The organism is Burkholderia sp. BCC1985, assembly GCF_905339915.1.
In the GTDB taxonomy this organism is placed as follows: Bacteria; Pseudomonadota; Gammaproteobacteria; order Burkholderiales; family Burkholderiaceae; genus Burkholderia.
Window position 1 is genome coordinate 1 of the sequence record NZ_CAJPGY010000036.1, and the last position, 57671, is coordinate 57671.

Consider the following 57671-nt stretch of genomic DNA (forward strand, 5'->3'; position numbering starts at 1 on the left):
GAAGATCAGCTCGCGCCCATCAAGCGCCCACACTTATCGGCTGTTAATTTTTAAAGAGCATGTCTGCGAGGACCCGGAGGTTTTCTCAGCAGCGCTGCGTTTTCAGCAGCAGAGAAGCGAGATTATGAACCGTCTTTTTCAGTTCGTCAACAACTTTTTAACTGCTTCGTTGTGACGGCTGGGGTTCAACTTCCTGCACCGCCGAGGCCGCTACGACCCGCCCGACAGCACCGCTTCCCTTCTTCTCCCGCGCCGCGTTTCCGTTAGCGCGAAAGAGGCGTGATTCTAAGCACCTGCCCTCGTCTGCGCAACCCCCTTTGTGAAAATATTTTGAAAAGCCCTCGTGCGCTGCCGCGCACGGGGGCTTGGGGTGTCACGCTCAATACATACTGCAGCGCGAGAAGTCCACGGCGGATCCGGGATGCCGCCTTCTTTCCTCCTAGATATAGGCGGTCGACGACATCCTCTGTTCCTCCGCGCTCCGTATTGGCGTAGCGCTCTCGTCATCCGGCTGCGGAACAAACGAAGGGGCGCGCGCCGTCGAGTATCATGCCGCGATCGAACAACGCACTCACACCGACGATGGACAGCACCACACAATCCGGCGACGCCGATCTCCGCGATGAATACGCCGCGCTGCGCGAGCGCGCCGTCATGCTCGAAGAACAGGTCCCGCCGCTCCTGCAACGTATCTCGGATGTCCTGCCGCGCATCAGCGGCGAGTCCGAACTGGCGGACGAGCATCGTGAACGGCTCGTCGGCGCGCGCAACGCAGCGATGGTCTCGATCGAAAACTATCAACAGGCGATCCCGTTCCTGCAGACCGCCGACTCGATCATCGAGCAGCTCGACAAGACGCCCGAGCGCGACGAGGACTTCGAGTGGCGCGAATCGCTGCTGCAGCGGCTCGACGAACTGATCGACGTCGCGGTCGTGATGATCGACGATGCGCAAGGCTACTTCGAGCAGGCCGATGCCTGCGATCTCTCCAGCGTGCCGAAGTCCATTCTCGAAGACTGAGCCTCACGGCCGTGAGGCATACGGTGCGTCGACTGCCTATGTCGATGCGCACGCCACCTGCTCCGCACATGCCGACCGGCTGTCCCTGCTCGACACCGTGACGTCGGCAGTCCGATGCGCGTCCCGAAAAAGCTCACCCTGCTGCCACGGGCTCACGGGTATCAGCGAGCCACGGCCCCTGACCGGACCGTATCGAGAACGATCGTCTCGCCGACCACCGGTACACGGATATACCCGCCGTCCGCATCGCCATACGCGTGTGCGCTGCCGTCGATCACGAATTGCGCGGTCAATGCGCACAGCGTGGCGTCCCGCGCGTCGACCGATCGCAGCGTCGACACGTCGATTCCGAGTTGCGCGAGCAATTGCCGCCGCTGGTTGCGTTTCTGCTTCGCCGACGCAATCGCCTTGCCGAGCATCGCGCAGGTAATCGCGTACGGATAAGTCTCGAAGCTCACGCGCCCGCCGGTATACCGCGCGTCGGTCAGCAGCGGATAGGCGCCGGCCAGCGCACGGTAGACGCGCTCCCCCATGAACATCCAGTCGAAAAAGCCCGACGTGCTGGCCACGGCCTGCTCGCGCGACGGCGTCGGGAAACATGAGATCCGTTCACGCGCGAGCGCCTGCTCGGCCGCCCGGCGCCCGCTTCCGGTCCACCACAGGCTCGGTGCGTCGACGCCGACCGCCACCACGTCATGCTCGATACACAGCGAAGGCAGCGCTTCGGGCGCGATCCGCGCCTCGCGCCGGACGATCGTCGAGCCGCGCAGGATCACGAGGTCGCACTGCTTCCTGTCGCCGCCCACGTCGACGCCCGCCACCGCAGGCAGTGACCGCTCGGCGGATCGGGATCGGGCCGCGCGCATGGCCGCGCGTCAGTCGGCCGGCCGCGCGTCGTACGCGGCGTCGAAGATCCCTTCGAGGCCCGGATGTACGCCGCGCATCCGGTCGACGACCAACTTCGCCCAGTCGAAGTACGCCTGCTTGCGCTCGAGCGGCCAGTCCGCGGGCGGATGCCGGGCGATGTCGCGCAGGTTGCAGATCTTGTCCGCGAGCTTCACGAGCTTCGCGCGGCGGCTGATCGTCGCCGCATGCTCGACCTGCAGGCGCTTGCGCTCGTCCTTCGGCAACGACTTGTCGTCGGTGACTTCCATCACGATGTCCGCGACGTCCTTGCCGAACAGCCGCAGCAGTTCCTGCTCGGTGGTCTCCGTGTCCTCGATCGTGTCGTGCAACACCGCCGCGACGATCACGCGCTCGTCCTCGATGCCGGCTTCGTTGGCCAGCACAGCGGCCAGCGCAATCGGATGGTTGATGTATGGCGACGCCTCGTCGTCCTTGCGCCGCTGATTGCGATGCTTGTCCGCCGCGAACGCAATGGCAGCTACCAGCTTGTTCATGTCGATCCCTCGTGTGGCCGGACCCGTGACCGGCAGAACCGGTCGCGTGCATTTCGGAACCGCACATACTACCTGTACGCGATGACCATTCCCACGTATCGGGACATCGGGCCGCCCGGTGTCATGCGCCGGCTGCCTCGCGCTGCAGCGCGACCACGTTGACCTGCGCGCCGAACACGTCCCGCACGAGCGGCAGCAGGTGATCGTGGTGCGTCAGGAACAGCACCTGGGTTCGCGTCGACAGATCGCGCAGCGCCTCGAGACCCGCCTTCGCACGTGCATCGTCGAAGTTGATGAACAGGTCGTCGGCAACGAACGGCAGCCCGGTCCTGCTGGCGAGTTGCAGTTCGAGCGCCGCGATCCGCAGCGCGAGGAACAACTGGTCGCGCGTCCCTTCGCTCAGGCCGGCGACCTCGACCGACGCGCCCTTCGTGCGCCGCGCATACAGCGCGGGCGGCGTCCGTTCGGTGTCGACGGTCAGCCGCGCGAATTCGCCCAGCGTAAGTCCCGCGAAAATCTCGCCCGCCCGGCGCAGCATCGGCCCCTGCTTCTGGTCGCGATAACGATCGGTCGCCCACTTCAGCAAGCGACTCGCGGTCGCCGCTTCCAGATACTGTTCCGCTGCATCGCCCATCGCCGCGAGCGCTTCCTGCCGCTTTGCTTCGGCCACGGCCGCATTCGCCTGGCCGTCGATCGCGCCGAATGCCTGCCGGGCCACGACCTGCTGCTGCGCGAGCGCGTTCAGGCGCGTGCCGACGTCGCCCAGCGACTGCTTCACCGCTTCGAGATGCGCGGGCACGCCGGCGATGTCCTGTTCAGCGACCTCGGCCTCGGCGGCCGGCTGGGACAAGCCGTCGCCGTCGCGCACCAGCGCCTCCTTCGCGGCATCGACGGCCTGTCGAAGCTGGCGCTGCCGATCCGATTGCTCGGCCAGTGGCAGCGCCGCGTCGATCGATGCGACGCCGGCCAGTTGCAGCAACGGCTGAACGCGTGCATCCGCGCCTGCCACCGCGGCGGCGGCATCGGCGACCTTGCCGTCGGCCTGCCGCACCGCGTCGTCGGCACGACCGATCGCACGCGCGGTTTCCCGTGCGGCCGCAACGCGCATCGTCAACCGGCGCGCAACGTCCAGCCAGTCGCCGCTCGCCAGCCACGCGGGCTCGAGCGCTTCGGCCAGTCGCCGTGCACCGGCCTCGAGCGCGGCCAGCTCCGCGCGGATCGCGGTCATCCGGTTGCGCGGCGCATCGGCGTCGGCCAGTTCGGCGGTCACCGTATTCGCGAGCGCGAGCGCACCTTCCGCGGCAGCCAGCGTCACCGCATGGGCGGACAGTTTCGCGTCGGCAAGCGCGTCGCGCCATTGCACGTGCCACGCATCGTAGGCGGTCTGGGCCTGGCCTGCGCGCGAACGAGCCGTCGCGCATCCGCGTTCGGCTTCGCGCGCGCGGTCCTCCAGGCTGTCCTTTTGCGCGAGCGTCTTCTCCGCCGACTGCACGAACGTCCCGGCGATCGCGATGAGTGCCGTCAGGCCGTCGGCGTCGCCGCCGCGCGATACCGCGCGCAGCGCCGAACGCAACGCGGCTTCCGCGCCAGCGCGTGCATCGCGGATCGTCGCGAATTCGCGGCGCAGGCGGTCGAGCTCGAGCTGCGCGGCAAACACCGTGTCGCGCTTCGCGAGCCAGTCGCCCATCGCCGCCAGCGGCATGCCGGGCACGCCGGCCGTCGTCGCCAGTTCGGCCCACGCGTCGCGATGTGCCGCCAGCTCGCGTTCGCGCTCGTCCACGGTCGCCTGCCGGCGCGTCAACACGACGTGCGCGGATTCGACCTGCTGACGCAGCGATTGCAGTGTCGCCGCCGCTTGCGTGGCGCCGAGCTGCGCATCGACGAGTTCGTCGGCAAGGCGAATCGCATCGTCGACAGCCGGCGCGCCGGTTGCGAGATCCACCGCGCCGCTGCGAACGTCGCCCCAGGCGCCATCGCGGCGAGCGCGCGCCGCCAGCACCTCGGCGGTCGTGACGACCTTGTGGGTCTGAGCGAAATGCTTCTCCTGCAGTTCGAGCCGCTCGTGTTCTTCCTGCGCGCCGTCCCGTGCATCGCGTGCGGCGGCGGCCGCGCTCGCGCGTTCGCTCGCTTCGGTCAGCAGCACACCGAGCCGAGCCGCCGACGGCACGTCGAGCGCACGCAGCGCGTCGACCGGCTTGCGCCACTGGCCGAGCGCATCGAGCGCGTCGGACAGCGTCTGCTCGGCGGCCGCGATGTCGCGTTCGAGTGCCTGTTCACGCTGCCCGCTATTGCGAAAGCCCTGCGCATCGGCGAGCGCCGCACGAAGCGCTTCAGGCACATCGACGGTCGACAGGCGCGCCAGTTGTTCCCGTGCCTGCGCGAGTTCCTGCGTGCGCTCGTCGAGCGACTCGCGCGCGCCGGCCAGCGCCTGATGCAGCGCGCCGTGGTCGCGCAGCAGGTTCGCGACCGTCTTCAGCGACAGCGCGGTCGGCAGGGCCGCGCGCAGCGACGTCTCGTCGGTCGGCCAGCCGAGCTGCGCGGCGGCCGAACCCGCGGCGGACAGATGCCGCTCGACGTCCGCGCCGAGCAACAGCAGATCCTGTGCATGATTCATGCATGCGCCGCGCAGCCGGTCGAGCGCTTCGATATCGGCTTCGAGCGCGAGCGCGTCGGCATCCGGATCGATCGCATCACGCGCCTGCCGTTTCGCGAGCAGGTCCGCGCGCCGTTCCTCGAGCACCTTCTGTTCGGCCGCGAGATCGCCTTGCGCTTTCAGCAAGTCGGCATACGCGGTCGGCGGCAGCTCGACGACGGCCCCCAGTTCGGCCAGCGCCGCTTCCTTGATCGTCAGTTCCTTCAGGTACGGCGCCAGCCGCCGCACGCGCTCGAGCTTCGAGCGCAGCGCTTCAAGGCGACGCTGCTCCGCGCGCGCCTGCTCGATCTCCTGCTCGACCGCGTCGCGCGCCTCCTTGCGATCGACCCAGTCGCGCGTGCGCACCTGGACTGCCTTCAGTTCGCCAACTGCTTCGTTGAACGAAGTCTCGGCCTGCGCGAATGCGCTGCCGCTGCGCCGCGGCGCCCACAGCTCGGCCGCGCGCGCGTCGAGTTCCTCGCGCACGGGGCCGAGCGTGCCGACACCCGCCGCCGATTCGAACAGCACCTGGCCGAGCTTGTCGGACGCGTCGAGAATGCTCCGGCCGCCGTCGACGAGCCGCCCGTGGTCGAGCCCGAACATCTGTTCGAAGAACTCGCGCGTCGCGCCGTCGAGGATGGCGTCGAGATAGTCGTCCGGCAGCTTGTCGTCGGCGGGCGTGCGCAGCGGACTGCGCCCGCGGGCGCGATGAAAGGCGAGCGCGCCGGCGCCGCCCTCCAGCACGCCGCCGATCCGCAGTTCGGGCGTCGCATGCAGGAAGTCGAGCGGGGTCTGCAGTTTCATCCCGAACAGCAGTTCCGACACGGCCGTCCGGATCGTCGACTTGCCGGCCTCGTTCGGCCCCACGATCACGTGGAAATCCTGGCCGGCCGACGGAAAGCGCAGCGTCTCGTCGGTGAACTTGCCGTACTTGATCAGGTCGAGCTGGCTGATTCGCATCGCTTATTCCCCCCTCGCCAGCCGCGCGAGCAACGCGGGACCGACCTGCTCGACCAGCGCCGTGAGTTCGCCGGCGCGCGCCATCGTCAGCAGCGGCACCTCTTCCTTCACGTCGCTGCGCACCTTGCCGACGAACGGCTTCAGGTCGCGTTCGAGCAGCGCGAGAAAATCCGGATCGTGTGCGGCATCGGCCAGGATCTGCTTCAGATCCTCCAGCGCCTCGAGTTGCTCGCTCTCGCCTTGCGGCTGCACGGGCGCGGACGTCGCGAGCCGGACCTTCTCCAGCCACAGCCGTTCGTTGCCGATGATGCCGATCTGGTTCAGCACCTCCGCACGCAATTGCGGCGCACGGCCGAAGAAGAGACCGTGCGCGGGCGTGCGGCCCGTGACCGTCACGCGCACCGCGCGCGGCACGTGGCCATCGACGCTCAACAGCGTCTCCAGCGACTGGCCGATCTTTCTCGACAGGTCGGCGACCGTCAGGCAATCGGACGCGTCGACCGACAACGCTTCCCAGCGCAGCACGTCGAGGTACAGGCGCTCGACGTGCGTGCGGCCCTGCTCCACCGTCACGAGTACCGCACCACGGCGGCCCGTCTCGCGGATATGGCGCCCCTGCAGGTTGCCGGGAAACACGACGGTCGACGGCCCCGACCAATGCTGGAATTCGTGCACGTGGCCGAGCGCCCAGTAGTCGTAGCCTTTCGCATGCAATTCTGCCAGCGAGCACGGCGCATAGTTCGCATGCGCCGCATAGCCTTCGAGCGCGGTATGCAGCACGCCGATGTTGTAATGGCCCGGCACGGGATCCGGATAGCCGATCGCGAGATTGTCGACGACGGCCTTGTCCTTGAAGCTCTGCCCGTGCAGCGCCACGTCGAATTCCGGCAGCTTGAAGGTTTCCGGCTTGCGGTGGCCGAACACGGTGACGTTGTCGGGCAAGGTCAGCTTCTTCGTCATCTCGCTTTCGGCATCGTGATTGCCGCCGAGCACGAATGCGCGAATGCCGGCCTTGCGCAGGCGGCCCATTTGCTGGCCGAAGAAAATGCCGGTGTTGTGGTCCTTCCAGTCGCCGTCGTACAGGTCGCCGGCGATCACGAGGAACGCGACTTCCTCTTCGATCGCACGATCCACGAGCTGCCGCAGCGCCTCGCGCGACGCGTTGCGCAACTGCGCGGCCGGCGCATCCGGATACGCGCTCAGGCCGTGCAGCGGGCTGTCAAGGTGAATGTCTGCGGCGTGGATGAACTTCACGAAGATTCCTCTGGTTCATGACGAAAGGGCGATGTCGACCGGCATTGTGCGCCGTCGAACGACGCGCGGCCGCTGGTCGCAGGCCGGACCGCCGCCGGATGCGCCGTCGCAGGTGGCGGCGCTCGTCCGCACCGATCGTGCCGCCCGTCGCCAGCGGGTCGGGATGGTACCTGAAAGCGGGCGCCGCGAATTCGTCCGGCCTCGCGCCCACCGTGCTCACCCCGCACGCGTCACTCGCCGCGCGGCATGGGCGGTGACGCGCAAGCCGCGAGCCACGGCACGCAGGCAAGCGCGAGAAGACGGAACGGGATGGTCATGGTCGTGATGCCTCGGAATGTTATCGGACCACGCCGGGCGGGCCGCGGCAGCGCTTTGGAGTCGTCTGTCGTCACGCTGCCGATCGGACATGCTTGCCTGCATCGACCGGTGCCGCGCAAGAACGACCGTCGACCGGGAGCCCCGCTATTTAAGCATGGCGGGCAGGCAATGGGCAGAGGGTGCGCGGCACGCCTGTTCCGGTTCGCGGCACACTGACGCGGCCGCGATGCGCGGCGCGCGCCGAAAAAAAGCCCGGCCCGCATCGAAGCGGGCCGGGCCGTGGCTGAAAGCGTATCGCTTACAGCGCGCCGCCTTGTGCCGACGCCGAACCCTTCACGCCGACCGATGCGCCGCCCTGCACCGAGTTCGCCGCACCCTCGAGCGCTTCGCCGGCCTTCGCCTTCGCGCCGCCTGCGACATCACCCGCCGTCGACACCGCGCCTTGCGCGTGGCTCTTTGCCGAGGATGCAACGTGCTTCACGTGCGACTTCGTCGTGTGCACGGCCGATGTCGCGGCATCCTTCGCCGAACCTGCAGCCGAGCCGACCGCCTGCGTCGCACCGCCAACCGCGTTGCCCGCTGCCGAGCCGACGCCGCCGACCGTCTTGCCCACGCCGTTCAGCGCACCGCCGACCAGGTTGCCTGCGCCCGACCCCGAGCCCGCGGCATTCGCGCCTGCACCCGCCTGCACGCCCACGCCGCCGCCGAGCAGCGGCGTCTGGACCTGTGCACCGACGCCGGCGGAACCTTCTGCGCCCGTCTGGGCCGTTTGTGCGAAAGCGGCCGATGCGATTGCCGTCAGCGCGGCGCCAAGCAGAATCGTGCGAATCTTGTTCATGGTCATTCTCCCCAAAGACGTTGTTGCTGCGGGCCGCCTTCGTGCGGCTTGTCGCATGCCTCACCGCGACGTGCGGCAGGTGGAGCCAATGTAGCCGCACCCACGCCCGAAACCGTCGAATTGCGGGGACTGTTACTTCCGTTGCAAATGCTGACGATTGACTCACACTGTTTGACAATCATCGCGGCAGGCACGTGATTGGCATCGTCCGATCGCATGCATCGGCGCATCCGGTACGCCGCATCGGCTAGCAGGGAAACCGGCCGTTCGTGTAGGTATCCCAAAGAACGCGTGACGGCCAGCCGTCGGTGCGGCCCGACAGCCGGCTTCGCGCGATCAGCTCGATGTCATCCGACACGCACGCCGCGATGTCGGCATTCCCCGATGCCCGGAACGCGAGCCTGAACGCCTTTTCCCTCAGGGCATCCACGGCCGGCTTGTCCAGCACGGCGCCCGGATCGCCGTCGATTTCGTCGAATGCCGTCATCCAGCCGGCGTCGAACGGCTCCGCCTCGCGGCTGGCCAGCGCGCGATCGCAATCGACGTCGCCGAGAAAATCGAAAAACCCCGGGCCCGACAGGATGGCGTCCATTTCGAGCAGATGCGCGTTCGTCACGGCGCCCCCTTGCCACGATGCGTGGCCGTTGTGTTCATCGATCGTTGCTGCCGTGTGCCGCGTTCATGTTCCGCATCGTTGACGTGCAGCGCCCTGCCCGCCGCGACCGGCAGACCGGAGCCGCAGGCGAGCGCGGATCGGCGCGGTGCCGCGCGACAATGCGCAATCAGCCCTATTCGCTCTTGTTCGACTGGATCAGCCGCAGAATCCGGCTGTCGTACGGCGACTGCATGACTTCGGCGATGCGGATCCCGGATGCGGCAGGGTGCAGCGGATTCAACAGGAAGTTGTGCGCGTGCGGCACGACGACGCTCGGTACGCGCAACAAGGCGCTCGGCTGCGTGTGCAGCCACTCGGTGCCGGCGCTGCGGGTCCAGTCGACGTCCTCTCGCCAGTCGGCCGGCGCATCGCCCTCCGCGATCTCGGCAACATCCACCGATTCAGGCACCTCGACCCGAAGCAGCTGGTAGCCGCTCGGCAATTGCGCAACGGTGGCGATTTCGAAGTGAACGAGCGTCTCGAGCAGCGCGAGCGCCGGATGCTCGGCGAGATAGACGACGGGCTGCCCGGCAAAATGCCAGCGCCCGCCGGCCCGCAATCCGCCGATGCCTTTCAGGTCCGCGTAATTGCTGATGCGCCACAGCGTCGTCAAGCGAAGTACCCCTCGTCGATCTGCGTGAGGGCTTCCTCGACGAGCCGCGCGCCATGCTCGGTACTCGCCATGTCGAGCGACGTGCGTCCGCCGAAGCGCTGGAGCCCGTTGCGCAGCCACGCCATCGCCTTGTCCGGGTCGCCGAACGTGGCCGTCGCCTGCGCGACGATGCGCGCCAGCCGGATCGCCTTGTCGGACTCCTCCTGCGACAGCCGTTCGTGCGCCTGGCGGCGATGGCTCAGCGTGCGCCGCGGGATGATGAAGGCGAGTTCGTCCGACTTCAGGCCGCGCTCCGACAGCCGGTCGATCACCGCGACGTCGACACGCGCGCTCGCCAGCTCCGCGAGATCGGCGCCCGAGCGCACGCGAATCGCGAGCAGTTGCTCGAGGATCGTGAACTCGGCTTGGCGCGGGTGCGCGACGCCCGAAGGGTGAAACGCGATCGTACTCATGACTCTTCTCCGGCAATTTGCCCAACCATTATAGGCGTTTTGCCGAAGACGGGCGGATTCGGTCGTCAGGCGGTCGACGACCGGTCGACGGCGGGCAATTGCGGGTGTCGGCGAAACGGGGCTTCCCGCTCGCCGCCCCGGCACGCGCGGCCGGAGATGCGCGTCTGGAGCGGGATCGTGAAATTCAAGTATATGAAGTCGCTGACTGACGTCATGAAGTTGTCACGTAACAATTTTTCTAATGAATATTCCATCGACGAAACGGCGCCCACCCCGTCTAGGCACCGAATGCGACATGCGTCGCACCGGTTGCCTTCCCCCGCCCCGCCCGCCACCGACACCGATCAACCGGCCCACGCCGACGCTCGGATCACGCTGCAGAAATTGCCTGCATGGAAATGCGGATCCTTGTCGGCCAGCACATCGGCCTTCACATTGCCGAACGTCGTGTCCGGCTTGTGCCGGATACCGTCGTAGAACGCCTGGATGATGTCTTCCTTGAAGCGCGGCGTGCGCGGATGCGCGCGGACGACGGCTTCTCGCTCGACGTCGCTGTACTCCGGATACGTGAGGCCCAGCACATCCATCTCGACACCGGCGGTGACGAGCGCGACGACCGGATGCATGTGCTGCGGAATGCCGGGGGTGGTGTGCAGTGCGATCGCGGTCCACACGAGGTCGATGTCCTGCTGCGAAATGCCCCTGCTCTTCAGGAAATCGCGGGCGGCATTGGCGCCGTCCACTTCGAATCGCTCACATGCGCTGCTGTGTCGATGCGTGAGCCCCATGTCATGGAACATGCAGCCGCAATAGAGCAGTTCGGGATCGTAGCTCAGCCCGCGGCGCTGGCCCGCGAGCGCACCGAAGTAGTACACGCGGCTGGAGTGATGAAACAGCAGCTCGGACTCGGTATCCCGTACGAGTTCGGTGATCTCGCGCGCGAGTTGGCTATCGGGAAGGGTGATGCCGGCGACGTTCACAGTCATGATCGATCTCCTTGGAAGACAGCATTCATTCTGCGGAGACCGTCGTTTGGCATCAATCGGCGTATTACGCCAAATCCTGCCATTTTACTCGATCGACGGCCACCACTGCCGGAACCATCGAATCGCACCCGCGTAATGCGCCGATGCCCCGCCCGTCGCATCGCACCGCGCGTCTATACTGCTACGCGTCACATTCGACACACCGACACAACACGCAACCGAACATGCCGAAGGTCGTGGGTATTTTCGCGGTACCGGGCGTACAACTGCTCGACGTCTCCGCGCCGCTCGACGTATTCGCACAGGCAAACGCCGAAAGCGGCAAACCGTTCTATACGCTGCGGATCATCGCGAGCGAGTCCGGCCCGATCCGCACGTCATCGGGCGCGCAATTGCTGGCCGACTGGATCGCTCCCGACATTCCCGATCGCATGGATACGCTGCTCGTTGCCGGTGCACCGGGTGCCGGCCGGATCGCGCTGCGCACCGACGTGCTCGCGTGGCTTCGATCGGCCGCCGTGCAAAGCAAACGGTATGGCTCGATCTGCACCGGCGCATTCATCCTCGCGGCGACCGGCCTGCTGAAAGGACGACGCCTGACGACGCACTGGGCCGCGGCCGATGCGCTCGCCGCCGCCTATCCGTCGCTCACCGTCGAAGCGGACGCGCTGTACGTACGCGACGGCAAGCTGCGCACCGGTGCCGGCGTCACGGCCGGCCTCGATCTCGCGCTCGCGCTGGTCGAGGAGGATCTCGGCCGGGAAATCGCGCGGCGCGTCGCCGCGCAACTCGTCATGTTCTTCAAGCGCCCGGGCGGGCAGCTCCAGTTCAGCCGCAGCGGCGCGGCGCGCCCGGCGGGGCGTTCGGTGCTGCAGGAAGTCCAGCGCTGGATCGCCAGTCATCCGGAACTCGAGCACTCGGTGGCGGAACTCGCGAAGCATGCGGGCATGAGCCCGCGCCACTTCGCACGGCTCTTTCGCGCGGAGGTCGGCATGACGCCGGCCGCGTGGGTCGAAGCGACCCGCGTCGCGGCGGCTCGCCAGTTGCTCGAAAACGGACATGACACGCCGAAGCAGGTCGCCGCGAAATGCGGCTTCGCGAATGTCGATACGCTCAGACGGTCGTTCGCGCGGCATGTCGGGATCACGCCTGCCGAATACCGGAAACGGCAGGCGATCGTTGACGCGTGACGCGGTACGCGCGACGAGACGGCACGGACATTCCCGTCGATGCGCGAAGAAAGGCTGGTCCCGATTTCAACGCGATGGCGCGCGCGGATTTTCCGTGCCCACCATCAATACTTCGTTATCCGATTCAATTGAGCTTTCTATCGGTCAAGGTCGGCGTGCGGTCGCCATACTCCCCGGTCCTGGAGCGCGCCGGCCCGTCGTTTTTGCGTCGACATGCCATGCTCGACTCACCGCTATCACCGCTGCCGCGACGATCATGCCGCACCGCAACCCGTGACCGCCATCAGGCACGCCAACAATCGTCCGACAAAACCCGTATTTCCGCGAATCGTTTACCCAGTTGCAATAATTATTCGCTGGAACGCCTATTTCCGACCGGTATCGCGATCGCTACGATGCAAATCAACCGCTCGACGCAACAAGCGAAGCGCGAAATCTACGAAAACCGGAGGTCATCATGAAGTCGTTCATCTACGCAGTCGCCGCTGCCAGCGCCCTGTCCGCATCGTTCGGCGCATTCGCTCAGTCGAACCCGTCGGACCAACTGACGCGTGCCCAGGTCCGCGCAGAGCTCGTCCAGCTCGAACAGGCCGGGTACAAGCCGGAAGTCTCCGATGTCCACTACCCGAATGCGCTGCAGACCGCGCAGGCGCGCGTGACGAACGGCGACGCAACGGGTTACGGCGCACAGTCCGCCGCCGGCGTGCGTGCCGGCCGCGCGATCGCGGTCAAGCAGAACGCTCGCGACTCGGTCTATTTCGGTCAGTAAGACTGCCGCACGCGACGCATACCGCGATACGCCCGCTGCCGACGCAACACCCCGCTCCCGTCCATCGGGGCGGGGTGTTGTGTTTTCGGCGCACGCGACATGCGCGCCGCACGACGCCCGATCGACGCGCGCGCGCGGATCGGCCGCCGCATCGCGCCGTTCACGCAGACCGCCGGCGTTTGCGCATAGAATGGCCGCGTGGTCGGCGCCGGCCGAAGCGAACGCGAGCGAGGCCTCGACTCACCGGGCATACCGCACTCGCTGGCCGACCCGATGCCGCACTCATCGCATTTTTCGAAAAGGAGCGGTTTCATGTCTCAAACATCCGGTTCCATGATCACGTTTCGCCGTCCGGACGGCCAGGAACTGCAGGGCTACCTCGCCACGCCGGAAAAGACCGAAGGTGCACCCGCGGTCGTCGTCATCCAGGAGTGGTGGGGCCTGAATGACCAGATCCGCGGCGTCGCCGATCGCCTCGCGCGCTGCGGCTACTTCGCGCTCGTGCCCGACCTGTATCGCGGCAAGTCGACGGTCGAGGAGGAAGAAGCGCACCACCTGATGACGGGCCTCGATTTCGGCGACGCCGCGTCGCAGGACATTCCCGGCGCGGTGCAATACCTGAAGACGCGCGCGTCGCGCGTGGCGGTCACCGGCTTCTGCATGGGTGGCGCGCTCACGCTGCTGTCGCTGCAGTTCGCCGAGGCGGACGCCGGCGTCACGTGGTATGGCTTCCCTCCGCTCGACTACCTCGACCCGTCGAAGATCAAGGTGCCGCTGATGGGTCACTGGGGTACGCAGGATGCGTTCTTTGCGATCGACCAGGCCGATGCGCTGGAGAAGAAGCTGACCGACGCAAAGGTCGACGTCGAATTCCACCGCTATCTCGCGCATCACGCGTTCGCGAACGAAACGGCCGTCGGCCCCGGCCGCATCGGCGGCACGCAGTTCGATCCGGTGTGGTCGCAGATCGCGTGGGATCGCACGCTCACGTTCTTCGGGCGCACGCTCTGGGACAAGCAGCAGTAATACCGCAGCAGGCACCCGTCGCTGCCGTGCAGCGATGCACGTCAAGCAAAACGCCACGGACTTGCATCCGTGGCGTCGTCGTATGCGGGAAGGAATGCGTTACGCGAGCGGCGGTGGCGCCTGCCGCGATCGCCGACCGGCCTCGATGAGCCGGCAACGGGCTCCGGATAGTCGGTCTGCCATGGAAGCCTGTGTTCGACGGGGAGGAAACGGAGGAGCGGGTTGCGCGTGGCCGGTGCGCGACATGCAAACGGTCGCGTGAAAGCGCGGGCACGCGTCGAATCGATGCCGGGCGGTCGACGCTTCGCACCGAACCGACGATCTCCGATATCGAAAGCAGGGTTTCCATAACGGCGCGCATCGAGCGATGCAGCCGGCCGGTGAAGTCGCGCCGTGTCTTTTCCACCGTCAAGTTAGGTATGCAAAGTATCTTGCGCAGCCGAACCTGGATTCAAGGACGATGCAACGTGGGCCGCGTCATTCGATCCGGCACACGTCGTCCGCCTTCTCAGGACTGGCAGGAATCGCGCAGCGCAGCCTCGTCGGCGGACAGCATTTCAGGCACGCATTCGCGCAGGAAATCGACGAAGGTACGGATCTTCGCGTCGAGGTACTGGCGCGACGCGTACAGCGCGTAGACCGTCAGTTTCTGCAGTCGGTACTCGGGCAACACGCGAACCAGCGCACCGCTCGCCAGTGCGGGCACCGCGGTCGACATCGGCAACGAACCGATGCCGAGGCCGGCGCGCAACGCGGCGCCGAGCGCGTCGGCGATGTTGACCTGGAAATCCGCCAGCGGCAGTTCGAACGTCTCGCGACCGTCGGGGCCGTCGAGATGCCAGCGGTCGCGCGGAAAGATCGGCGTGACGATCTGCAGGCACGCATGCGCTTCGAGATCGCGCACGGTGCGCGGCGTCCCGCGTTCCTTCAGGTACGCCGGCGACGCGCACAGCACGCTGTGCACATCGCCAAGCCGCTGCGACACCAGCCCCGAGTCGGGCAACTCCGTCGTGCTCAGTTGCAGCGACACGTCGTAGCCTTCGTCGATGATGTCGGGCACGTGCTGCGACAGCGTGAGCTCGACGGCCACCGACGGATAGCGCTGCCGGTATCGCACCACTGCGGGCACCAGGTAGGCCTGGCCGAAACTGGTCGTCGCGTGCACATGCAGGCGGCCCGACGGCTTCGCCTGCGCGTCGGCCGCCTCGGCTTCCGCTTCGTCGATATAGCCGAGGATGCGCTGGCATCGGTCGAGATAGCGCTGTCCGGCATCGGTCAATGCGATGCGGCGCGTGCTCCGGTTGAGCAGACGGGTGCGCAGGTGCGTTTCGAGTTGCGCGACCGAACGCGATGCGTAGGCGGTGGTGATGTCCAGGCGCTGGGCCGCGCTCGTGAAGCTGCCCTCCTCCGCCACCCGGACGAAAATGCGCATCATCTGTAACGTGTCCATCGACATGTCCCCGGGATTGAAATCGCTTCGCAGCGGCGCCCGCCCCGGCACGGGCCGGTCTGGCGCGAATCGTGCGGAACAGTACCGCAGCGGTGCAGGCGTGTCCAGTTTGCCGTGCGCCGCGGCAGCAGGCCGTCGTTCACGCGACAACCCATGCCACAGGACGACCGGCACCGGATCGATGCAGGCTGCATCGCGGCGGCCCGCCGGGCACACATTACGCGTGCCGCGTCGCGCTCAGGCCGGGTCGAAAGGATTGCTCAGCACGATCGTGTCGTCGCGCTCGGCGCCGGTCGTGATCATCGATACAGGCACGCCCGCGACCGCCTCGACGCGTGCGATGAAATCCTGTGCGGCACGCGGCAGCGCCGCACGCTCGCGCACGCCCTTCACAGTCCCGTCCCACCCGGCGAACGTTTCATAGACGGGCGTTGCGCGCGCCTGCGCATCGAGGCTCGCGGGCAGATGGTCGACGCGTGCGCCGTCGAGTTCGTAGCCGACACACAGCTCGATCGACGCAAAGCCGTCGAGCACGTCGAGCTTGGTGAGCGCGAGCGAATCGATACCCGAGATCCGGACGGCCTGCCGCAACTGCGCGGCATCGAGCCATCCGCAGCGGCGCGGTCGGCCCGTGTTGACGCCGAATTCCTGTCCGCGTGCGCGCAGCGTTTCGCCGGTGGCGTCGTTCAGTTCGGTGAGGAAAGGGCCGCCGCCGACGCGCGTCGCGTACGCCTTGGTCACGCCCAGCACGTGGCCGAGTTTCGACGCGCCGAGGCCGGTGCCGGCCGCCGCGGCCGATGCAACGGTGCCCGACGACGTCACGAACGGATACGTGCCCCAGTCGATGTCGAGCATCACGGCCTGCGAGCCCTCGAACAGGATGCGCTCGCCGCGCTCGTTCGCGTCGTTGAGGTCGGCCCACACGGGACGTACGAACGGCAAGATCTTCGGTGCGATGTCGACCAGCATTGCAACCATGGCGTCGCGCGAGCACGGCTCGAGTCCCAGGCCGCGGAACCATGCATTGTGGTGATCGACCAGCACGTCGAGCTTGTCGGCAAGCCGGTCCGGCTCCGCCAGATCGGCAACCCGCAGCCCGCGGCGCCCCACCTTGTCCTCGTAGGCCGGCCCGATCCCGCGCAGCGTGGTGCCGATGGGTTCGCGACGCAGACGCTCCTGCGCCTGGTCGATCGCACGGTGAATCGGCAGGACCAGCGTGGCGTTCTCCGCGATCGACAGATTGTCCGGCGTCACCGACAGCCCAAGCTCGGCCATCCGCCCGATCTCGGCCAGCAGCGCCTCCGGATCGAGCGCCACGCCGTTGCCGATCACGCCGCGCTTGCCGCGCACGATGCCGCTCGGCAACAGCGCGAGCTTGTACGTCTTGTCGCCGACGACCAGCGTATGGCCCGCGTTGTGGCCGCCGTTGTAGCGTGCGACGAGATCGGCCTGCGCCGCCAGCCAGTCCACGACGCGCCCCTTGCCTTCGTCACCCCATTGGGCGCCCACCACCACCACGTTCGGCATGCTCCATACTCCATGTGAGAAATTCAGACACATATTCCGGCCGCATCGGCCGTTTATGTGCCATATTGGAGAAGCATGATCGCCCGATCAAACGATTAAATCTGAGCATTCGCGTGAGTAAATTTCACGCGAAACGATGAATGGCCCGACGACTCCCTCCGTTGAATTCGCTGCGCGCGTTCGAAGCCGCGGCCCGGCTCGGCAGTTTCACGCTCGCCGCCGACGAGCTGTGCGTGACGCATGGCGCGATCAGCCGGCATGTCCAGCAACTGGAGGCGTGGCTTGGCCGGCCGCTGTTCGAGCGACACAACCGGCGGGTCGACCTGACCGATGCCGGTCGCGCATACCTCGCCGAGGTCGGTGCATCGTTCGACCGGATTGCGCTGGCCACCGCGCAGCATTTCGGCCAGGGGCAGCAGCGCGTGCTGCGCGTCAGCGCGCCCGCGACGTTTTCGCTGCGCTGGCTCGTGCCGAAGCTGTCGTCGTTCCAGGTCGCCCATCCGGCCGTCGAAGTACGGCTGTCGACATCGAACGAGCCAATCGAGAAGTTGCGCGACAAGGTCGACCTGATCGTCCGCGGCGGCCCGCAGGCAATCGACGGCTATGTCGCCGAGGAATTCCTGTCCGAAGTCAGGCTACCCGTATGCGCGCCGAAGCTGCTCGAGGGCAGGCCGTTGCGTACGCCTGCCGATCTCTCGGGCTTCACGCTGCTGCATGCGGCGACCTATCCCGGCATGTGGCCCGAGTGGCTCGCGGCAGCGGGGCACGCGAATCTGGTGCCGCGGCATTCGCTCACGCTCGAGCATTTCTATCTGACACTGCAAGGCGCGCTCGACGGTCTCGGCGTCGCGATGGGGCCGATCGCGCTCGTCGCGGACGACATCGCCGAAGGCCGGCTGGTGCAGCCGTTCAGCGAACCGGCACTGCCGCCGTGGCGCTACTTCACTTATGTGGCGGCTGCGCGCGCGGAGGACGAAGCCGTGCGGGCATTCAAGGACTGGCTGAAAGTGACGGGGAATGCGGCGGCAGCGAACGCGCGGCGCTGACCAGGTTCTGACGGCGACGATCGCTCGGTTGGTGCGGGTTTCGGGCGCCGTTGCGACTCCGCGTATTGCTCGTGCATGAACGAGCCTCGTCGTTCATCCAACGGTTTTTGCATTCCGTAGGATTACTACTAGTCTGAACAGGACGGACGGACAGAGCAGGAAGAGTCACCGCATCGAGGTGGTTTCCACCTCATCGAAAAACAAAGGATACCGAATTATTTGATGCGGAGGTGATACCCGCATGGGTGCCCGGACGCGCATCGCGTTTCCACAGCACAAACGACAAACCCCGGCTCGAGCCGGGGCTTTTCTCGCGACGGACGCTTATTGGCTGGCGCCCGCGGCTTCGCCCGCCTTCTTCTCAGCGTTCTGCAGGTTCTGCGGGTAGTTCGGATCGTTGGCCGCCGGCTTGTAACCCGCGTCTTCGAGCTTCTTCAGTTCGGCGTTGTTCTTCGCGCGCGCTGCCTTGTGTTCGGCTTTGCGTTTTGCCCGTGCTGCCTTGCGTGCTTCACGCTTCGCAGCTTTCGCATCCGAAGCGGCGGATGCGGCCGGTGCGCTGGCGTCGGTCTGCGCGAACACCGGAGCAGCCGAGCCGAAGAGGAACGCCGCTGCCGTAGCAGCCAGCGTCAGTTTTTTGATCTGGATTCGCATCGCTGAACTCTCTTTTCTGATTGGTCACGGAGTGAAAGTACATCGAGATACCGCCCCTGCCCCTGGCCGGTCTTCATCTCGCGATCAGGGCCTTTGCATCATAACCGCGTTGCAAAAAATGTGGCGCTATCGTGCGCACATTCTTGGGGATACACGTATGGGAAACATCGCATCGTCACGTCTCCCGCGTGCCCGCCGGATCCTCGTTTCGCAGGGACACGGCAATACATCACGCGACGTGTGCGACCGCCGCAAACATGTGACGAAGCGGATTGTTCCGTCGATACGATGCAGGTTGCCGATGAGGACGAGATCCGCTTCGGCGCACCGCGCCCGCGTACGACGCCGACTGTTTCATCCGTGGAATTTGCTGCTCCCGCAACGCGATCGTTGCCTCATGAGCGGAACATGCGACGAAATCGCGGACCTGTGCGCCATGTTGCGATTTGCGGCCGCGCGAACGACGGCTCCTCCCATAAATGACCACGAATCGTTCCATGCCGAGTCCGCCCCGTTCCTCCACTACACGTCGGCCCGATACGATGCGAACGATCGGGTAACCGGTGGCCGCTTGCATGGTTACCTGTTCGGCGCGATTCGTCGCCACTTTTGGGAGATGACATCTGCAGCACAAGGTGAGCGCTTCGATCGGCATTCGTTCACGATCGCGCATCTGCATCGTACGATGCAGTCGCATGAGCGCCTGCGCTGCGCGCGTCATCGTATCTGCGTCACGAAGCGTTTTGCGCCTGTGCGACAAGCACGCCGGCGCGTCTGGCGCTGCGCGCATACGCCACAGCTTTTCCATCGGGTGCCCGCATCTCGTGCGGACGCGTCGCACGGATGGTCCATCAACCTGCGAGGAGCTAGTCGGTGAGCCTTTACAGGATCCGACAACTTCCGACGGTGAGCATTTTCGGGATTCGAGTATGTACCCAGTGAGGGGGAGCCTGGTTGATGGCGCTCGCCTCACGTTCGGAACCATGCCGGGATCGCCGTGACCGAAGCGCGTTTGATTGTCGTGTCGACCGGCACAGGGATGCAATTCTTGTCCCGGCTGTCGGGATCCTGTACCGATTCCGATACAGGCCCAAAGGTAGAAAACTATGAGGCCAAATGAACGGAGCAAGGGCCCGGGGGTTTCGTCCGCGCACCGGTCACTGACTGAAAAGTGTCGGACGAGCCGGCGCGCGATAGCCGAAGACTTATCCACGGAAGCGCGGGCACAGACGCAAAAATAACCGCTTGCGGATGAATTCCGGTCATTTCTCACTGCCCTGAAGCCTACCCGCAGTATTCCTGTGCGGGTGCGATGGCCGTTTTCTACGGGTAATCCCGGACGGAGAAACCTCCCGCTGTGGGCATTTTCCGGTCCCATAGATGGGAACCTATGTCCCGAAAACGCGGATTCCATCCCATAAGTTTCTACGTTTGAGCGCTTGTTAGTAGGTACTCACCCTCTTGCGAAGCCTTGTCAGGCCTGGGAGGCTCGCAGAATGAGGTCACATATCGGGGGATCCACAGGCTGGAGACCCGGATTGCTGTGCCCGTCGAGCCCGCTGGAGTCCCTTTGGTAGCGGTTTATGGGGGTTGTTTTTCTGCACAGGCACACGTGTGTTTACATCTTTGGTAAACAACGTTTACTTCTTTAACTACTTTTAGACGGCTCACAGCCTTGTCTGGCAAGGGTTTGACAGGTGTTCGGTACCCATTTATGGGAGCACAGGCGGAAGAGTATGGGGTTTCAGGTCTGTGGATTTGGGGAATCGGGTACCGCGTTGTGGGAAATGGGGGTTGTGGATATGGGGCACGCGTAGCCTGTTATGGGAATTCGGACCAAAAACACTTCAGGTAGCCCTCTATGGGGGAATCCATTGGTAGCCATTTATGGTGCGTTCCAGCAGATCGGTTGGTGCCGCCGGGCACAGCATTTTATGTGGGGTAGCCGGTTATGGGGCGGACTTCAGGTAGCCGTTTATGGGTGCCTGTATTGACCGCGTGATCTCGTTTGGCTCGTCCCTATGGTTGTGGCGTCCCATAAACAGGATCAGGCCGGTAGAAAGGTTACCTTCTGTGGGGGAGTCTGAAGGTAGTCATCCATGGGGAGCATTTTCGCCTGTCGGACACAGTTGAAGACACAACGCCACGCCGGTGGATTTCGACAGGTACCCATTCATGGGGCGTGTCGAAGGTAGCGCGTTATGGGAGGAACGCAGATCGTGTTGCAGGGCACCACGAATCGGGTTCGCCAATCCAGTTCGAGTCGATTGTTTCCCATGAATGGGTACCTTTGATAGGGCAAGTCCCATGCCGGATCCTGGCGACAAACCACACAGGTAGAAGGTTTTGGGAGCTACTTTTGACCCAAAGGTATATGGATATGGGGCTCCGAACAAATAGGAAAACCTAGGTTTTTCCTTTTGTGACTGGAACTTAGCATCGATAGTGAAAGTGATACCGTAGAAAGAGACGTTGCTCGGTGGCTGGAAAAGGTATAAAGTCCGCCATCAACACGGTCACCTTCTCCGGACATCACGATGCCGCGCAAGCCCGCAATCAAAGGCTCCGACAAGCAGGTTTCGCTATTTCAGACGCCCGAGCCTCCCGATCTGCTGCGCAAGGCGGTCCAGGCCATTCATATCGCTCCGAAGTCCGGAAAGATCGGGCTGCAGCAGCGCAAGATGTTCAGCTCGTTGATCAAGAATGCCCTTCGTCAGGAAGCGTTCGAGCCCGGCCGGACGAGCTTCTCGATCTCGATCGCCGCGCTCTCGCACGAAAGCGGGTTGAACAGCAACAACACGAAGTACGTGAAGGACACGGTCAACTCGCTGATCAGTACCGTCGTCAACTGGGACTACCTTGCGGCCGACCGCTCGACGGTGTGGAAGGCGTCGGGCCTGCTCGCCGGCGCCGAACTCGAGCAATCGGTGCTGAAGTACAGCTTCTCCGACCAGATTCGCAGCGAGCTGCTCAATCCGGAGATCTACGCGCTCATCGATATGCGGATCGCGCGCGAGTTTCGGCGCTCGCACTCGCTTGCCCTGTGGGAAAACACGGTGCGCTACGAGGGGATCGGCATCACGGCGAAGATTCCGCTGCCAAAATTCCGCGATCTCATCCTCGGTCAGGACAAGGCATCGCAATCGTACAAGGAGTACAAGCTCTTCAAGAGCAAGGTTCTGGTGCCGTGCATTCAGGAGGTGAACGAAGTTTCCGACCATACGCTCGAGCTGATCGAACACAAGTCAGGTCGCAGCGTGGAGGCCGTCCAGTTCAAGGTGACGCGCAAGCAGAGCGCGGATACGGTCGAGGAAGGCGACGTCAAGAACGAAGCACTCGTCGACGAAGTCGCCAAGTTCGGCATCCCGCGTTCGGAAGCGCGCCGGCTGATCACGCAGTACGGTGTGCAGCGCATCAAGGCGGCAATTGCCTATACGCTCAATCGGACTACGAAGAAGAATGCCGCCCCTGTCGACAACGTGGCCGCGTATTTCCGCAAGGCGCTGACACACGGCTATACGCTGGCCGACGGTCAGGGGACCGAAACGGCCGCGCCGGCAAAGGAATCCGCGCAGAGCAAGCAGGAACAGATTCGCGACAAATACCTGGCGGCGAAGGTCGACGAAGCCGGTGCGTATTTCCGCGAACTGGAGATCGACGACCAGACCAAGCTGATCGAGCGCTACAACGAGACGGTGGCCGGTTCGAAGGATCTCACGCTGTCGCCGAAGAAGAAGGCGAGCAAGCTGGCGCAAACCAGTTTCTTCCGTTGGCTGGCGATCGACACCTGGGGCGAACCGACCTCGGACGACCTGCTGGAATTCCTGCTGAAAAGCAGTCTCGCGACCAACTGATCAAGGCCTCGCAGCCTGGCATGCGCCGCGCGCCGGACTTCATCCGGTTGCGCGGTGCCGTGCAGGCGCGGGGCCTTTGTCTTGGCGCACCTACTTTTGCGCGGCTTCTGCCAGTTCGGCGACGTACGCGTCGATTACGGTCTTGAGCCGGTCGGCGAGTGCTTCCTGGTGAGACGCATCGACTCCCTTCAGTTGCAGATCCAGACGCCCGTCCGGATAGGTCTTCAGCTGACCGATCGCGCGTGATTCGAGCGCGAAATCGTGACGGACGCTGTAGCGCGTGCGCCCCGCCTTCTTGTTGCCGTCGCTCTGCGCGCGCAGGAAATTCTCGAGGTCGCGCACCGACTTTTTCCGGTCGATCACCGCGGTGAGCAGCCGGTCGGCAGCCGGTTCGCCCAAGCGCTCGAAAATCAGCTTCAGGAAGTACGCCGCCTGCAGGCCGACCACATCGTTCGCGCTGGCCATCCGTTCGAGCAGCGTGTTGGGCAGAGCGTTCAGCGACAGCGTCTTGCTGATCGATGCCTTGTCCTTGCCGATCTTTTCCGCGAGCGTGTTCTGGTCGGGGAAGACTTTTTCGTCGAGAAGACGCTTCCACGCGACCGCATCGTCGAAGATCGTCTGGCGCTCGTGGTCGTGGTTGGCGCGATACGCGATCGTATAGAGCTGCTCGGGCGTGTGGTCCGTGCGAAACGTCGCGTTGATCGTCTCGTCGCCGTTGATGCTCGTCGCGCGCAGGCGGCGTTGCCCGTCGATCACGACGAGCTTGCCGGGAAATTCCGGGAGCCGGGTGACCTTGATCGGCTCGATCTGCCCTTCCCGTTTCAGTGTCAGCGCGAGCTCGTGCAGGCTCGATTCCGAATAGAACACGCGCGGGTTGAACGGGTTCGGGATACAGTCCTTGACCGCGACTTTCTGCGGCGCGCTGAGGTCGATCGCGTCGGCGGACGTGGTCGAGGCGGGGGCGACGGGGGGAGCGGCTTCGACGGTGGGATTCGACGCGGGCACCGGCTCCGGCAGGCGCGTTTCGAGCGCCGCGTTTTCCTGCGCGAGCCCGCGCAGCAGGCCGGCCGCGAGATGCAGGTTGCCGGTCGGCTTCTTCTCTTTTGAGGTGTCCTTAGCCATGAGCGGCTCCGGTAGCGCGCGTCGACGCGATGTATTGGGCCATTTCGGTGACCAGGCGCTCGATTTCCGCGCGGGCTTCCTTCAGCCCCTTCAGGTATCGATTGTGATGGTGGATCGTGGTGCCGAGGGCGAACGTCTGCCGGTAGACCTCTCGCTGCGCGATCTGGCTGTCGAGCAGATGCTCCCCTATTTCTTCAGCCCTTAGAATTTTTAAAATTTCTTCACGCATTTTAGTTTTTCCATTGACGCTATTCAGCATCAGCGCGGAAGACAAATTCGGGTTCCGAACGGCGCGCATCGACTCGATCATCCGAATCATCGCGACGGTGCTGTACAGGTCGGCCGGCGACGGGGACAGCGGGACGAGGCAGAAATCGGCGACTTCCAGCACGGACGCGATGCGCGGGTCTTCGAGGTTGCCCGGGCAATCGACGACGATCACATCGAAATTTGCATCCTGCTTCTTGATCTCGCCGCCGATGCCGCGACCAGCGGGGGCCAAAGACAGAACCGTCATCGGGAGCGTATTTTCCCCGCTCGTGACCCATCTGACTGACGTGCCTTGAGGGTCGGCATCGATCAAGGCGACCTTGTTGCCGCCAGCCTCGAAGGCCGCCGCGATATTGACGGAGATGGTCGTCTTTCCAGTACCACCTTTTTGATTACTAACGGCGATCTTGAAAGCCATTAAATTCCTCCAAGGAGTTTTGCATAATATATGCAGTTGTTGTTGAAAAGTCCAGAAAAGTGTTAGATGAACAGAGAAATTTTCTGATCAATGTGGTTGTCACGTGACAAGCAGGCCAAATGGCTAGCAGATTATTTCTTGAGTTCAAATCAACTGAAAATAAAAACGGACAACACTTCATTTGAGATGGTAAGTGCCGATGGAGTGGTGGGGAATTCAGCGGCGGAAGCGACAAGAATCGCGGTGCGGTTTCTAAGGATGATTTTGTTGTCGACCTGAAAATGCGGGATAGGTTTTCCAACTACTTGCGAACTTGAACAGCGTCGGGATCTGCAGTTGTCACGTGACAAGTCGATGCGGATGACTAGGATCGCAAATGCACGCCGACGGGGAGTATGCAGATTCGATGCGCAGTGGACTCGTGGGGATTCTTTCTCCCTCTTTCGTCATTGCCGCTGTTGCGCTCAGATATGCTGGTGCTGGTGCTGGTGCTGGTGCTGGTGCTGGTGCTGGTGCTGCGACTGCGACTGCGACTGCGACTGCGACTGCGACTGCGACTGCGACTGCGACTGCGACTGCGACTGCGACTGCGACTGCGACTGCGACGGGCGTGTTTGTTACGTGACAACCCGCCTCAGTTGTGATTCCGGGCGGGTTCGCTTGCCTCAATGCCCTTACTAGAGAACTTGCTAGCGTGAAGAAATCCGTGCGATATGCGAAGTGGACGTGGTCGTTCGGACCAGGTCACGGGTGGGGGAGCCGTTCGAGTTGCATGGTTGTCACGTGACAACCGCTGAGGTCTCATGTCGGCATAACCTGCTTCATACCGATGCGGCGTCTTCATTGGGGAGCCAAATCAGCGAGTTGGAACGTGCGAGTGATATGTGCGAGCGCGCGGTACTGGCCGGGCGGCTCGGCCATCCTCTAGCATTCTTGTACTTTGCGGGCTCTCGATCTCCCCACGGCATGTCAGATGGGAACTTTGGCGGCCATGATATGACCCCAATAAATTGACCCCCGGTCTGCGCTCCCCCTTGCCACGACGACGTGGCAAGGGGGAGGGTTGATATTCGGAGCTTTGTTACGTCGACGAGTGATTCAATGGTGGCGGGTATCGACGTCGTTTCACGTATCTTGATCGCGCAACGGCTTTTGGGGCGAATTCATGCATGTCGACGAGGCGAGATGACGCGAATCGACGGGGTCGTGAAACATTTCTCTAAAACGGTTCGTCTCCGTAAACCCTTGTCTAGCAATCAGTTGCGCCACTTTCTTCATGTTGTTTCACGCGAACTGAACGTGATTGATGGGTAAAATGGGGGCGCATGGAGCTCGAGCGTCCTATTGGGTTCAAGCGATGAAAAGTGAGGTCAAGCCGTATCAATGAAAACGTGTTTTGTAGTTTTCAATACGTTCCGCTCTGCGAAGACAATCGACACGCCGTCGAACTGCGACGTCGCGCCGAACAGACCCACGGGGATTCAAGAGATGCGACGCCCCTCTTCATCGCCAGTTGTCACGTGACAACGCGCTGCCCCGGGTGGTGCCGGATTGCGAATCCACGGGTGTTGGGAGAAATCGAAGCGGGCGCCGGGCCGATGTTGAATTTACCGGGCGTCCAAAGACTGCGTCGAACTAATGCTGAGTCTGTAGACAGCCTCGGATGACCGTCTCCGATGGGCTTGGCCAATGTCTATCGCAGCGCATACGAAACGGGGATCTGCAGAAACTGCATCAAGAAGATAAGGTGCATTGCCATCGTCGGGCCGGCCGTGTCTATCTGAATAGCGTGGAAGGTCAGATTTCCGGCCTCACCGATCATCGTCACCGACCATCAACAACGCGTTCGCTACCAAGCCCCGTATCGCGACGAAAATTCATCGCCGCGACGTTTCCGCCCAGAAACCGTCGCGGCCATCGAACCTACTTCGTCGCTTGCGACGCGCAGGGTTGCCACCGGCGTGTCTTCGTTTCGGAAGTCTTTGCCGGCTCATCGACCGATCGCCACCACCGCTCGCCGCGATGTGGCTTATTCAGATCGAGTCGCTCGCCCATCCTGGGCGTTGACAGCTCGACGCCATGCACCATTGCCAGCGCGGTGACGCGTTCGAACGGCTCCTGCCAACGATGCATCGCGAGATCGAACGTGCCATTGTGAATCGGCATCAGCGTGCGACCGCGCAGGTCGATATGCGCCTGCACGGTTTCTTCCGGCTGCATGTGCACGTAAGGCCATTGCGGGTCGTATGCGCCGGTCTCGATCAGCGTCACGTCGAAGGGTCCAAGACGCTCGCCGATTGTCCGGAAACCGTCGAAATAGCCGGTGTCGCCGCTGAAAAACACGCGCAGATCGTCGTCGACGACGACCCACGACGCCCACAGCGTGCTGTTGCCGTCAAACAGGCTGCGCCCGGAGAAGTGCTGCGCCGGTGTCGCGATCAACGTCAGGCCGTCGACGTCGATGCTCTGCCACCAGTCGAGCTGCCGTACCTTCTGCGAGTCGATACCCCATTCGATCAGGCGGTCGCCGACGCCCAACGTCGTGACGAACACGCCGGTGGTGGCCGCAAGCGCGAGCACCGTGTCGCGGTCGAGGTGATCGTAGTGATCGTGAGACAAGATCACGCCGCGCAACGGCGGGAGGTCCTCGAGCGCAATCGGCGGCGCATGGAAGCGCTTGGGGCCGACGCGCCGGAACGGCGATGCACGCTCGGCAAACACGGGATCGGTCAACCAGAACTCACCGCGCAGTTTCAACAATAACGTTGAATGCCCCAGCCGATACAGGCTGCGGTCGGGGGCCGCGTCGAGTTGCGCGCGGGTCAGTGAATCGATGGGCAATGCGCCTGTCGGAACCGTGTTGCGCGGCTTGTTGACCAGCATGTTCCATGCGATACCCAGTGTCTTGCCGAAGCCTTCGACCGGTCGCGGTGCGACGTTGCTGAAGCGTTCGCCGTTGTGCTGCGGCGACTCGCCGGACAGCGTGCGGCCACGCCTGGCGGCGGCGAAACCCAGTACGCGATGAAGAAAAACGAGAGGCGAAGCCATGTCGATTCGTCCGGAAATAAAAGTACACCGAGCAGTGTAGTTTATCCCTGGGAAAAGTAAACTCGGCGGTGTAAAATTTTTTGTATGGATACGAGCACTTCTCCTCAGCGCCTGACCGACCGAAAGCGTGCGGCAATACTCGCCGCGGCGATCGAGGAATTTCTCGCGGCCGGCTATGACGCAACCAGCATGGATCGCATTGCCGCGCGCGCCGACGTGTCGAAGCGCACCGTCTACAACCACTTCCCGGGCAAGGAAGCATTGTTCGCGGCGATCCTGCATCAGCTGTGGGACGCGACACTTACCGCCGGCGCGCCGGCTTACTGCGCCGACGTGCCGTTGCGCGATCAACTGCTCGCGCTGCTGGGCCGCAAATTGCGGTTGCTGAACGACGAAGCGTTTCTCGCACTCGCACGCGTCGCGATCGGTGCGGCCATCCACTCGCCGGAACGCGCGCGCGACATGGTCGAGCGCATGGGCGAGCGCGAAGAAGACGTGACGGTCTGGATTCGCGCGGCCGCGGCGGCCGGCCGGCTGACGGTGACCGATCCGGTATTCGCCGCGCATCAGCTGCACGGAATCGTGAAAGCGTTCGCGTTCTGGCCGCAGGTGACGATGGGCCAGCCGCCGCTCGGTGTGCGGGAGCAGAAGAAGGTCGCGGAAGCGGCTGCCGACATGTTTCTTGCGTACTACGCGCGTGCGGGCCACGCTGGTGCGAGTGCCGGGCAGGACTGACCGCATATCGTGCGAAGCGCGGAGTGGAACAGGCGCGTCGATATACTCGATGTGCGCTGCGTCTGCCGCCTCGAAGAATCTGCCATTCGACCGCGGAAGAACGCCCGCCCGGGCACACACGTCGACGTAGTCCGTTTGAGCCGTACCGACGTGTGCGGCGGACGCATTTGAAACCGAACGCGAGCGAACCCCGATGAAGACGCTGTTGATCGTCTATCACACGATGACCGGAGGCACGCAGCAGATGGCCGAGGCGGCCGCAGATGCCGCGCGCCAGCAACCCGGCGTCGACGTCAGGTTGCAGCGTGCGGATGCGACGAGCGCGGATGACGTGCTCGCCGCCGACGCCTATCTTTTCGCGACGCCGGAAAATCTCGCCGCGATGTCCGGGCTGATGAAGGATTTCTTCGATCGCTGTTACTACCCGGCACTCTATCGGGTGAACGGCCGTCCGTATGCGGCGATGATCTGCGCAGGCAGCGACGGACAGAACGCGCTGCGCCAGATCGACCGGATCGCGACCGGATGGCGGCTCAGGAATGTGGCGCCGGGCCTGATCGTCTGCACCCATGCGCAGACACCGGAGCGCATCCTCGCGCCGAAGACGATCGGCAGCGACGATCTCGCGCGCTGCGCGGAGATCGGCGCGGGTCTTGCCGCAGGGCTTGCTCTCGGCGTGTTCTGATTGGCGACGATCGAGCCGGCCACCGCGAGGCCGCAACTGCGCGCAACGACGGGAGCGCGACGCCTCGTGTGCCGCGTTCGATGACCGCGAGTGCTTGCGATGCGCACGATTCGCGGGACACCACTCCAGCGAACCGCATTGCCGTTCGCGGCAGCGACACCCAGCGATACCAACAGCTTGTCGATGCCCCGGTCAACCTTTGCCGATACTGGCGGCCGATGATGTTCGGGCCACCGGCTTTTCACGTGAAGCGCACTGAAGCGAGAAAGTGCGGAAAGCGACACTACGTAACGCGTGTGTCGATACCTGTCGAAAACACCGCCATAATGCGCGTCACGACTGCGCGGACGCCTTGCCTGCCACCCGGATCCGTCAAATCCGAACCGGTGAGTCAACCGACTGCCGCGCGTACCGGTATACTTCCACTCCTGCCTTTGTCCGGCATCGTGGCCGGGTGCCTGAAACAGTGGTGGTGGCGATGCGGCCCCGCAATGATCCGCATCGGTGGCAGTCGAGCCGCAGGCGATGCGGCGAACGCCGATGTGCGGAATGGCCGCACGAACCACACCTTATATTCCTGGTGGATTGAATTTATGGGTTTTGAACAACTTGCCGAATTGCGGGCGCAGCTCGCAGCCAAGGCCAAGCAGGAGCGCAACGCGAAGCGACCGGCTACGCAACCGGACGCAGGCGCGAAGCCGAAGTCCGGCGACCGGCCCGCTCGTGGGGCCAAATCGGGTGCCGGGGCCAAAGCGCCGTCCGGCGCGAAGCCCGCTTCGGCGAAGCCGTCGACGCCGGTCGATCCGGTCATCGTCGCAATCGGCAAACTGCAGCGCCGGTTCCCGCGCGCGTTCCCGAAGAATCCGGCTCCCAAGGTGCCGCTGAAGGTCGGTATCTGGGACGATCTCGCCCGCGAGGCGCAGGCCGTCGGCCTGAGCGAAGCCGAACTGCGCGAGGCAATGTCCACGTGGTGCCGCGGCAATCGTTACTGGTCGTGTCTCGTCGAAGACGCGGTGCGGGTCGATCTGCAAGGTAACGAAGCCGGACGTGTGACGCATGACGACGCCGCGCGTGCGCGCCGGCTGAAGTCGCGTCGTCCGGGCAACAAGGGCGGCGCACAAGCAGCGAAGGGCGCACCGCAGCAGCCGAAGGCCGATGCACAGGCCGACGCCGCCGCGCCGCAGCCGGCAGCCGTGGAAGCACCGGCCGATGCAGCACCGCAGGCCGAGCAGCAAACGGCCGCGAGCGAGTAACACGCGATGCGTCGCCGCGCGATATGCGCGGCGACGGCCGGCCTTCACCGCGCATATCGCGCATCACATGACGGACCGACCTGTCCTTGTCCGGGCAGGTCGGGACTGCCACCGCTGGCCGCACAGCCAGTCAGCCTTACCCGATCAGCATCGAACTGCCAATCGAACCGACGACGAAAGCACGTCGGCGGACGCGGCGTGTGCAACGTGTCGCTTACGTCGGGCGCGCGGCGACCAGGCATCGGGGAGTGTCGGTGCGCATCATGAATGCACGGTGCCGTCCCATCCGGAGAACGATGCACAGGCGGGCGTCCCGCGCGACTGCGTATCCACGCTTGCGCGCAGACGATCGACGCATGCGCCATCGAGTGAGTGACCAACGCACATCCGCTTGCGTTCAATCACGATAATTCGTGTTCCTAATTTGATCGGATCGGGGATGAAACCCGGATTCGCACCCACGCGAATATGTCTCACGTGAACTGTTGTCAGGCGCGAAGTGCGGCCGTATTCGAGAGACGGACGTTGAGATGTCCGGATGCGCCGCCGCGGCCGGCCGCTCGTCAGTTGGCGACCCGTAACACAAACGCGATAATCTCCCCGGCACGAATCGTCGGGCCGGCCTGCGTTGCCGCCCGTGCATGACGCGACAGGTACCTGAAAGCCTGCGCAATTCGTCCGACATTCCCCGACATTGAAAGGCACCGGCAAACCGCAAGCGCCACCGCATCGCACGCAACCTGCCGATTCCATACGCCCAACGCCAACGCCAAGACCGCATCATGAACCCGAGACATTCCGCGATTCTCGTCGCGCTCACCGCCGCCGCGCTGTTCGGCGCCGCGACGCCGCTCGCCAAGGCACTGATCGGCGCGATGTCGCCGTTCATGGTCGCGGGCCTGTTCTATCTCGGCAGCGGGATCGGCCTGGGCGTCGGGATCCTGCTGCGCGGGTTGCGCCGCCGCCGCGCGCCGGCCGAGGACGCAGCGCCGCTGCAGCGCGCGGACCTGCCGTGGCTCGCCGGCGCGATCGCGGCCGGCGGCGTCGCGGGTCCGGCGCTGCTGATGCTCGGGCTGTCGAGCACGCCGGCCGCCACGAGTGCGCTGCTGCTCAATCTCGAAGGCGTGCTGACGGCGGTCATCGCGTGGGTCGTGTTTCGCGAGAACGTGGATCTCCAGGTGTTTCTCGGCATGGTTGCGATCGTCGCGGGCGGCACGCTGCTGTCGTGGGTGCCGGGGCGCGCCGGCGTGCCGGTCGGCGCGCTGCTGATTGCCGGCGCATGCCTGTGCTGGGCGATCGACAACAACCTGACCCGCAAGGTCGCCGCGAACGATGCGATGGTCATCGCGTGCGTGAAAGGCCTGGTCGCCGGGCCCGTGAACATCGGCATCGCGCTCGCGACGGGTGCGTCGCTGCCCGCCGTTCCGGCCGCGGCCGCCGCGATGCTGACCGGCCTCGGCGGCTACGGGATCAGCCTCGTGTTGTTCGTCGTCGCGCTGCGCCATCTCGGCAGTGCACGCACGGGCGCGTATTTTTCGGTGGCGCCGCTGTTCGGCGTCGTGCTGTCGTTGCTGATCTGGCCGGCGCTGCCGTCGGTCACGTTCTGGATCGCGGCCGCGCTGATGGCGCTCGGCATCTGGCTGCATGTGCGCGAACGGCACGAACACGAGCATGCGCATGAGCGGCTCGAGCATACGCACCGGCATCGGCACGACGAACATCATCAGCACGCGCACGACTTTCCGTACGACGGCGATGAACCGCACACGCATCCGCACGTGCATCTGCCGATTACGCACAGTCACGCGCATTTTCCGGACATTCACCACCGCCATCGACACTGATCGCGCGGCACGGGAGCACGACCCGCGCTGTGTGCCACGCGCATCGCAAGGTAACCGTTTATGGGGCCGTCGTTCGTGTCCGCTGCACGGCTTGCGCGTCGATCGATGAGGCGAACCGTAGCGAGTCAGTCGTCCGTCTGAATCAACCGGATCAACGACCCGTCCGGGTCGATCAGCGCGCCGACGGTGCCGCCCCATGCCTCGCGTTTCGGCCGATGCACGCGCGGCCAACCGGTCGTTTGCTCGGGAATGCCGGCGGCGAGCACTGCGTCGAAAAACGCACCGACGTCGGCGAGCCGGAAGCAGCAGCTGAACCAGCTCGTGGCCGGATCGAGACCGGGATGCGGAAAGAATTCCAGCAGCAGGTCGCCGCGTCTCAGGATCATCCAGCCGTCGTCGCGCCAGGTTTCGACGAAGCCGAGCTTCGCGTAGAAAAGCGACGTAACTTTGAAATCGCGCGACGGCAGATTGGGACTCGCAAAGTCGGTCAAGGCGGTTCCTCCAGTGGGTGCAGCGATCGAACGAACGCGCGGGAAAACGTGCGGACGGATGTCGCGCATGAACGGTCAAACGATGCGCACCGGCAAGCCGCGCAGACCGCCGCCGCGACTATCGTCCCGGGGGAAAGCAGAATCCGAAATCCTCGCAGCCCGGGCATCCGGGGGCGGGCCCGGGCGGCAGGCCGAGCGATGCGGCCGCTTCCTGCGCGAGGAATTTCTTCCAGCGCAGGTTCGCGACATTGCGTGCGGCGAGCGCGGGGAAATAGCGGTCGAGCAGCGCGGACACCGCGGCGCGTCCGTCGAGGCCGAGATCGCGCCACAGGTGATCGGGGCGCAGGCACGCATGCGCGATGATGGTCGCGACGCAGTCGGCATCGTCGCGTGCGACGGCGCAATGCGCATCCTGCATCAACCGCGCGTGCAGTGTCGCGACGAACTGCGCGTGCGCGGTCGGCAGCGGCGCGATGGCGGCCGCCGACACGAGCGCGGCGGCATCGTCCGAACCCAGGTGCGGAAACTGGCGGGCAAGCAGGCCGCTCAACCGTGCGGGAGACAGACCGAGCAGCGCGAGCTCGTTGCGGCATGCGCGTGCCGCAACGAGCGTGCCGAACAGACGTGCATCCGGAGAATCGGCGTCGGCCGCCCCGGCCAGCAGCGATTGCAATATGCGCTCATGCGCGTGCTCGAGCATGGACGTCATCGTGTGCGCCCGCGCGCCGGTCGAGCGTCGCACGCCGCTTGCGGGCGCGGCGCACGACGGATCGTCGGTGCGGTCGACAGGGCGTTCACTCGACCCCGACGATCACGCTCGACGCCTTGAAGATGGCGGACGCGGCCCTGCCGCTCGCGAGGCCGAGACGATCGACGCTGTCGTTGGTGACGATCGCGACAATCTCGGCGCCGCCCGCCGCCTTGATCACGACTTCCGAATTGACCGCGCCTTTCGCGATCGACGACACGGTGCCCGAGACGCAGTTGCGGGCCGACACCTTGCTGCTGTCGACGTCGACCATCACGATCACCGACGATGCCTTGACGAGCGCAAACGCCTTCGTGCCGGCCGCGAGGCCCAGCGATGCGACGCTGCCATGCGTGATCACCGCGACGATGTCGAGGCCGTCCTGGGTACGCAGCGTGATTTCGTCGTTGACCGCACCGGGCTTGACGGCGCCGATCTGGCCGGCGAATTGATTACGGGCGCTGGTTCGCATGATGACTCTCCGGGAAATGGGCGGCCCGACGGGCGGCCGGCGAATGACGGAAACTGCGGACGAGTTTACCGGCAATGCAGGCGACGCGCGACGTCGGCATCGACATACCGGACATGCGAAATCGCGCACGATGGCGCGGGACGGCAGACGTGTCGTGCACGCCGGCTGCCGCCCCGCGCGCGCTTACTTTGCGGCGGCCGGCGCCGTGGCCGGCGTACCCGCTGCGGAAGTCTGCTGCGCCGCAGCGGGCGCAGCGTCGCCTTCCCATCCGCCGCCGAGGGCGAGGAACAGCTTGACCTGGTCGGCGGCGACCTGGCCCTCGGCCGCGGCGACCTGCGCGCGCACGCTCGTCAGCGTGCGCGTCGCATCGAGATCGGAGATGAACGACTCGCGGCCGGCCGTATAAAGCCGGTGCGTTTCGTCAGCGGAACTGCGCGCCGATTCGTAGGCCGTGCGCAGCGCATCGGTGCGCTGCACGTCGGCAGCATAGGTCGCGAGGCTCGACTGCGTTTCGCGCAGCGCGTTCAGCACGACGCCGTCGAAATGCGCGAGCGCGCCACCGGTCGCGGCTTCAGCCTCGCGCACGCGCGCGCGCTGGCCGTTGACCGGGAACGACCAGCTGATCAGTGGTCCGAACGACCAGCGATTGGTGGTGGACGAGAACAGGTCGGCAGCGACGCCGACCGAGCCGGCCGACGCGCCGATGCTGACCGACGGATACAGCGCGGCCGTCGCGACGCCGATCCGCGCGGTCGCGGCGGCGAGCTGGCGCTCGGCCTCGCGCACGTCGGGGCGGCGGCGCAGCAGCGCGGCGCCGTCGCCGATCGGAATCGGCTGGCGCAGCTTCGGCAGCCGCTCGCATTCGGCGACAGCCTTCGGCAGGTCGGCCGGCGAACGCGCGAGCAGCGCGGCGAGCTGGTACTGCGCGATCTTGCGGCGGCCTTCGAAACGCGGGATGTCGGCCGCGAGCGTGCGCACCTGCGTGACGCCGCGCGTGACGTCGGTCTGGTTGCCGCGCCCCGCGTCGCGCAGCCGCTGCGACAGCTTCACGCGCTGCTGCTGCAGCGCGAGCGACTGCTTCGCGATCGCGAGCTCGTCGCCGGCGGAGCACGACTCGACGTAGGCGCGCACGACGTCCGCGACGACCGTGATGCGCGCGAGGTCGGCGGCCGCCTGCACGGCTTCGCTGTCCGCGCGCGCGGCCTCGACGCCGCGCCGCAGCTTGCCGAACAGGTCGAGCTCGTACGACACGCTGATGCCGACCGCGCCCTCGTTCACGACCGGCAGCTTGTTTTCGAGCAGATACTGTTCGGCCGATTCCTGCGCGCGCTGCACGGCGGCTTCCGCGCGGCCGGAAAAGCCGCCCTGTTCGTTCGCGACTTCCAGCGCCGCGCGCGAACGCGCGAGGTTGGCCGCGGCGACGCGCAGGTCGGTATTCGATTTCAGCGCGCTGCGCACGAGTTCGTCGAGCACGCGGTCGTCGTACAGCTGCCACCAGTTGCCGGGCACCGCGTCGCGCGACACGAGCGTGCCGTTCGCATCGTCGAGCGCATGGTTCGCGAGCGGCGCATTCACGTACGCCTGCTGCGGCAGCCTGTAGTCGGGGCCGACGGATTTGCACGCGCCGAGTGCGAGCGCGAGTGGCGCGAGTGCCGCCGCAAGGCGCAGGCCGTGCCGCTTCATTGCGACGCTCCCGTCGCGCTGACGGCCGCGGGTGCGGATGCCGCGGAGGCGCCGGCGGTCGGCCTGGCGCCAGCGTCGCGGCGCGTGTCGGTGCGCATCGCGACGGTCGCGGTACGGCCGGCGATCATCCGGAAGTCGTCGGGCACCTCGTCGAGCACGACGCGCACCGGCACGCGCTGCGCGAGCCGCACCCAGCTGAATGCCGGGTTCACGTTCGGCAGCAGGTTCGCGCCCTGCGTGCGGTCGCGATCCTCGATCGCGGCGACGATGCTCTGCACGTGGCCGCGCAGCGGCCGCGGCTCGCCCATCACGACGATGTCGACCGGCTGGCCGATGTGGATGCCGCGCAGCTTGGTTTCCTCGAAGTAGCCGTCGACGCGGAACGAATTGCGGTCGACGACCGACAGCACCGCGCGGCCGGCCGGCACGTATTCGCCGACGCGCGGCGCGCGATCGTTCAGATAGCCGTCGACGGGACTCACGATCGTCGTGCGCTGCAGGTTCAGCTTCGCGGTGTCGAGCGACACCTGCGCGTCGGCGACGGCGGCTTCGCCCTGCTCGACGCGCGTGCGGCTTTCCTCGACCTGTTCGCTGGCGACCAGGTTGCCGAGCTGCTGGTTGCGCGCATATTCGCGCTTCGCTTGGGCGAGAGTCGCGCGGCGCTGCGCGAGCGTCGCTTCGGCCAGCCGTTGCGCGAGCGCGTAGCGGGCCTGGTCGATCACGAACAGCACCTGGCCGCGCTTCACCTCCTGGTTGTCGGCGACCTGCACCGCGGTGATGAGCCCCGCCACGTCGGGTGCGACCTGGATCACGTCGGCGCGCACGTGGCCGTCGCGTGTCCACGGCGAGAACATGTAGTAGTTGATGATCCGCCACAGCACGAGGGCGGCCACGACGACGACGATCAGGGTGAGCAGGATCTGCCCTGCCGAGAGCCAGGTTTTTTTCACGGTTAGCTAGCCACGAGATGGTGAGACACGATGACGACCGCGGCAAGCACGAACACGTAGATGCCGAGGTCGAAGATCGAACGGTGCCAGACGAGGCGGTAAAAGCCGACGCGTTCGAGCAGCGCGCGCACGACGATGTTGATCAGGTAGGCGATCAGCATCAGCACGAGCGGAGCCGGCACGAATACGCCGAAGATGTCGATTTCGCCGATCATGGTCGCGGTCGCAAAGACAGGTTGGAAAGCGGGATCATGCGCGTGCTCCGTCCGGTGCGGCTTGCGGCGGCTGCGCGGATGCGGCCGGGTACAGCGACAGGCGCAGGCCGACGAGCGCGTGCAGCGTATCGCGCAGCCGGCGGTGCGTCGCGGGCGTGACCGGCGCCGCGGGCGTGCCCGGCGTCGTGCCGCCGTCCGCCGGCGCGACGGAAGTGCCGGGCAGGTTGCGCCCGGCCACGCGCTGCAGCGCGTCGTCGATCGATGCGAGCAGCGCGGGCGGTGCCGGCTGGCGCGCATTCGCGGCCGCGCAGCGCGTGTAGTGATCGTTGACGCCGGCGAGCACGCGGTCGATCGCGTCGGGCACGTCGCCCGTCAGCTTGCGGCGCGAGCGGCGCAGGTCGAGCGCGTTCAGCGCGATGCGCAGGTCGCGGAAGCTCTCGATCGACGGATGGCGGTGGTCGTCCGACGCGCCGAGGCGCGGCAGCAACTGCGTGACGCGATCGAGCATGCGCGACGCATGGTTGCGCTGGTCGTCGAGCGGCTGCGTCGACGCGGAGCGCGCGACGTCCTCCCAGCCCGAGCGCAGCAGGCGCCGCACCGCGAGCTCCGCGCCGAACGGCCGCGTCGCGCGCGTCCATACGTACGCGAACAGCAGCCCGGCGACACCCGCGAGGTTGCTGTTCAGGAACACGAAGAAGTCGGCGTCGTATGCGCTCTGGATGCTGATGAAGGTGGCGGTGTTCACCGCGACGAGCATCGTCACCATGTTGAATTGCGGGCGCGGCAGCAGCGTGCCGATCAGGATGAACGGCCCCGCGAACATCAGCACGAGCATCGGGAAGTCGTGCACGTGCGGCAGCACGACGAACAGGTACAGCCCGGCGAACACGACGCTCGCGGCCGTCGACAGGAAGAACTTGAACACCAGCGGCGCCGGTTCGTCGAGCGCGGCGAAGAAGCTGCACGACACGGCCACGAGCGTGACGGCCGCGGCACCGTCGTGCCAGCCGGACGAGATCCACAGCGAGCACGCGAACACGATCGCGAGCACGACGGTCAGCGTCGAGAACAGCATCATCCCGCGATCGAAGAAGCGTTCGGTGCCGCCGAGCCGCCAGTGCCGGTAGCGCGGCTGCCAGACGCCCGACTCGTTCGCGATCAGCGCGCGCAGCGAGCGGCAGTCCTGCCAGATGTCGATGACCTGGCGCAGCCGCCACAGCGCGTTCGACAGCAGCGCGCCGTCCCAGCTCGCCAGCGCGCCGTCGGCCGGCTGCAGCGCGGCGATGCGTTCGCGCAGGTGGTCCGCGACCGGGTCGTGCGCCATGTCGCCGTCGCTGCCGGCCTTCACGGCCGGCAACGGCGCGTCGAACCACTTCGCGGCGTCGGCGAGCAGCGCGTCGAGCGCCGGCGGCCGCACGTGCAGGTCGCGCATCAGCGCGATCAGCGGGTCGGCGAGCGACGACATCAGCGGCAGGAACAGCTGCATCCGGCCGGCGAGCGCCTGCGCGCGGGCGAGCACGCGCGGGTGCGCATGGTCGTAGCTCAGCTGGCTCAGCAGGAATTCGAGGCCGGTGATGGTCGCGGCGAGGCGTTGCCGGCACGCGGACAGCGCCTTGCCCGCGATATGCCCGGACAACGTCTCGCGGCCGTAGAACGCGGCGTCCTTGAACCATGCGTCGGTGCGCTCGATCAGCGTCGGCGCGAGCCGGTTCGGGAACACGGCGCTGCCGACCACGCTCGCGCACACGATTCCGAGCACGATTTCCTCGGTCCGCGCGATCGCGACGTCGAAGATCGTCGACGGATCGGTCACCGTCGGCAGCGCGACCAGCGGCATCGTGTAGCCGGCGAGCATGAACACGTAGCTGCGTGCGGTGCGGTCGGAGATCGCGAGATAGAGCAGTGTGCCGCACCATGTCGCGACGATGACGCTGAACAGGAACGGCGTCTCGACGAACGGCGGCACGAACAGGATCGCGGCGGCCGCGCCGAGCGCGGTGCCGAGCGCGCGATACAGCGCCTTCGAGCGCGTCGCGCCGACGAACGGGTTCGACACGATGTAGACGCTCGCCATCGCCCAGTAAGGGCGCGGCAGCTGGAAATACAGGCCGAGGTACAGCGCCAGCATCGACGCGGCGAACGTCTTGCCCGAGAACAGCCAGTCGCGAAGGCTCGGATAGGTCATGACGCGGAATCGGCGGGGTGGGACGGACGAGTCGCCGGATGCTGCGCATCGGCCGCGTTGAACGCGTTCAGCACGCGCAGCGTGGCTTCGAGATCGGCGCGCGTGACGCCCTTGAGCACCTGGCCGCGCAACACGCGCAGGTCTTCTTCCATCTTCGCGGTGACTGCGCGGCCGGCGGCCGTCAGCGAGATCGTCTTCGCGCGGCGGTCGTGCGGATCCTCGTCACGACGTGCGAGGCCGGCCGCGCACAGCTGGTCGAGCAGGCGCACGAGCGACGGCCCCTCGATGCCGACGTGTTCGGCGAGCGTACCCTGGCGCACGCCTTCGCCGAGGCGGCCGGCGATCAGCAGCGGCGTCGCGCAGGCTTCGGATACGTTGTACGCGGTCAGCACGCCGTCGCTCGTGCGGCGCCACTTGCGCGCGGTGAGCACCAGCAGGCTGCTGACGGCGAGGCGGAGGTCGTGCAGATTGGTCATGGGCGAGATGATAGGAGCAAAAACATTCGATAGCAAACTATCGGTTTTGTCAGTCCGACCGGGGGATCGCGCCCGCCGAACGCGGGCTCGCGAGGCCGGCGCGTCGCCCGGATCCCCGTCTACCGCACGTACGGCAGCAACGCGCGCAGCCAGTACGCGACCGCCACCGCGCCGCCGTCCGGCGTGCCGATCGCGCGTTCGCCGAGATAGCTCGCCCGTCCCGCACGCGGTGTCATGCCGGCCGTCTGCTGCGCGCCGCGTTCCGCGGCGTCCACGGCGGCCGCCCATGCGCTCGTGGGGTCGCGGTCATGGTCGAGTGCGTGGTCGAACGCATCGGCGGCGGGCAGCAGCGCGTCGAGCATCGTCCGGTCGCCGGCGCGTGCGCCGCCCAGTTCGGCGATTGCATCGGCTGCGCTGCGCAATGCCGCGGCCCAGTCGCGTGCCGACGGCTCGGCGGTATCGGCCGCCGCGGCGAGGCGCCGCGACGCGCGCAGCAGCGCGGTCGCGTAGAACGGTCCCGAACTGCCGGCGATCGCGCGGCGCAATGCGGCGCCGAGCGCCGCGAGCGTACCGGCCGGCGAGCCGTGCGCGGCGTCAGGCAACGCGAGGATCGCCTGAGCGGCGCGCCGCATGCTCGCGCCGAGATCGCCGTCGCCGGCGGCCGTGTCGAGTTCCGTCAGGGTCGCCTCGTGGTCGATCAACGCCTGCGCGACCGCACGCAGCGCAGGCTGCAGCCGGGCGGCCCATGCGCGACCGGCTGCACCGAGCGGCGGCAGCGGCTCGTCGTGCGCGGCGGCCGCGGCCACGCGAATCTGCGCGTTGACGGCGCCGCCGCCGGGCCATGCGCGCGCCTGCGTCGGCGCGTCGAGCAGGGCGATCCGCTCGTCGTTCAAGCGCAGCAGCGAGATCGAGCAGCCGGGCATGTCCAGCGCGGACAGGAACGTGCCGGCCCATGCGCGCGCGACGGTGATACCGCGCCGGCTCAGGTTGTCGTACGCGGCGCGCAGCACGATCGCCAGTTCCATGTCCGGGGTCGCGCCGAGACCATTGACGAACAATGCGACGCGTTCGCCGCGATCGAGCACGAGGTCGGTGACGATGCTCGACAGCAGCGTCTCGACGAGCGCGTCGGCCGGCATCGGCGCGGTGCGTTCGACGCCTTTCTCGCCATGGATGCCGAGGCCGAGCTCGATCTCGTGTTCGGCGAGGCTGAAGCCCGACTTGTCGGCGCCGGGGATCGTGCAGCCGTCGAGCGCGACGCCCATCGTGCCGAGGTCGGCGGCCGCGTCGCGTGCGATCGCCGCGACGCGGACAAGCGGCAGCCCGCGCGCGGCAGCCGCGCCCGCCAGCTTGTGGATCAGCACGGTGCCGGCGATCCCGCGCCGCTGCCCGCGCTCGACGCGGCCGCGCAGCGACACGTCGTCGGCAACGATCACCGTCTCCACCGGAATGCCGTCGGCGCGCGCGAGTTCGGCGGCCAGCCCGAAATTGAGGCGGTCGCCTGTGTAGTTCTTCACGACGAGCAACGCGCCGTTCGGGCCGGCGCTCGCGCGGATCGCGGCGAGTATGGGCGTACAACAAAGTCTGCGGGAACGTAAGAACCGCCGTTCGAGTGCAACAAAGTCTGCGATAACGGGATAAAACATGGTGCGACGCAGCATCATTTACGGACCGGAAGCTTTCAAGATTCTTGCTCGTGGATCCCGAGACGTGTTCGCTGCCGGTCGTGAGCATCAACCACTCGTCATGTGGTGATTTGGCGCTATACCACTACGCAGGGATGATTGGTTAATTGTCAAATATTTCGTTATACGAAATTGTAAAAAAGTAGGCAAGGTTTTCTTGAGAGTAGTGAGTCGAGTCCTATTTCATGGGGAAGATGATGAAAGTACGCAACGCATACACTGTCGGTAACGGCAACAAAGCCGAGGTGGCAATCGGTCGACTTGAAGAGCTTCAGTCGTTTGGTAATCGTCCAGCGATGGCTCGTGGGCTGCCCGAAAACATGCCCTTCTTGACCTTCCCGCTGAAGGCTCATGAAGCGTGTCGCATCCCGAGTAGTGTCGAAAACTTCAATTTTGGACTTGGGCATTTGCAGCTCTCTGACCGAATGCTGATGACGATGCGACTTCAGCTTGTCGTGCCGATCTTCGGATCGCGATGCTTCGCTTCTACTGGTGCTTTGGCCGCGATTTCGCGCTACGTCTGCAATTGAGCGGTCCCGAACCGACTGGAGGTCCCGGGCAGTGCGAACCCTTAGAGTCTAGGCATTCTTTAACGCATCGGACCCGGGGAATCCATGGCTCCAGACTACCCGAACGGGTAGGGACCGTTCGTGCCCCCATCCCTAAACTGCTTTCCTGAGGATTTCGCGGCGAGCGATCGCTTGTCCGCGTATTCGATGACAGACCGACGCGCATTGAAGCGAACCATCGGCATAGGCAGGCGAGTCACCGCCTTCCAACTTCGAAAAACATCAGGAGACGTAGTAGATGAAGCATGTCCTTTCCCCCATCAACCTCGTCGTCACTCCCCTTATTTGCCTTGCTGTCGGCATGCCGGCCGCCCGTGCGCAAAGCAGTGTCACGCTGTACGGCGTCGTCGACGCCGGCATTCTCTATACGAGCAAGAGCGTAAATCCCGCGACCGGGCAGAACGCTGGCCATCAGTTTTCGATGGTGACGGGTGGCATGACTCCGTCGCTGTTCGGCCTGAAAGGTACCGAGGATCTCGGCGGCGGGGTGAAGGCGATCTTCACGCTCGAAAGCGGGATCGATATCGCGAAAGGCAGCTTTACGGATTCGAACGGCAACATGTCGGCCGGCAGGCGTGGGTGGGGCTCGCCAGTCCATACGGGACGGTGAAGGCCGGTGTGCAGTTCTCGCCGTTCGTGTTGTCGCTCATCTCGACCGATGCGCGCGATGTGTCTTACTTCGGCAGCGGCGTGCCGATCTACGTCGGTAGCGTGTTTGTGACCGGCATCTTCAATTCGAACGCGGTGTCCTATACGAGCCCGACGATCGGCGGATTCCAGGGCGCCGCGATGCTCGCGCTCGGCGGCGTCGCGGGTGACTTCCAGGCGGGGCGGCAGTATTCGGCGAGCCTTAAATATACGTATGGGCCGCTGCTGGTCAGCGCTGCCATGTACAACGGCAACGCGGGCGGCACCGCCGCATCGACACCGGTGCCGAGCACGGTGCCGTTTACTGGTCGCACGATCGGCGCTACTTATCAGTATCGCGACCTGACCGTGAAGGCGTCATTCGTCAGCTACAAGATTTCCGGGTCGTTCGACAACCGTGTCTACAGCGGCGGCCTGAGCTATCAGATCACGCCCGCCGTGAATGCGGATGCCGGGGTCTGGTATACGAGCGACGGCAACGACACGGGCAACCACTCGATCATGGCTGCGACCGGCGTGACTTACAGCCTGTCGAAGGCAACCCTGCTGTACGGACAGTTCGGTTTCGTCAATAACCACGGGAAGATGAATACCGGTCTGTCGACGAACGACGCGTTGTTCGGTGCGTCGGGTTCGACGTTCGGCTCGGCCGTTGGCATCCGTCACCTGTTCTGACCGGCACGCGCCGAATCCGAAACGTGTGCGGTTGATATGTTGCCGTCGACTTCGGCGGACGTCGAGCGGGCTCGGTCGTGTGACGGGCCGCATCCATGTGGGGACTGCGCGTGACGTGCCGCGCATAGCACCGCCTTTTCCCGCTTGCCGCGCCGATTTTCGGCGCGGTGTCCCTCTTCCTGTGTCACTCCGACGCGATGTCGGCGGACGAGCTTTGCCCGTTCGTCGCCATTGATCCGAGCCGGCAGCTCGGCACGATGTGCCAGGCATAGTCGCGGCGCATGCACGCCGCTCATCTTCCTTTCTCTTCACTGCATCGCGCACGACGGCGCCGGGGCGCGACTCGGCACGCCTGGCCGACAAGGTCGCATACACGCGTGCACCGCATACGGGCAATCCATATCTCGAGACTACCCGGACGGGTGGCGTGGTGCGTCAAGCAGGCACCTAGACTAATTTCACGACAGACACAACAACAGGAGACGACATGTATCACCCATCCCATTCACCGTTGCGTGGTCGCCGGGCCGCGCAGCCGGTGCCGCTCGACCTTTCCGTCGCCCCGCCGAAACCGCGGATTCGTCAGGTCTGACCCGACCTTTCACCCAGCGAGACAGTTCATGACTCACTCATCCGATTTCACGCGCGATGTGCGGTCGGGTTCGGCAAGCGCCGGGCCTGGGCGGCATCGCCTGATCAACATCGACAACGGCGGCACGCTGACCGATATTTGCGTGATGGACAGCGACAAGGTGGTGCGCACGAAGACGCTCACGACGCCGCACGATCTGTCGCAATGTCTGTTCGACGGATTGCGTAAAGCATCCGAAGCAATCTACGGACGCGAGGATCTCGAGGCGCTGCTGCTGTCGACGGCGGCAATCCGCTATTCGACGACGCAGGGTACCAACGCGCTGGTCGAACGCAAGGGGCCGCGGCTCGGCCTGGTGGTTGGCGGCACGCTGACGGCCGATCGGGTTCGCGACGCGGACGGTGCGGCGAGCCTGTTCGACACGGTGATCGGCGAGCGCACGGTTTCGCTGGGCAGCGAGCCGTCCGAAGCGGAGATCGTCCGTATCGTCGGCGAGCTCGCGGCGGCGGGCGCGAACCGGCTGGTCGTGGCGATCGGCGGCCCGCGGCGTGCGGAGCTCGAACAGCGGCTGAAGAGCCGGCTGCTGCGCAGTTTTCCGCCGCACCTGCTCGGCGCGCTTCCGATCCTGTATGCGCACGAAGTCGCCGACGATGCTGACGACGTGCGCCGCACGTGGACCGCGCTGTTCAACGCATTCCTGCATCCGGCGATGGAGCGCTTCCTGTACAGCGCCGAGCAGAAACTGCGCGACGCGCGAGCGCAAAGTCCGTTGCTGGTGTTCCGCAACGACGGCCATGCGGGCCGCGTCGCGAAGACGATCGCGCTGAAGACCTACAGTTCGGGCCCGCGCGGCGGGATGGAAGGCGCGCGCGTGCTGGCCGCGCACTACGGACTGACACACCTGTTGTCGATGGATATCGGCGGCACGACGACCGACATCGGCATTGTCGACGAGCACGGCGTACGCGCGAATCGGTATGGCAACGTCGAGGGCGTGGCGACATCGTTCGCGCTGTGCGACGTAGTCAGCGCCGGCGTAGGCGGCAGTTCGATCCTGCGCGCAGACGGCGACAGGATCGTGGTTGGACCGGAGAGCGTCGGCAGCGCGCCGGGGCCAGCATGCTTCGGCCTGGGCGGTACCCGGGCGACGATCACCGATGCGTTTGCGCTGGCGGGATTGCTCGATCCGGCGTCGTTCTTTGGCGGCAAGCTGCACCTCGACAAGGAGCGCGCACGGCAGGCCATTCATGCGCACGTCGCCGATCCGATGAAGATGAGCGACAAGGAGGCACTCGCCGCGATGGAAGCTGCGTGGGTGAAGAAGGTCGCCGACAGCCTCGTTGCGTACACGGAAATTCGCGCCGATACGACGCTCGCTGCGTTCGGCGGCGCGGGCGCGTTCGTCGCGTGCCGGGTCGCGGACGCAATCGGCGTGAAGCGCGTGTTGATTCCCGGGCTGGCGGCAGTGTTCTCCGCATACGGAATCGGCTTTTCGGATGTGGGCCATAGCTTCTCGGCGCCGCTGACCGACACGACCGGCGACGCGCTCGCCGTGACGATGGATGTGTTGCTCACGCAAGCATCGCGAGCGATGTTCGGCGAAGGTGCGGCAGTCGAAGACTGTCGGCTGATCTACACGCTCGAGGCCACCGGCGCCGACGGCAAGACGGTCGAACACGCGCTGACGGGCCCGGCGTTGCCGCCGGGCGTCGCGCCGGGCGCCACGCTGTCGGTGACACTTACGGCGATCAAGCGTATGCCGCAGGCGGCGCTCGACGGCCGGTTCGGCGAGGGTGGCCAGCAGGCAGCGATCGCGCGTGGCACGCGTGTGGTGGTTGTCGATGGCCGCGAAGCGGAACTGCCGCTGTATCGCGTGGAAGATCAGCCGAAGGGCGTCGCGGTGTATGCGGCTGGCCCGGCCGTGCTCGAGGAGGACTTCTTCACCGGGCGCATCGACGCGGGCTGGCACTTCGAAATCAACTCCACCGGAGACATCCTGCTCAGCAGCGGCAAGGAGAGCGAATAATGAAGGTTCTGATTACTGAAACCCTGCGCATCGACCTGGATGCGGAACAGTGGGAATGCCGGCGTTGTGGTCATGCGCACGGTAGCGCACGCGACAACTACAAGCGTGGGCTGCTCGTCCACGATCGCGACCCGCGTGAGATCCACAAGCCGCTGCTCGATCCGGCGCTGTACGAGCGCACCTATTCACCCGATCCGGACTGGTGCCGGATTCTCGAGTACTACTGTCCGGAGTGCGGTGTTCTGGTCGAAGCCGAGTATCTGCCGCCGGGTCATCCGCCGCTGTACGACATCGAACTCGACATCGACGCGCTGAAGGCGCAATGGAAGGACCGGCCGGAGATGATCGAGCCCGCGCAGGCACCCGACCTCGCGCTCGAACGCGTGAAGCTGCAGCGCGCGCTGCATGCGGCCGCGCATCATCGGCATGCGCTCGCCGGTGCCGCCGATGAATCGTCTACTTGAGATACGGGGAGAATCGCTCATGAAACGTGTTTCCGTCGACATCGGCGGCACCTTCACGGATTGCTTCGTCGCGTGGGGCGAGCAGTGCGTCGAGGGCAAATCGCTGACCACTCGTCACAATCTCGCGGTCGGCTTCAACGACTCGCTCGCGGACGCGTGTCGCCAGCTCGAACTGACGCCGACGCAGCTTTTGTCCGAAGTCGATTCCGTGCGTTATGCGACGACGCTCGGTACCAATGCGCTGATCGAGCGCAAGGGGCCGCGGGTCGGCTTGCTCGTCACCACAGGCTTCAAGCACACGGTGCCGTTGTCCCGGGCGCGCGGGTACGGCGAAGGACTGTCCGAGCACGAGCAGATGGATATTCCGAATGCCGCGCGGCCGGATCCGCTCGTTCCGATTCCGCTGATCCGAGAGGTGCGCGAGCGTATCGACTATGCAGGCCAGGTATTCTGGACGCTCGACGAGGACGACGTGCGGCTGCGCATTCGCGAACTCGTCGATGCCGGCGCACAGGCGCTCGTCGTGATGTTCACGAACAGCGTGGTGAATCCCGTGCATGAACTGCGTGTGCGCGAAATTTTCCTCGATGAATATCCGGCTCACATGCTCGGCGCGATTCCGATGCTGCTGTCGCATCAGGTTGTCGGGCGAAAGGGCGAATACTCGCGAGCGACGTCGTCGATCATCGATGCGTTCCTGCATCAGATCATGTATCACGGGCTCGGCACGCTGGAACTGAACCTGCGCCAGCAGGGCTACGCGAAGCCCATGCTGGTGAATCACAACTCGGGCGGGATGGCGCAACTGAACTCGACCGATGCGCTGCAGACGGTCCATTCGGGACCCGTGTCGGGGATCGCCGCGAGCGAATACCTGGCCGCCGCCGCAGAGCTCGGCAACGTCGTCGCGACCGACATGGGCGGCACCAGTTTCGACATCGGGATTGTCGTGAGCGGCGGGCAGAAATTCTACGATTTCAACCCGGTGATCGATCGCTGGCTCGTCAGCGTGCCGATGGTGCATCTCGTCGCGCTTGGCGCGGGCGGCGGCTCGATCGCGCGTTACGAGCGCATGTACAAGACCGTCGAGATCGGTCCGCAATCGGCCGGCTCCGACCCCGGGCCGGCCTGCTACGACCGCGGCGGCCAGCATCCGACCGTCACCGATGCAGACTTGCTCCTCGGCTATCTCGAGCCGGAAAACTATGCAAACGGCCGCATCCCGCTGAACCCGCGTCGCGCAAAGCAGGCGATGCAGGACGACCTGTGCGACGAGCTGGATCTCGACGTGATCGAGACCGCGAAGCTGATCAAGAAGCAGGTCGACGCGTCGATGGCGAACGGGATCGCGACCGAGCTGCGCACGCGCGGCTACGAGCCGAAGGATTTCACGGTGCTCGCGTACGGCGGCAACGGCCCGCTGCACGCGTGCGGGATCGCGGCCGCGCTCGGCATCAGTCGTGTCCTCGCACCGCCGTATTCGTCGACCTTCTCCGCGTGCGGCGCCGGCACGGTGAACCAGATGCACATTCACGAGATGAATACGTGGACCGTGCTGTTCAATCCGAACACGAAATCGTTCTTCGCGGATTTCGACGCGTTCAACCGCGGTGTCGAGGAATTGGAGCGGCGCGGGCGCGAGGATCTCGAACGGCAGGGCATGGATCCGGCGCAGATCCGCTACCGGCTCGAACTGGACATGCGCTACGGCAACCAGCGCGTGCAGACGGCGGTGGTGACGCCGCTGTCGCGGCTGAAGAGCCAGCGTGACGTGCTGACCCTGATGGAGCTGTTCCATGAAAGCTACGGCTCGCGCTTCGGCGAGGGCTCCCAGAGCCCCGAGACGGGCGTGCGGATCAATACGCTACGTGTGTGCGCGTATGTCGAACAGCCGTCGGTGAAGTTCGCGAAGCTGACGGTCAGTGACGATCCGCTGCCGCCGCCGGAGCCGGTCGGTCATCGCGACTGCCACTTCGTCGGACACGACGGGCCGCTGCGCACCGCAATCTACGACGACCGCGCGCGCGCCGAGCGTACGCGGATCGAAGGGCCGGCCGTCATCACCACACGCGCGACGACGTTCCTCGTCGAACCGGGATGGATCTACCAGGCGACGGCCCAGGGCGGCGCGTGGTTCCTGCGCAAGTAAGCAAGGAGTTCGACATGCAAAACGACATCAATGCGGAAGACCGGGCACTGCTCGACAAGTTCATCGCCGACAACACGCTGTTCCTCGGGCCGGATCCGGAGATCATGCGCAACCACAGCATCCTGCCGCGCTCGAAGGCCGAGCAGGAAGTGCTGGAGCAGGGCGTCGATCCGCACCAGGTTCACCATGTACGCGGATTGATCAACTCGGCGCTGTCCGAGGCGTTCACGATGGTGAACCAGATGGGGGCGGCGCCGGGTGCGAAATGGGGCGACCTCGTGACCGCGATCTACACAGCACAGGGCGACCTGTCGATGATCGCGCCGCACGGGATTATCGCGTTCGCCGCGTGCTGCTTCTACCCAATCCGCTTCATCATCAAGAACTGGACCGACGATCCGACCGTCGGCGTGAAGGACGGCGACGGGTTCATCCACAATGACGCGCGCTATGGCGGCATTCACAACACCGACCAGTCGATGATGATGCCGCTGTTCTACAAGGGCGAACTGGTCTGCTGGCTGTCGTCGACGATTCACGAGGGCGAAAACGGCTCGACCGAGCCGGGCGGGTTGCCCGCAAAGGCGGAGAGCAAGTACGACGAAGGCATCAAGATGCCGCCGTTCAAGATCGTCGAGAATTTCGAGCTGAAGCGCGATCTCGTCACGTTCCTGCAGAACTCGGTGCGCGATCCGCGGCTGCAGCTCGAAGACATGAAGGTCAAGCTGCATGCGGTGCTTCGGCTGCGCGACCGGATCATCGCATTGCTCGATCAGTATGGCCGCGATGCGCTGATCGGCACGCTGCGCTCGCATCTGGAAGACGTCGAAACGGAGATGCGTCGGCGGATTCGCGAGCTGCCCGACGGCACGACGCGCGTGCTGCAGTTCATGGATTCGAGCCTGCGCGAGAACGCGCTGCAGAAAATCTCCTGTGCGATCACCGTGAAGGGCGACCGGATGATCATGGATTTTCGCGGCTCGGCACCGCAGTTCCTGAACCGCTCGGTGAACACCAACATCGCATCTTTCAAGGCGGCGCTGTGTACCGGGCTGTTGCAGAACATCTGGCCGGATCTGCCGCACACGATGGCCGTGCTGTCGCCGATCGAGATCATCACCGATCGCAACTCCATCCTCGACGCCGAGGGCGAGATGCCACAGGCGATGAGCCTGATGCCGCTGTTCAAGGGCTGCGTGGTCTGGACGATCCCGATGAACAAGCTCAGCTATAGTCTTCCGCATCGCTACTCCGCGGTGATCGCGTCGCAATACGATCAGGCAGCGACGTTCATCTACGGCGGCCTCACGCAACACGGCGACGTGACAGGCAATTTCTGCGCGGACATCAACGGCAACGGGCAAGGTGCGCGCAGCCATGCGGACGGCGAACATTCGATCTCGCCCGTGTTCGGCTTCATGTGCGATACCGGCGAGCACGAGATCGCGGAAGAGGATACGCCGATCATCCGCCTCGGCGCGCAGCGGCTCGCGAAGGACCGGATCGGCTGGGGCAAGTATCGCGGCGGGATGGGCTACGAGCAGATCGCGACCGCTCGCGGGTCGGGGCTGTGGGGCTTCATGACCGGCTGCGAGGGTTCAAAGTTTCCGTCCGCGCAGGGGCTGTTCGGCGGCTATTCGTGCCCGAGCTATCAGCTGATGAAGATCAAGGGCATCAACATCTTCAAGGTGCTGGAGGAAAATCCGAAAGCCGTCGATGCGTTCGACATCGTCGACCTGATGAACAACCGCCCGATTCCAGGCGCGAAGTACAGCAGCCACGACATGGGCATGACGTTCGAGATCTGTAACGAAGGCGAGATCTACATGATCTGCCAGGGCTCGGGCGGCGGTTACGGCGACGTGCTCGAACGCGATCCGGCGCTCGTGATGAAGGATCTGCGCGAGGAACTGATGTCGCACGAGAATGCACGCGACATCTACAAGGTCGTCTACGACGAGCAGACGCTGGTCGTGGACGTCGAGGCGACCGCCGACGCACGGGCTGCCGAGCGGCTTGCGCGTATTGCCCGTGCCCGGCCGTTCGATGCGTTCTGCGCGGAATGGGTGACGCCCGAGCCGCCTGCGTCGTTGCCGTACTTCGGGAGCTGGAGCGACAACGCGGAGATCTACGCGACGACGCTGGGCCAGCGCGTCACGATGCCGGCCGACCAGCTTCAGGGCGCTTACATGCTCGATCCGAAGGACGTGCGAATCGCGGAACTGGAAGCGCGTCTCGACGCATTGAACACGGAGGCGTCGTCATGCCCGGATTGATACAAGCCAGCCGCGTGCGTCGGCTGCTATGGCTCGATCACGCCGGCTATAGCGCGCCGCTGCTTACGGGTGACGCGCCACCGTGGCTCGACAGTGCCGCGTGCGTGGCGTGGGCGCGGCACGCGCATGGCCTGCTGCGCCCGGACGTGCTCACGCTGCCGCTCGCGGAGGTGGCCGACGCATGGCTCACACGCGATGCGGCGCTTGCCGCCGAGATGACGAGCAAGACGAAGCGCGCGCATCTGCCGCTGAAAACGTATCTGTCAAGCGAGCCGGTGCGTACGCACGTGGCGGCGCTGGCGGTCGCGCTGCGCGCCGCGTTGCCCGACGCGATCTTTGTGCTGGATTTGCCGTCGCCGCGCGACTGGGCGGCGCGCGCATTCGCCTTCGCAAGCGGCACGCCGTGCGTCGAAGTCGACGAAGACGCGGCCGACGCGGCGGCGGCGTGCGTGGCGGATTTCCTGCGCACTTTCGCGACCGCCGGAGTGGACGCAGTTCTGATGCGCGAATCGCTCCGATGGGATGCCGACGTCGCCGCGCATGGGCTGGAACTGCTTCAGCCGGTCGCGAACGTCGCGCGGCATTATGGCTGGGAATGGGGGCTGCGGATTCCGGCTTCGGTCGCCTTCACGGGTGCTGCGGCGCCGGACTTCGCGATCGCGCCGGCGACGTGCGGCCCGGGGCCGACCGGAGTCGTTGTGCCCGCGGCGTTCTGGTTCGGCGAAGACGATTTGCCGGCAGCGGGCCCCGACACATTCGACGTCGCGGAAATTCCCGCGTTGGCACATCCCGAAACGGTCCTCGCGCGCATTGCGCGCTTACGTGAAAGGCATTGACATGACGAACGAAGGCGAACTGATGTGGACGCCGGATGACGCGTTCATGCGCGGTTCCAATCTGGCGCGCTTTATGGACTGGCTCGCGGCCGATCGAGCCCTGGCGTTTGCCGACTACGATGCGCTGTGGCGCTGGTCGACCGGTGAGCCGGACGCGTTCTGGTCGTCGATCTGGCAGTGGTTCGACGTGCAGTTCGACGGGTCGGCGCGTCGCGTGACTGACGGCGCGCCGATGCCGCACACGCGCTGGTTTCCCGATGCACGCGTGAACTACGCGGAACACGTGCTGCAGCATGCCGCGCATGCGGACGCGGCGCAGCCGGCGTTCCATTACGCGAGCGAAACGCAACCGCTGCGCACGCTGTCGCTGGTCGAGCTCGCCGGCCAGGTGCGGCGCGTTGCGACACGCTTGCGCGAGATGGGCGTGCAGCCCGGCGACCGCGTCGTCGCGTATCTGCCGAACGTGCCCGAATGCGCGGTCGCGATGCTCGCCGCCACCAGCATCGGAGCAGTATGGTCGTCGGCTGCGATCGATTTCGGCGTGCGTACGGTGGTCGACCGCTTCCGGCAGATCGAGCCGAAGGTGCTGATCACGGCCGATCGCTACAGCTTCGGCGGCCGGATGTTCGATCGCACGGAGGAAGCGTTGCAGATCGCGCGCGCGCTGCCGTCGCTGGAGACGCTCGTATGGCTGTCGTCCGGCACCGATGTGCTGCCGGACGGCGCTGCGACACTGCCGTGCGCGACGCATCCGTGGCACGCGCTTCTGGACGGCCCCGACGTGCCGCCCGACGCATTCCGCTTCGAACGCGTGGGTCCCGATCATCCGCTCTGGATCGTGTTCTCGTCGGGAACGACCGGTTTGCCGAAGGCGATCGTCCACAGCCACGTCGGCATCCTCGTCGAGCATTTGAAGCTGATGCACCTGCACATGGATCTGCACGCCGGCGACGTGATGTTCTTCTACAGCACGACCGGCTGGATGATGTGGAACCTGTTGGTTGCGTCGCTGATGACGGGCGCGGCTGCGGTGCTCTACGATGGCAGCCCGATGCATGGTGGGCCGGGTTGCCTGTGGCAGCTTGCCGCCGATGCGGGGGCGACCTGCTTCGGTGGCAGCCCGACGTTCGTACAGATGATGGAGAAGGCCGGCCTCGAGCCCGGTCGCGAATTCGACCTGTCGCGCGTCAGGAGCGTGATCCTGAGCGGTGCGCCGAGCACGCCGGAAACATTCTCGTGGTTCTATCGCTGCGTGAAGCCGGATTTGTGGGTTACGTCGCAGTCTGGCGGCACCGAGCTGTGCAGCGGGCTCGTCGGTGCCGTGCCGCTGCTGCCGGTGCGGGCGGGGGAGATTCAGGCGCGTATGCTCGGCATGGCGGTCGACGTGTGGAACGACGCAGGCCAGCCGGTCGTCGACGAGATCGGTGAGCTCGTCGTCACGCGGCCGGCGCCCTCCATGCCGATCTATTTCTGGAACGACGACGGCGGCACGCGTTATCGGGAGTCCTATTTCGACTACTTCCCCGGCGTGTGGCGGCACGGCGATTTCATGAAGATCGTGCCGCACGGCGGTTGCTACATCTATGGGCGGGCCGATTCGACGCTGAATCGCCACGGCGTGCGCATCGGCTCGGCGGAAATCTATCGCGTCGTCGAGGAGATCGAAGCCGTGGCTGACAGTCTCGTCGTCTGCTGTGAATTGCCCGGTGGCCGCTACTTCATGCCGCTGTTTCTGCGCCTGCGCGACGGCGGGGCGCTCGACGATGCGCTGCGCGCGCGGATCGCGGAGCGGCTGCGCACGCTGTGCAGCCCGCGCCACGTGCCGGACGTGATGGTTGCGATGGAGCAGATTCCGTACACGCTGACCGGCAAGAAGATGGAGGTGCCGGTGCGCAAGATCCTGATGGGGCAGCGCGTCGAAAGCGCGGCGAGTCGAGATGCGATGGCCAATCCGGCGGCGCTCGACGCATACGTTGCTTTTGCCGGCACGGTGCCGCGATGACGGAGTCGCTCGTAACCGGTGCGCGGGCGGCGGGGGGCGATAGCCGAGACGACGGAACGTCGCACGATGCAGGCTGCCTGCGCCCGTTCTGCTGCAATCCGTTCGCGGCATTCTCGGCATTTTCGCGTGTCGGGGGCTGGACGCCGCCGCTGCCGGACGAGCGTGCGGCGGAGCCGGCGGCCGGCGATGCTTGAAGCGGCTTCGCGATTGAGGCACGATGCCTTCTCTTCCACGCCATCCGGACGATTGTGACTGCTTCCCCGAATTCGACGCGACGCAGGCCACGCCGCCACGGCGCGGACTTGCGCGAACACAAGTTCTTTCCGCCCGTCGCGCGTCGCGGCGCGATCGTCCGGCGCGCGTTGCTCGATCGCGTGACGGGGCTCGGCGTGCCGCACATCGTGATCCTGCAGGCCCCGCTCGGCAGCGGCAAGTCGACGCTGCTGCAGCAGATCATGGAGGCAGGGCGCGCGAAGCGCTGGACGATGGCGTGGCTCGCACTCGACGAGAACGATAACGATCCGCGCCGTTTCGAAGCGTATTTCATCTCGCTGATCGCGCAGATGGTCGAGGAGGCCGGCGTGGCTGCGACCGGGCAGCCGGTGCGCCCGTCCGACAACATGCTCGACTGGGTGTTCGACCAGCTCGCGCGGATCGACGGTCCGATCGGCATCTGCATCGACGATTTCCAGTGGATTCACGAGCCGGCGATTCTGCATTTCTTTCGCGATCTGCTGGATGCGCTGCCCGGGCGCTGTCGCGTTTACATCGGATCTCGCAACCTGCCGGACGTCGGCGTGAGCGCGTTGCAGGTTGCCGAAGAGGCGCTCGTGTTGCGGATGGAGGATCTGCGTTTCTCGACGGACGAAGCGGCCGTGTTCCTCGCGGATGCCGCCGACACGATCGATGCGGAAACGGAGGCGTTCATCCAGTCGCGCACCGAGGGATGGCCGGCGGGGCTCCAACTGTTCAAGCTGGCGCTTGCGCGCGACGAGATCCGGGATGCGCTTGACGAGATGCGCGACTGCACGCCGCTCGAGCTGGTTCGCTACCTGTCGGAGAATACGCTCGCGCTACAGCCGCCCGACGTGCGGACGTTCCTGCTGAAAACGTCGCCATTGCGGCGCCTGAACGGCTCGCTCTGCGAGGAAGTGACCGGGTTCGAGCACGCGGACGCGGTGCTGCGGCAGCTCGAGCGCGACGGGTTGTTCGTGGAGGCGCTGGACGGCAGTCCGGGATGGTATCGCTATCACGGGCTGTTCGCCCGCTTCCTGTCCGATCGGCTCACGCATGAGGATGCGGCGCGCGTGATCGACGTGCACCGCCGCGCCGCGCACTGGTACGTGCGCCATGGCGTGCCGGAAGAGGCGATGTTCCATGCGGTCGAGGCACGGGAGTATCCGCTCGCGATCACGACGCTGGACGACTGGGCGTCCCGGCTCGTCGAGGGTGCCGAGTTGGTGACGGTCGCATACTGGTTCGACCGGCTGCCGTTGCAGGAGGTGCTCGGCTGCCGGAGCCTCGCGGTGAAGATCGCGTGGGCGCTGGTGTTCCTGCGGCGCGGCGGGCCGACCCATCCGCTGCTGTCATATCTTGCCGAAACGCGCGACGGGCACGGCGCCGACGTCGTGCTCGCGATGGCGTTGCTATTCGGGAACGACCTGCGCGGCGCGGCGCGGCTCGCCGACGTGCCTGCGCTGCGTCAGCCGGCGTCCGGCCTGTTCGAGGCCTTCGAGCTCGGCGCGGCGGCCAATCTCCTTGCGTTCAGCGCGATGGCCGAGTGGGAGGACGAACGGGCCCATCACCTGCTGGTGCTGGCGAACAGCCACAACGATCATGCACAGGCCGCGTTCAGTCATGGCTATACGCTCGCGTTGCGCTGCATCCTGCAGGTGATGAGCGCGCAGCCGCGGCTGGCTACCGATGCTCCGCATGCGACTCGCGGCATGCGACGCGACGCGGGCAGTCCGTACGTGAACCGGGGCATGTCGGCCGCGGCGCTGGCGGCGTCGCGCATCTGGGCCTGTTACGAGGCAGACCAGTTTGACACGGTTGAGCGACTCTCCGCGCAGTTCGGCGAGGATATCGCACTCGCGACGGTGCCGGAATTCGTCGCGTTGTCGATGGTGTCGATCGCGCGCGTGCATGCCGCGCGCGGCCGGATGCTTCAGGCGCGCGACGCGCTCGACACGCTCGAGCGTCTGAGCTTTCACAATCGTTGGTCGAGCGTGCGGGAGATGATTGTGTGGGAGCGTCTGTATCTTGCGGGGCGCAGCGGCGAGACGACGCGCATCGATGCGTTGCTGTCGCAGGTATCGGGCGATGCCGCATCGCCGGATCCAGCATGGATTCCGGTGACGGAGATGCTGAGCGGCCCGCTGCTTGGCCGCATCCGGCTTGCGTTGTCGCAGCAGCAGCTCGACCGGGCCTCCGAATTGCTGAAGTCGGCGCTCGGCATCGTGCCGGCGCGACCGCTCCTGTCTGTCAAGCTGCAGGTATTGCAGGCGCTGGTTCAGCATCGGCAAGGGCACACGCGGCTGGCGCTGCGCACGTTGCAAGGTGCGCAGGACGCCGCTCGGGCGGGCGGCTGTACGCGTGCGTTGTTCGACGAGGGCGCGGAGTTGGCGGCGATGCTCGATGACGTGGAGTGTGCAGAGAGAAATCCGAAAGCAAACGTCCAGAAGACGGCGTGGTCGAACCTGTTGTCGCAGCGAGAAGATGAAATCCTGCGGTTACTGTGCAGCGGAGCGTCGAATCGCGAGATATCCGAGAAGCTGTTCCTGTCCGAGAACACGGTGAAGTTTCACCTGAAGAACCTTTATCTGAAGCTGGACGTCAAGAGTCGGGCGCAGGCGATTCTCAAGGCGCAGTCGGACGCGCGGTAACCAAAGGGGTGACGGGCACGGATTTGCCGGCACAGTTCGAGAAGGCGGTGCGGGGAATCGAGCACTTTCGCACAACCGGAATTGTGCAAAACGACAAAGCGATACGTAACGAAATTTTGCGAACGTTGCGGGCAATCGATCAGGATTCCCGTGCAAAAATTCCGTTTATTCCAAACGGAAGAAACCATGGTCACGCTTCAACACATGCGCCTGTTCGTTGGCGTGGTCAACGCCGGCGGATTTTCGGCGGCGGCCCGGCAACTCGGCATAAGCACCACGCGGATTTCACGCGTGGTGTCGGATCTCGAACGGCACCTGACGGTCCGATTGTTGAACCGGACGACGCGCCGCGTCTCGTTGACCGAGGCCGGCGAACGATACTGGCGGCGATGCGACCAGATACTCGCCTACCTCGAACAGGCAGAGGCAGAGACGTGCGACGCCCATGCGCGGCCGTCCGGAAAGCTGAAGCTGCATTGCGCGAACGGGTTGGACCGGCACTATGTGATGTCGCTCGTCGCAGGCTATCGGCAACGTTTTCCAGAGGTCAGGATCGACTTGCTGACGACCCGGCGGCGGCCCGACCTGATTGGAGAGGGCCTGGACGTGTCGATCGCGCTCGAACGCCATCTTCCGGAATCCGGCGTGGTTTCCGAGCGACTCGGGGCGACCTTCAGCATCCTGTGCGCGTCGCGCGGATATGTCGACACACACGGTGCGCCGGCCACGCTCCAGGATCTCGAGAGGCATGCCTGCCTTGGTTTGCTCGCGACGCCGACTGGGCATGACGCGTGGAAACTGATCGGCCCGGATGGTGTACAGGCGAGCGCGCCGGTCACGCCCGCCTTTCGCGTCAACGACGCAGATGCGCTGGCGGCGGGGATTCGGAGCGGCATGGGCATCGGTCTACTGCCGCTTTACTCAGCGGTCGCCGGGTTGCGCGATGGGCAGCTTGCATGTGTGCTGCCGCACTATCGCACCCACGACATGAATGTGTATGTGCTGTACTCGTCACGCCAGTATCTGGATGCGAAAATCCGGACATGGGTCGATTTGATGCGTGACACGTTGCCGTCGATGCTGGCACGCGACGAGCAGACGTTTGCGGCGTATGCCGGGCCGGGAGCCGACGGCGAGCCAGCAAGACCAGTGGAAGGCGTGGATGCCGGCGCAGATGCGCGGTACGCGAGCGCGCTGTGAGCAGCGCACACGACAGCATGGCCTTCCTTCGACATTGCGGGTAGCCGACTTGAATCCACTGACCGCCACCGTTCCCATTACCGTCGTGAACGGCTTCCTTTCCGGCGCCGAGCGGGAGACGATTGCCAGACTGGCCGAGCTGTCGGGCATTCCACACGAGTTGCTTGGCAAGCCAGGGGCCCGTGTGACGCAGGAGCAATTCTCCACGCTCTACCGTCTGCTGGCCAGTGAGCTGGACGACGAAATGCCGGGTATTTTCAGCCGACGATTGAGAAAGGGCACGCTCAAATTTCTCTGTCTGAGCTTGCTGGACGCGCCCCGGCTCGAGGTCGCGCTATATCGACTCACGCAGTTCTTTCATATCCTCCTGGAAGAATTCACACTCGAATCCAGGCAGGACGGCAGGACCGGCATGGTTCGATTGACCA

Annotated in this window: 45 protein-coding genes and 2 pseudogenes (1 of these 47 running past the window's edge); 22 read left to right on the top strand and 25 right to left on the bottom strand. The window is 65.3% G+C overall.

Features of this window, described 5'->3' with window-relative positions; translation table 11 throughout:
* Window positions 1-549: 549 nt before the first annotated feature.
* Window positions 550-1020, top strand: a complete 471-nt coding sequence (locus U4Z31_RS28100) for an ATPase (RefSeq protein WP_124667900.1) — start codon at window positions 550-552, stop codon at window positions 1018-1020.
* 161 nt (window positions 1021-1181) lie between these two features.
* Here U4Z31_RS28100 and U4Z31_RS28105 read toward each other — a convergent pair whose 3' ends face one another.
* The 9 genes from U4Z31_RS28105 to U4Z31_RS28145 all read right to left on the bottom strand — a co-directional run bounded on the left by U4Z31_RS28105 (window position 1182) and on the right by U4Z31_RS28145 (window position 11128).
* Complete coding sequence (locus U4Z31_RS28105) at window positions 1182-1886, bottom strand: DUF429 domain-containing protein (protein WP_321812036.1); 705 nt, start codon at window positions 1884-1886, stop codon at window positions 1182-1184.
* A 9-nt stretch (window positions 1887-1895) separates the two neighbouring features.
* On the bottom strand, window positions 1896-2420 hold the full coding sequence (locus U4Z31_RS28110; protein WP_321812037.1) for an HD domain-containing protein: 525 nt from the start codon (window positions 2418-2420) through the stop codon (window positions 1896-1898).
* Between the two features lie 121 nt (window positions 2421-2541).
* Complete coding sequence (locus tag U4Z31_RS28115) at window positions 2542-6012, bottom strand: ATP-binding protein (protein ID WP_321812038.1); 3471 nt, start codon at window positions 6010-6012, stop codon at window positions 2542-2544.
* 3 nt (window positions 6013-6015) lie between these two features.
* On the bottom strand, window positions 6016-7266 hold the full coding sequence (locus U4Z31_RS28120) for a metallophosphoesterase family protein (RefSeq protein ID WP_124489712.1): 1251 nt from the start codon (window positions 7264-7266) through the stop codon (window positions 6016-6018).
* A gap of 616 nt (window positions 7267-7882) precedes the next feature.
* Window positions 7883-8422 carry a hypothetical protein gene (locus U4Z31_RS28125; RefSeq protein WP_044848832.1) on the bottom strand — a complete coding sequence of 180 codons (540 nt, stop codon included), beginning with the start codon at window positions 8420-8422 and terminating at the stop codon, window positions 7883-7885.
* Between the two features lie 247 nt (window positions 8423-8669).
* Window positions 8670-9038, bottom strand: a complete 369-nt coding sequence (locus U4Z31_RS28130; protein ID WP_321804002.1) for a hypothetical protein — start codon at window positions 9036-9038, stop codon at window positions 8670-8672.
* Between the two features lie 172 nt (window positions 9039-9210).
* A complete protein-coding gene (locus U4Z31_RS28135) occupies window positions 9211-9690 on the bottom strand; it encodes an RES family NAD+ phosphorylase (protein ID WP_044848830.1) in 480 nt (159 codons plus the stop codon).
* On the bottom strand, window positions 9687-10142 hold the full coding sequence (locus U4Z31_RS28140) for an antitoxin Xre/MbcA/ParS toxin-binding domain-containing protein (protein WP_124667906.1): 456 nt from the start codon (window positions 10140-10142) through the stop codon (window positions 9687-9689). The genes U4Z31_RS28135 and U4Z31_RS28140 overlap by 4 nt, the downstream gene beginning before the upstream one ends.
* Before the next feature lie 344 nt (window positions 10143-10486).
* Complete coding sequence (locus tag U4Z31_RS28145; RefSeq protein WP_321812039.1) at window positions 10487-11128, bottom strand: HD domain-containing protein; 642 nt, start codon at window positions 11126-11128, stop codon at window positions 10487-10489.
* A 224-nt stretch (window positions 11129-11352) separates the two neighbouring features.
* On the opposite strand from U4Z31_RS28145, the gene U4Z31_RS28150 reads away from it, so the two are divergent.
* From U4Z31_RS28150 to U4Z31_RS28165, 4 genes are all read left to right on the top strand, one after another.
* The gene (locus tag U4Z31_RS28150) at window positions 11353-12318 is read left to right on the top strand and encodes a GlxA family transcriptional regulator (protein ID WP_321812040.1); all 966 of its coding nucleotides are present in this window, start codon (window positions 11353-11355) and stop codon (window positions 12316-12318) included.
* Complete coding sequence (locus U4Z31_RS28155; protein WP_321812041.1) at window positions 12315-12779, top strand: hypothetical protein; 465 nt, start codon at window positions 12315-12317, stop codon at window positions 12777-12779. The genes U4Z31_RS28150 and U4Z31_RS28155 overlap by 4 nt, the downstream gene beginning before the upstream one ends.
* On the top strand, window positions 12776-13087 hold the full coding sequence (locus tag U4Z31_RS28160; RefSeq protein ID WP_321809067.1) for a DUF4148 domain-containing protein: 312 nt from the start codon (window positions 12776-12778) through the stop codon (window positions 13085-13087). Before U4Z31_RS28155 ends, U4Z31_RS28160 begins: the two co-directional genes overlap by 4 nt.
* A 312-nt stretch (window positions 13088-13399) precedes the next feature.
* Window positions 13400-14113, top strand: coding sequence for a dienelactone hydrolase family protein (locus tag U4Z31_RS28165; protein WP_321812042.1), 714 nt, complete (start codon window positions 13400-13402; stop codon window positions 14111-14113).
* Window positions 14114-14621: 508 nt separating this feature from the next.
* Here U4Z31_RS28165 and U4Z31_RS28170 read toward each other — a convergent pair.
* Window positions 14622-15563, bottom strand: coding sequence for a LysR family transcriptional regulator (locus tag U4Z31_RS28170; protein ID WP_321812043.1), 942 nt, complete (start codon window positions 15561-15563; stop codon window positions 14622-14624).
* 237 nt (window positions 15564-15800) lie between these two features.
* On the bottom strand, window positions 15801-17090 hold the full coding sequence (locus tag U4Z31_RS28175; protein ID WP_321812044.1) for an adenylosuccinate synthase: 1290 nt from the start codon (window positions 17088-17090) through the stop codon (window positions 15801-15803).
* Between the two features lie 140 nt (window positions 17091-17230).
* On the opposite strand from U4Z31_RS28175, the gene gcvA reads away from it, so the two are divergent.
* Complete coding sequence (gcvA, locus tag U4Z31_RS28180; RefSeq protein WP_321812045.1) at window positions 17231-18136, top strand: transcriptional regulator GcvA; 906 nt, start codon at window positions 17231-17233, stop codon at window positions 18134-18136.
* Between the two features lie 324 nt (window positions 18137-18460).
* Here gcvA and U4Z31_RS28185 read toward each other — a convergent pair whose 3' ends face one another.
* The gene (locus U4Z31_RS28185; protein ID WP_044848822.1) at window positions 18461-18787 is read right to left on the bottom strand and encodes a hypothetical protein; all 327 of its coding nucleotides are present in this window, start codon (window positions 18785-18787) and stop codon (window positions 18461-18463) included.
* A 229-nt stretch (window positions 18788-19016) separates the two neighbouring features.
* A complete protein-coding gene (locus U4Z31_RS28190; RefSeq protein WP_321812046.1) occupies window positions 19017-19595 on the bottom strand; it encodes a hypothetical protein in 579 nt (192 codons plus the stop codon).
* A 1729-nt stretch (window positions 19596-21324) separates the two neighbouring features.
* On the opposite strand from U4Z31_RS28190, the gene U4Z31_RS28195 reads away from it, so the two are divergent.
* The gene (locus U4Z31_RS28195; RefSeq protein ID WP_124571905.1) at window positions 21325-22641 is read left to right on the top strand and encodes a replication initiation protein; all 1317 of its coding nucleotides are present in this window, start codon (window positions 21325-21327) and stop codon (window positions 22639-22641) included.
* A 90-nt stretch (window positions 22642-22731) separates the two neighbouring features.
* Here the strand turns inward: U4Z31_RS28195 and U4Z31_RS28200 are convergent, their stop codons facing one another.
* From U4Z31_RS28200 to U4Z31_RS28210, 3 genes are all read right to left on the bottom strand, one after another.
* Window positions 22732-23763 (bottom strand): ParB/RepB/Spo0J family partition protein, encoded by a 1032-nt coding sequence (locus U4Z31_RS28200; protein ID WP_321812047.1) that lies wholly within the window; start codon window positions 23761-23763, stop codon window positions 22732-22734.
* On the bottom strand, window positions 23756-24451 hold the full coding sequence (locus U4Z31_RS28205; protein ID WP_006759638.1) for a ParA family protein: 696 nt from the start codon (window positions 24449-24451) through the stop codon (window positions 23756-23758). Before U4Z31_RS28205 ends, U4Z31_RS28200 begins: the two co-directional genes overlap by 8 nt.
* Window positions 24452-26374: 1923 nt before the next feature.
* A complete protein-coding gene (locus U4Z31_RS28210; protein WP_321812048.1) occupies window positions 26375-27499 on the bottom strand; it encodes an MBL fold metallo-hydrolase in 1125 nt (374 codons plus the stop codon).
* An 84-nt stretch (window positions 27500-27583) separates the two neighbouring features.
* On the opposite strand from U4Z31_RS28210, the gene U4Z31_RS28215 reads away from it, so the two are divergent.
* The 4 genes from U4Z31_RS28215 (at window position 27584) to U4Z31_RS28230 (ending at window position 32016) form a co-directional block, all read left to right on the top strand.
* Window positions 27584-28234: a TetR/AcrR family transcriptional regulator gene (locus tag U4Z31_RS28215; protein ID WP_321803979.1), complete on the top strand. Its 651-nt coding sequence runs from the start codon at window positions 27584-27586 to the stop codon at window positions 28232-28234.
* Window positions 28235-28427: 193 nt separating this feature from the next.
* Window positions 28428-28919 (top strand): flavodoxin family protein, encoded by a 492-nt coding sequence (locus U4Z31_RS28220; protein WP_321812049.1) that lies wholly within the window; start codon window positions 28428-28430, stop codon window positions 28917-28919.
* A 593-nt stretch (window positions 28920-29512) separates the two neighbouring features.
* On the top strand, window positions 29513-30172 hold the full coding sequence (locus tag U4Z31_RS28225) for a ProQ/FinO family protein (RefSeq protein ID WP_044849165.1): 660 nt from the start codon (window positions 29513-29515) through the stop codon (window positions 30170-30172).
* A 782-nt stretch (window positions 30173-30954) separates the two neighbouring features.
* Entirely contained in the window at window positions 30955-32016 is a 1062-nt protein-coding gene (locus U4Z31_RS28230) for a DMT family transporter (RefSeq protein WP_321803976.1), read from the top strand.
* 125 nt (window positions 32017-32141) lie between these two features.
* Here the strand turns inward: U4Z31_RS28230 and U4Z31_RS28235 are convergent, their stop codons facing one another.
* The 9 genes and pseudogenes from U4Z31_RS28235 to U4Z31_RS28275 form a co-directional block, all read right to left on the bottom strand.
* Complete coding sequence (locus U4Z31_RS28235; RefSeq protein ID WP_321812050.1) at window positions 32142-32507, bottom strand: bleomycin resistance protein; 366 nt, start codon at window positions 32505-32507, stop codon at window positions 32142-32144.
* 118 nt (window positions 32508-32625) lie between these two features.
* Window positions 32626-33216, bottom strand: a complete 591-nt coding sequence (locus U4Z31_RS28240) for a nitrogen fixation protein NifQ (RefSeq protein WP_321812051.1) — start codon at window positions 33214-33216, stop codon at window positions 32626-32628.
* A gap of 85 nt (window positions 33217-33301) precedes the next feature.
* On the bottom strand, window positions 33302-33727 hold the full coding sequence (locus U4Z31_RS28245; RefSeq protein WP_044849168.1) for a TOBE domain-containing protein: 426 nt from the start codon (window positions 33725-33727) through the stop codon (window positions 33302-33304).
* A gap of 183 nt (window positions 33728-33910) precedes the next feature.
* Window positions 33911-35410 (bottom strand): efflux transporter outer membrane subunit, encoded by a 1500-nt coding sequence (locus U4Z31_RS28250; RefSeq protein ID WP_321812052.1) that lies wholly within the window; start codon window positions 35408-35410, stop codon window positions 33911-33913.
* The gene (locus U4Z31_RS28255; RefSeq protein ID WP_321812053.1) at window positions 35407-36360 is read right to left on the bottom strand and encodes an HlyD family secretion protein; all 954 of its coding nucleotides are present in this window, start codon (window positions 36358-36360) and stop codon (window positions 35407-35409) included. The genes U4Z31_RS28250 and U4Z31_RS28255 overlap by 4 nt, the downstream gene beginning before the upstream one ends.
* Window positions 36361-36362: 2 nt before the next feature.
* Complete coding sequence (locus U4Z31_RS28260; RefSeq protein ID WP_044849171.1) at window positions 36363-36575, bottom strand: DUF1656 domain-containing protein; 213 nt, start codon at window positions 36573-36575, stop codon at window positions 36363-36365.
* 34 nt (window positions 36576-36609) lie between these two features.
* Complete coding sequence (locus U4Z31_RS28265) at window positions 36610-38760, bottom strand: FUSC family protein (RefSeq protein ID WP_321812054.1); 2151 nt, start codon at window positions 38758-38760, stop codon at window positions 36610-36612.
* Window positions 38757-39236 carry a MarR family winged helix-turn-helix transcriptional regulator gene (locus tag U4Z31_RS28270; protein ID WP_321812055.1) on the bottom strand — a complete coding sequence of 160 codons (480 nt, stop codon included), beginning with the start codon at window positions 39234-39236 and terminating at the stop codon, window positions 38757-38759. The genes U4Z31_RS28265 and U4Z31_RS28270 overlap by 4 nt, the downstream gene beginning before the upstream one ends.
* A gap of 119 nt (window positions 39237-39355) precedes the next feature.
* Window positions 39356-40804, bottom strand: a pseudogene (locus tag U4Z31_RS28275) (dihydroxyacetone kinase family protein); the annotation flags it as partial.
* Window positions 40805-41106: 302 nt separating this feature from the next.
* Here U4Z31_RS28275 and U4Z31_RS28280 point away from each other — a divergent pair.
* The 11 genes and pseudogenes from U4Z31_RS28280 to U4Z31_RS28330 all read left to right on the top strand — a co-directional run.
* Window positions 41107-41451 carry a hypothetical protein gene (locus U4Z31_RS28280; protein ID WP_321812056.1) on the top strand — a complete coding sequence of 115 codons (345 nt, stop codon included), beginning with the start codon at window positions 41107-41109 and terminating at the stop codon, window positions 41449-41451.
* Window positions 41452-41791: 340 nt separating this feature from the next.
* Window positions 41792-42813 (top strand): annotated as a pseudogene (locus U4Z31_RS28285) (porin).
* A gap of 377 nt (window positions 42814-43190) precedes the next feature.
* Window positions 43191-45431, top strand: a complete 2241-nt coding sequence (locus tag U4Z31_RS28290) for a hydantoinase/oxoprolinase family protein (protein ID WP_321812057.1) — start codon at window positions 43191-43193, stop codon at window positions 45429-45431.
* Window positions 45431-45895, top strand: a complete 465-nt coding sequence (locus tag U4Z31_RS28295) for an acetone carboxylase subunit gamma (protein ID WP_321812058.1) — start codon at window positions 45431-45433, stop codon at window positions 45893-45895. The genes U4Z31_RS28290 and U4Z31_RS28295 overlap by 1 nt, the downstream gene beginning before the upstream one ends.
* A 19-nt stretch (window positions 45896-45914) precedes the next feature.
* The gene (locus U4Z31_RS28300) at window positions 45915-48044 is read left to right on the top strand and encodes a hydantoinase/oxoprolinase family protein (protein ID WP_321812059.1); all 2130 of its coding nucleotides are present in this window, start codon (window positions 45915-45917) and stop codon (window positions 48042-48044) included.
* Window positions 48045-48058: 14 nt separating this feature from the next.
* Window positions 48059-50320: a hydantoinase B/oxoprolinase family protein gene (locus U4Z31_RS28305; RefSeq protein ID WP_321812060.1), complete on the top strand. Its 2262-nt coding sequence runs from the start codon at window positions 48059-48061 to the stop codon at window positions 50318-50320.
* A 287-nt stretch (window positions 50321-50607) separates the two neighbouring features.
* Complete coding sequence (locus U4Z31_RS28310) at window positions 50608-51156, top strand: hypothetical protein (RefSeq protein ID WP_321812061.1); 549 nt, start codon at window positions 50608-50610, stop codon at window positions 51154-51156.
* Between the two features lies 1 nt (window position 51157).
* Window positions 51158-53158 carry an acetoacetate--CoA ligase gene (locus U4Z31_RS28315; protein WP_321812062.1) on the top strand — a complete coding sequence of 667 codons (2001 nt, stop codon included), beginning with the start codon at window positions 51158-51160 and terminating at the stop codon, window positions 53156-53158.
* 302 nt (window positions 53159-53460) lie between these two features.
* Entirely contained in the window at window positions 53461-56043 is a 2583-nt protein-coding gene (locus U4Z31_RS28320) for a LuxR C-terminal-related transcriptional regulator (RefSeq protein WP_321812063.1), read from the top strand.
* 186 nt (window positions 56044-56229) lie between these two features.
* Window positions 56230-57243: a LysR family transcriptional regulator gene (locus tag U4Z31_RS28325; RefSeq protein ID WP_321812064.1), complete on the top strand. Its 1014-nt coding sequence runs from the start codon at window positions 56230-56232 to the stop codon at window positions 57241-57243.
* Between the two features lie 49 nt (window positions 57244-57292).
* Window positions 57293-57671: the 5' portion of an AraC family transcriptional regulator gene (locus U4Z31_RS28330; RefSeq protein WP_234621215.1), read on the top strand. It continues 635 nt past the right edge of the window; 379 of the gene's 1014 nt are visible here — the first part of the coding sequence; it begins with the start codon at window positions 57293-57295; the stop codon falls past the right edge of the window.

What these genes read in the sequence shown, in the direction of transcription:
- U4Z31_RS28100 (WP_124667900.1), top strand. Translation starts at nt 550, where the DNA reads ATGCCGCGATCGAACAACGCACTCACACCGACGATGGACAGCACCACA.
- U4Z31_RS28105 (WP_321812036.1), bottom strand. Translation starts at nt 1,886, where the DNA reads ATGCGCGCGGCCCGATCCCGATCCGCCGAGCGGTCACTGCCTGCGGTG.
- U4Z31_RS28110 (WP_321812037.1), bottom strand. Translation starts at nt 2,420, where the DNA reads ATGAACAAGCTGGTAGCTGCCATTGCGTTCGCGGCGGACAAGCATCGC.
- U4Z31_RS28115 (WP_321812038.1), bottom strand. Translation starts at nt 6,012, where the DNA reads ATGCGAATCAGCCAGCTCGACCTGATCAAGTACGGCAAGTTCACCGAC.
- U4Z31_RS28125 (WP_044848832.1), bottom strand. Translation starts at nt 8,422, where the DNA reads ATGAACAAGATTCGCACGATTCTGCTTGGCGCCGCGCTGACGGCAATC.
- U4Z31_RS28140 (WP_124667906.1), bottom strand. Translation starts at nt 10,142, where the DNA reads ATGAGTACGATCGCGTTTCACCCTTCGGGCGTCGCGCACCCGCGCCAA.
- U4Z31_RS28145 (WP_321812039.1), bottom strand. Translation starts at nt 11,128, where the DNA reads ATGACTGTGAACGTCGCCGGCATCACCCTTCCCGATAGCCAACTCGCG.
- U4Z31_RS28150 (WP_321812040.1), top strand. Translation starts at nt 11,353, where the DNA reads ATGCCGAAGGTCGTGGGTATTTTCGCGGTACCGGGCGTACAACTGCTC.
- U4Z31_RS28160 (WP_321809067.1), top strand. Translation starts at nt 12,776, where the DNA reads ATGAAGTCGTTCATCTACGCAGTCGCCGCTGCCAGCGCCCTGTCCGCA.
- U4Z31_RS28165 (WP_321812042.1), top strand. Translation starts at nt 13,400, where the DNA reads ATGTCTCAAACATCCGGTTCCATGATCACGTTTCGCCGTCCGGACGGC.
- U4Z31_RS28170 (WP_321812043.1), bottom strand. Translation starts at nt 15,563, where the DNA reads ATGGACACGTTACAGATGATGCGCATTTTCGTCCGGGTGGCGGAGGAG.
- U4Z31_RS28175 (WP_321812044.1), bottom strand. Translation starts at nt 17,090, where the DNA reads ATGCCGAACGTGGTGGTGGTGGGCGCCCAATGGGGTGACGAAGGCAAG.
- gcvA (WP_321812045.1), top strand. Translation starts at nt 17,231, where the DNA reads ATGGCCCGACGACTCCCTCCGTTGAATTCGCTGCGCGCGTTCGAAGCC.
- U4Z31_RS28185 (WP_044848822.1), bottom strand. Translation starts at nt 18,787, where the DNA reads ATGCGAATCCAGATCAAAAAACTGACGCTGGCTGCTACGGCAGCGGCG.
- U4Z31_RS28190 (WP_321812046.1), bottom strand. Translation starts at nt 19,595, where the DNA reads ATGGAAAAGCTGTGGCGTATGCGCGCAGCGCCAGACGCGCCGGCGTGC.
- U4Z31_RS28195 (WP_124571905.1), top strand. Translation starts at nt 21,325, where the DNA reads ATGCCGCGCAAGCCCGCAATCAAAGGCTCCGACAAGCAGGTTTCGCTA.
- U4Z31_RS28200 (WP_321812047.1), bottom strand. Translation starts at nt 23,763, where the DNA reads ATGGCTAAGGACACCTCAAAAGAGAAGAAGCCGACCGGCAACCTGCAT.
- U4Z31_RS28205 (WP_006759638.1), bottom strand. Translation starts at nt 24,451, where the DNA reads ATGGCTTTCAAGATCGCCGTTAGTAATCAAAAAGGTGGTACTGGAAAG.
- U4Z31_RS28210 (WP_321812048.1), bottom strand. Translation starts at nt 27,499, where the DNA reads ATGGCTTCGCCTCTCGTTTTTCTTCATCGCGTACTGGGTTTCGCCGCC.
- U4Z31_RS28215 (WP_321803979.1), top strand. Translation starts at nt 27,584, where the DNA reads ATGGATACGAGCACTTCTCCTCAGCGCCTGACCGACCGAAAGCGTGCG.
- U4Z31_RS28220 (WP_321812049.1), top strand. Translation starts at nt 28,428, where the DNA reads ATGAAGACGCTGTTGATCGTCTATCACACGATGACCGGAGGCACGCAG.
- U4Z31_RS28225 (WP_044849165.1), top strand. Translation starts at nt 29,513, where the DNA reads ATGGGTTTTGAACAACTTGCCGAATTGCGGGCGCAGCTCGCAGCCAAG.
- U4Z31_RS28230 (WP_321803976.1), top strand. Translation starts at nt 30,955, where the DNA reads ATGAACCCGAGACATTCCGCGATTCTCGTCGCGCTCACCGCCGCCGCG.
- U4Z31_RS28240 (WP_321812051.1), bottom strand. Translation starts at nt 33,216, where the DNA reads ATGACGTCCATGCTCGAGCACGCGCATGAGCGCATATTGCAATCGCTG.
- U4Z31_RS28245 (WP_044849168.1), bottom strand. Translation starts at nt 33,727, where the DNA reads ATGCGAACCAGCGCCCGTAATCAATTCGCCGGCCAGATCGGCGCCGTC.
- U4Z31_RS28250 (WP_321812052.1), bottom strand. Translation starts at nt 35,410, where the DNA reads ATGAAGCGGCACGGCCTGCGCCTTGCGGCGGCACTCGCGCCACTCGCG.
- U4Z31_RS28260 (WP_044849171.1), bottom strand. Translation starts at nt 36,575, where the DNA reads ATGATCGGCGAAATCGACATCTTCGGCGTATTCGTGCCGGCTCCGCTC.
- U4Z31_RS28265 (WP_321812054.1), bottom strand. Translation starts at nt 38,760, where the DNA reads ATGACCTATCCGAGCCTTCGCGACTGGCTGTTCTCGGGCAAGACGTTC.
- U4Z31_RS28270 (WP_321812055.1), bottom strand. Translation starts at nt 39,236, where the DNA reads ATGACCAATCTGCACGACCTCCGCCTCGCCGTCAGCAGCCTGCTGGTG.
- U4Z31_RS28280 (WP_321812056.1), top strand. Translation starts at nt 41,107, where the DNA reads ATGGGGAAGATGATGAAAGTACGCAACGCATACACTGTCGGTAACGGC.
- U4Z31_RS28295 (WP_321812058.1), top strand. Translation starts at nt 45,431, where the DNA reads ATGAAGGTTCTGATTACTGAAACCCTGCGCATCGACCTGGATGCGGAA.
- U4Z31_RS28300 (WP_321812059.1), top strand. Translation starts at nt 45,915, where the DNA reads ATGAAACGTGTTTCCGTCGACATCGGCGGCACCTTCACGGATTGCTTC.
- U4Z31_RS28305 (WP_321812060.1), top strand. Translation starts at nt 48,059, where the DNA reads ATGCAAAACGACATCAATGCGGAAGACCGGGCACTGCTCGACAAGTTC.
- U4Z31_RS28315 (WP_321812062.1), top strand. Translation starts at nt 51,158, where the DNA reads ATGACGAACGAAGGCGAACTGATGTGGACGCCGGATGACGCGTTCATG.
- U4Z31_RS28325 (WP_321812064.1), top strand. Translation starts at nt 56,230, where the DNA reads ATGGTCACGCTTCAACACATGCGCCTGTTCGTTGGCGTGGTCAACGCC.